Here is a 57,377-nt window from a genome sequence, read left to right as displayed (position 1 = left end):
CCGCGCTTCCGCTCGGCGTCGCGCTGTGCCCGCCCCATATGGTTGCGCGCTCTTACGAGGCGCCCTGCTGGGTGACTTTGAGAACCATCAGCGCGGAGGCGGCGGCCTGACATCATGTGGTATGTGCTCGTCATTCTCGTGACTGTGTTCGGTGTCCTCGGCGTCGCGGCTCTCTCCACGATGCTCGAACGCCGCCTTCTCGGTTTTTTCCAGGATCGTCCCGGTCCGAACCGGGTGGGACCGTTCGGGCTGCTGCAGGTGGTCGCCGATGCGATCAAGATGCTGTTCAAGCATGACTGGATCCCGCCTTTCGCCGACAAGACCATTTTCGTCCTCGCGCCCATCATCGGGTTTCTCTGTGTGCTTTTGTCCTTTGCGGTCATTCCGGTCACGGCGAACTGGAGTGTGGCCGGTGACCTGAATGTCGGTCTGCTTTTCGTGTTCGGCATGATGGGCATGGCGGTCTATTCCGTCGTGCTCGGCGGCTGGTCGTCGAACAACAAGTTCGCGTTGCTGGGCGGCATGCGTGCGGCAGCGCAGATGATCAGCTACGAAGTGTTCATGGGGCTGGCGCTGATGGGCGTGATCATGACCACGGGCTCTTTCGCGCTGAACGATATCGTGGCGGCGCAAAGTCACTGCTGGTTCATCATTCCGCAGTTTCTTGGGGCGATCATTTTCCTGATGGCGGGCATCGCGGAAACGCATCGTCTGCCCTTCGATCTTCCGGAAGGCGAGAACGAACTCGGCGCCGGTTTCCACACGGAATATTCCGGCATGAAGTTCGGCATGTTCTTCCTCGCGGAATATGCGGGGGTCGCGCTGATCTCCTGCCTCATCACCACGCTTTACCTCGGTGGATGGCAGGGACCGCTGTTGCCGCCGGTCGTATGGTTCGTGCTCAAGGCCGGGTTCCTGATCTGCTTCTTCATTCTGCTGCGCGCGGCCCTTCCCCGCCCACGCTATGACCAGCTCATGGCGTTCGGCTGGAAAGTCCTGCTGCCGCTATCCCTTCTGAACACTGTGGTCACCGGCGCGATCCTTTTGTTGCGCGCGTCGGCCTGAGGTGGAGATTTCCGCCATGTTTGGCATCATTCGCACCATATGGATGACCTTCCTGCACCTCTTTCACAAGAACGAGACGGTGCAGTATCCGGAACAGAAGCCCTATCTGTCGCCGCGTTATCGCGGACGCATCGTGCTGACGCGCGATCCGTCCGGCGAGGAGCGCTGCGTGGCATGCAATCTCTGCGCGGCGGCATGCCCGGTCGATTGCATCAGCCTTCAGAAGGGCGAGCGTGACGGGCGTTGGTATCCGGAATTTTTTCAGATCAATTTTTCCCGCTGCATTTTCTGCGGCTTCTGCGAGGAAGCCTGCCCGACCTACGCCATCCAGCTCACACCGGATTTCGAGATGGCGGAATATGTCCGGCAGAACCTCGTCTATGAGAAAGAGGACCTGCTGATCAGCGGACCGGGCAAGGTGCCGGATTACAGCTTCTACAATGTTTCCGGTCTGGCCATTCCCGGTAAGGGAAAAGGCGAGGCCGAGCATGAGCTGGCGCCTGTCGACACCCACTCGCTGATGCCCTGATCATGAGTATTCCCCTCGCCATTTACGGGCTGGTCGCCGTCTGCGCTGCAGCGATGGTCATCACCCGGACCATCGCGGTCCACGCGCTTGTCTACATGGTCGCGACACTTCTGGCTCTGGCCTGCGTGTTCGACACACTGGGCGCGCCGTTCGCGGCAGCGCTCGAGGTGATCGTCTATGCGGGCGCCATCATGGTGCTCTTCGTGTTCGTCGTGATGATGGTCAATCTCGGGCGTCCGGATCAGGAGCGTGAAAAAAGCTGGCTGACGGTCGGAACCTGGATCGTTCCAGCGCTTCTTGCGCTGATTCTGCTCTGCACGCTGCTTTTCGGCGCATCGCATGTCACCGCGGACCCGATGCCTATGGCCGCTGGTGGTCCGATCGGACCGCAGGCCGTCGGGTTAAGGCTTTATGGCCCGTATCTGCTGACGGTCGAGCTGTCCTCTTTCCTGCTGCTCGCGGGGCTGGTCAGCGCCTTTCATATCGGACGTCGCATCGGGGAGAGACAGGAATGAATCCGGGAGATCCCATAGCGGCGATTGCGATCGCGTCGATCCTCTTCGTGATCGGCCTGCTTGGCGTGATGGTCAGGCGCAATCTGCTTTTCATGCTGATTTCGGTTGAGATCATGCTCAACGCCGCCGCGCTGGCTTTCATCGCGGCGGGCGCGCGCTGGCACGCGGCGGACGGGCAGGTCATGTTTCTCATGATCATCGCCTATGCGGCGGCCGAAGCGGCCGTTGGCCTTGCCATCGTCCTGCGCATGCACGCGGCGGGCCGTGGAACACTCGATGCCGATACCGGCAACCGGCTCAAGGGGTAAGGCGTCGTGGCTGCTCTGCTTCCTCTGATTATTCTCTGTCCGCTGGCGGTCGCAGTCATTCTGCTTCTGTCCCGCGGCACCATGCCCGCGCGGGCGACGTGCGGCCTCGTCGGCGTCGGGATGGGGCTCTGTGCTCTGTTCGGCGTGATCGAAGCCGTCACCTTCCTCAACGGGCCGGACTCGACCGGCGCACTTCATGTCGTGCTCTGGCACTGGATCCATGTCGGCGGCTTTGATACCAGCTTCGCCCTGACGCTTGACCGGCTCTCGCTCGTCATGATGCTGGTGGTGAGTTGCATCGGCTTCCTGATCCTCGTCTACGCATGCTCCTATATGCGCGACGATCCGGATATCGCGCGGTTCTTCGTCTATATGAACCTGTTCGTGGCCTCGATGCTGCTGCTCGTGCTGTCATCGGACATGATCGCGGTCTATTTCGGCTGGGAAGGCGTGGGCGTGTGTTCCTACCTCCTGATCGGGTTCTGGTATCACGAGACACCGAACGCCAACGCGGCGCGCAAGGCTTTCGTGGTGACGCGTATCGGCGACGCGCTGTTTCTTGTCGCGCTCCTGCTCCTCGCGACGGGCGTCGGCAGCCTCGATTTCAATGCCGTCATTCAGGCCGCGCCGCATGCGCCCCATGCGGCCATCACACTGGCGACGCTTCTGCTGCTGGGCGGCGCGGTCGCGAAATCGGCGCAGCTTCCGCTCCAGACCTGGTTGCCGGACGCCATGGCGGGTCCGACGCCGGTTTCGGCGCTCATTCATGCCGCAACGATGGTCACGGCGGGCGTCTATCTCATTGCGCGTCTGCATGCGGTCTTTCTGCTTACGCCGGGGGTCATGCTCCTCTGTGCGGTCATTGGCTTCGTGACCATCCTCTTCGCCGCGGGCAGCGCGCTCGTGCAGACCGATATCAAGCGCGTGCTCGCCTATTCGACCATGAGCCAGCTTGGCTACATGTATATGGCGCTCGGCTGCGGTGCATGGCAGGGCGCCATGTTCCATCTCGTGACGCATGCTTTCTTCAAGGCGCTCCTGTTCATGGCGGCGGGCTCCATCATCCTGCGCGTCCATCACGAGCAGGATATCTTCAAGATGGGCGGACTGCGTCAGGAAATGCCGGGCGTGTTCTGGGCGTTCATCGCGGGTTCCGCGGCGCTGGCGGGTCTGCCGCTCATCACCGCAGGGTATTTCTCCAAGGAAATGATCCTGACGAGCGCCTATAACGTCGCACCCCTGTTCTGGCTCGGCGGCATCCTCGGCGCGTTCCTGACCTCGATCTATATTTTCCGCTGCGTGTTCATCACGTTCTGGGGCGAGGCACGGACGCATGCGCATGGTCGGACGGGCATCGTTCAGGCCGTGCCGCTGGCCATTCTCGGTGTGCTGGCGATCATCGGCGGCTGGATGGAAGTGCCGGACTCGCTGGGCTCGGTGCATATTTTCTCCAATCTGCTTTCGCCGGTTCTGGGTGAACTTCCAGAAGAGCACGGCGGCGCGGTTCTGCTGCTGATCGGTTCCATCGTGCCGTTGATCGGCGTATCGCTGGCGTGGATGCTCTGGAAGCCGACGGGTCGCGCGCCGGAAGCTCTGGACCAGCCGCTGGTTCGCGTCCTGCGTGCGGACTGGGGATTCGATGCGCTCTATGATGTCGTTTTCGTTCGTCCCTATCTGGCGCTCGGTCGCCTCAACCGGAACGATTTCATTGATCGTCTTTATGATCTTCTGGCCAGCGTGACGCAGTTCTTCGGTCGCGCGTTCGGTCTCATGCAAACCGGCCAGGTCCGGCGTTACGCGGCGTGGATCGCTGTGGGCACCGTGCTTGCTCTCTGTCTGGCGGTGTAATGATGTTTGCTCTTCCCGCTCTCGTCGCTCTTCCCTTTTTCGGCGGTCTCGCTGCCTGGCTTTCGGATCTGCGTGGTCCGGCCAGGACACCCTGGCTCGTATCGCTGGTGACGCTGGCTCTTCAGGCTCTTCTGCTGGTCGATCTGAGCGCCACGACCTTCGGGCCGGGCTGGCGCGCGCATTTCGCGGCGCCCTGGGTGTCGATGCTCGGTATCGATATCCGCTTCGATATGGACGGTGTCAGCCTCGTGCTGCTCTGGCTGAACCTGTTGATCGCCATTCCCACGGTGCTGCTCTGCACGCGCCATGTCAGGGACCGGCCGGGGCTGTACCAGTTTCTGCTGCTCGCGACGATCGCGGGTGTGAACGGCGTGTTCCTCTCGACCGACATGTTCCTGTTCTTCTGCTTCTGGGAACTGATGCTTCTGCCGCTGTTCGGTGTCCTTCTGATCTGGGGACATGCGGATCGTGCGCGCGTGACGCTGAAGTTCTTCCTGTTCACGCAGGGCAGTGGTCTGCTGATGCTGCTGTCGATCCTGGCTCTGGCCGTGATCAACGCGCATGATACGGGCGTCCTGACCTTCAATTATTTCGTTCTGGCGCAGGTGGCGGGACATTCCTTTCTCGCGCCGACGATCATGCTCGGTTTCCTGATCGCTTTCGCGGTCAAGATGCCGATGCTGCCGTTTCATGTCTGGCAGCCTGATACGTACGCAGAGTCCCCGACGGCGGCGAGCGTCCTCTTGGCCGGTATCCTTTCCAAGACCGGCGCTTACGGCATGATCCGTTTCGTCGCGCAGATGTTCCCCTCGGCCACGGCGCAGATCGCGCCCCTGATGATCGCCCTTGGCGTGATCGGCATTCTCTACTGCGCGTGGCTCGCCGTCGCGCAGGACGACGTGAAGCGCGTGATCGCCTATTCGTCGATCAGCCATCTTGGCTACATCGTGCTCGGCGTCTTTTCCGGCACGCGCGTCGGAACCGAAGGCGCGGTCATCCAGATGGTGGCGCATGGCCTGAGCACCGGCGCCCTGTTCATCATCGCGGGCTTCGTCGAAGAGCGCACCGGGACGCGTGACATGCGCAGGCTCGGTGGCCTCTGGCCCGCCATGCCGCAATTCTCGGCTTTTGCCATGTTCTTCACCGCCGCCTCGCTGGGACTGCCCGGCATCGGCAATTTCGTCGGCGAGTTCATGACGTTGCTCGGCGCCTGGCAGATCAGTCACGTCGCGACGTTCCTCGCGGCCTTTGGCGCCGTCCTGTCTTCGGTCTACGCGCTGACCATGATGAAGCGGATCTTCTACGGCCCCGCCGTCATCGAGGGGAGCCAGCCGCTCGGCGCGCCATCGACACCCCATCTCGCCGTTCTCGGTGTCGCGACCGTCCTGTTGCTGGTTCTGGGGTTCTATCCCCAGCCGGTTCTCGATCTGTCCACGCCCGGCAGTCTGCATCCGCAGAGTCTGAGTCTTGCCGAGGAGCCGGCACGCTGATGATGTCCTTTTCCTTCCTCCCCAATGCCGTCCTCGTCCTGTGTGTCGGGGCGCTCGTCCAGATGCTGGGCGTGGCCATCGGCAGGAACGTCGCCCGTGACGCCGTGATCGGGCTGCTCGTGCTGGTCGCGTCGCTCGTCGCGGTGTCGATGCCGACCGTCCTCTACATGGCGGGCTCGGTCGCGCTGTTCGCGCCTGATGTGTGGGCGTCCTACAGCGCGGTCCTCATCATCCTTTCGGCGATCGCCATCCATATCATGTCCTGGCGCAATGCCGTCGTCTCCGACGCGACGGTGGGCAGCGAATATTACCTGCTGCTGACACTGGCCACGCTGGGTGGCGTCTCGATGACCGGCGCGGTCCATGACGTCTCGTTCTTCCTCGGGCTGGAGACGCTGAGCCTTCCCCTGCTGGGCCTGATCGCGTTCCGCAACGGGCGCATCGACGCCGGCGAAGCGGCGATGAAATATATCGTCCTGTCGGGCGTCGCCTCGGCGATGCTGCTGTTCGGTTTTGCGCTGACCTATCTGGAGACCGGCTCTCTGCGCTTCATCGCGCCCAATACGGGCGATATGCCGGAGCCTCTGCTGGCCACCATGGGAACGGTGCTCGTGCTGAGCGGCATGTTCTTCAAGCTCTCCGCCGTGCCGTTTCATCTCTGGCTGGCCGATGTGCTCGAAGGCACGTCCATTCCGGTCGCCGCTCTGGTGGCGGTGCTGTCCAAAATCGCTCTCTTCGCGGCGATGGTCCGATATTTCGCTTCGGTCAATCTCTACATGTCGGGTCCGGCGACCAACGAGGTGATCGCGGTTGCGATCCTGAGCATGGTGGGCGGCAATCTCCTGGCGTTGGTGCAGACGGATCTGCGGCGCATGCTCGCGGGGTCGTCGATTGCGCATATCGGCTATCTGCTGGTGGCGTTTCTCTCGCCGGGACCGCTTTCCTTTGCGAGTTCGGCGTTCTATCTCGCGGCTTATTCGGTTTCGACGCTTGGCATCTTCGCGCTCATGGCGGGGATCATGCCGCAGGGCACCGATATCCGGGACTGGCACGGGATGTTCCGGCGTCGTCCCATGGCGGCGGCGGCCATGTCCATCATGCTTCTGTCGCTGGCCGGTATTCCACCCGCCGTCGGATTTTTCGCGAAGTTCTACATCGCGGCGGCGGGCATGGCTGGTGGACGTCTCGGCCTGCTTCTCATCCTCGTCATGAGCAGCGTGATCGGGCTCTACTATTATCTTCGTGTCATCCGCATCATGCTGATGCCGGCGCCTGTCGAGCGTCCGGAGCGGGAAGTGACATCTCCGTGGTTCGGGAATGGCGCTCTGATCGCGGTTCTTGCCTGCGTGACCCTGCTGTTCGGTGTCTTCCCCGGAACGCTCGTGGATCTCGGGCGCAATCTGATCGTCATGCCGTCCCCGCCGCCGGGTTCGTCCGGACAGCCCTGATCGCCCGGGGAATTCGTTTGGATCGTTGAGCCGGAGCGCGCAAACGCTCCGGTTTTTTCATGGCAGCCGTTCGTGCGGTTCTCAGAAAATCGGAGTGTCAAACCAGTCCGGACGCGATAGTGTCGCGGCCTCTGCCAATATCGAGGACTGCGACACCGGTCATGGACGCCCGCACGACACAGAATTTGCCGACATTCACCATCGAGCCGACGACGACGCCGATTGACGCGGCCCGCCGGGCGGAACTTCTCGAAAACCCGACTTTCGGGCGCGTCTTTACCGAACATATGGCGATCATCCGCTATACGGAAGGCCAGGGCTGGCACGATGCGAAGATCACGGCGCGTCGTCCGCTCTCCATCGATCCGGCCGCAAGCGTCCTGCATTACGGGCAGGAGATTTTCGAGGGCATGAAAGCCTATCGGACCGAGGATGGCGGTGTCGTGACGTTTCGACCCGATGCGAACGCGCGTCGGTTCCGAGCGTCGGCGGAACGCATGGCGATGGCTGATCTGCCGGAAGAACTCTTCATCGAGGCTGTGGACCAACTGGTCAAGATCGATGCGGCCTGGGTGCCGTCTGGTGAGGGGCAGAGCCTCTATCTGCGGCCCTTCATGATTTCGGATGAAGTGGCGCTGGGCGTGAAGCCCGCATCGGAATATCTGTTCATCGTGATCGCGTGTCCGGTCGGCACCTATTTCAGCAAGGGATGTGTCAGCGTCTGGGTGTCGGAAGATTACACCCGCGCGGCGCCGGGCGGCACAGGCTTTGCGAAATGCGGCGGCAATTATGCGGGCAGTCTCGTCGCACAGGCTGAAGCCTATCGCATGGGCTGCGATCAGGTCCTGTTTCTCGATAGCCGCGAGCGTCGGTTCATCGAGGAAATGGGCGGCATGAACGTCATGTTCCTGCGCGACGACAACACGCTAGTCACACCCGCGCTGACCGGCACGATCCTTCCCGGCATCACGCGGGACTCCCTGTTGAAGATCGCAGCGGACAAGGGGCTCAAGGTCGAGGAAATACCGCTGGACATCAACGAGGTTTTCGAAGGCGCGGCGTCGGGACGTTACAGGGAAGCCTTCGCGTGTGGCACAGCCGCCGTGTTGAGTCCGATTGGCCGCTTCAAAAGTCCCACCGGAGAGGCCGTGTTCGGCGACGGCGAGACGCCGGGACCGGTGTCACTGTCGCTGAAGGCGGAACTGACCGATTTGCAGCGCGGACGGCATAATGATTCCCGTGATTGGGTGCATCGCATCTGCTGAAAAGCGGGTTGAACGACCGGTGAAAAGGCGGCGGCTGCGCTGCCTTTTCTCATGGCTTGTTCTCGTGGCATGCTAGGCTGCCCCTGGCGATTTTCGGGCAAAATTGACTATAAGCGCGTGATTTAACTTTTAATAAAAGAGTTCTCTTTTATAGAGAGTTTATGGGTCGCTTTCTGACCTTATGCAGGACAGCGTGAAATGGGTTTCAGAAGAGTTTTCTGTGCGATTCTGATATTGGGCATATCGCAATGGAGCCAGTCGGCGATGGCGGCTCCCGTTGCGGTTGACGGGCGTGTCGCTATCTCGACCTACGGGGACGGACCGGACGTGCTGCTCATCCCGGGACTTGCCTCTTCGGAGCATGTCTGGGACCGGACCGTCTCTCATCTCAAGGGACGCTATCGGGTACATGTCGTGCAGGTGTTCGGCTTCGCAGGAGCGCCACCACAGGCGAATCGCGAAGGTGCGTTGATCGTGCCGGTCACGGATGCGATCCATCGCTACCTCGTCGGTCGTCATCTCGCACCCGTTTCTGTCATCGGGCACTCTCTGGGCGGCCTCATGGGCATGGAATTGGCGTTGCACCATCCGTCTGACGTCCGGCGCCTCATGATCGTCGACGCGTTACCATTTTTTGGTGCGATTTTCGGGGCGCGCGATGTGCAGTCCGTCGTTGGGCGAGCGACGTCCCTGCGCGACAGTATGCTGCACGAGACGCGGGCGGCCTATGTCGCGGGGGCGGAAAGGATGGTGCCGTCGCTGGTGAAAACCACAGGCCCGGAGGCCGATGTGGTGAAGGCCGCGTCAATCGCCTCCGATCAACGCGTCGTTGCGCGCGCCATGTATGAGGATATGACGACGGATCTCGCGGACGACGTCTCGAAAATCCGACAGCCCACGGTGCTACTCTACCCGTGGGACAAGGACAGTGGCATGGACACGACCATGGTGGATAGGTTCTACCATGCGCAATACGCGACATATCCGAACGTGACATTCGCCCGAATTGATGGAAGCCGTCATTTCATCATGATCGATCAACCTGAAGTATTCGAAGCTCAAGTGGACGCGTTTTTGAGAAAATAACTTCGACATCCATCATGATTTGATAATGATGGATGTCGCGCAGGCGCTGCCCCGACCTTGCTCTCGATATGAGGGACATATGCGACTGCGCGACTACATCTTCGGTCCCACATGCAGTCAGACAGTCGTAAACTCACCGAAACGGTCTATTTTGTGGATACGGCCTTCACTGCTCGTCGAGCGTTTCGGGAGGCACGTGTGTGACGCCCGGTTCGATGGTGCGCGTCAATCCTGCGACGTCCCTGTCCCTGTCGCTGGCGGGTGTCGGCGGGCGTCGAACATGTTCAGGGGGCGCTGACGCGAGAACGGTTGCAAGCGCGTCCGGGTCGGTGCGTTCCGCCTCATCGAAGAGTTGGTCCGCCTTCGTGAAATCTCCATGTTCCTCGGCGCGGAGCGCGGCTTCCGCGAGGGAGCGGGCGGTCTCGTGCTTGTTGCTCTCGCCCTGGAACGGCGCATCAAGGGGAGAGCCGTGTTCGGTGCGTGCCATGGTTGGTCTCCTTGTCTGTTTCATGAAACGGAGTTCGCAGGGGCTTGGTTCCCTCCGGCGAAGAGGTGGTTTTTCTGGATTTTGAGACAGACGCACGATAAGAAGCAGCCCCGCATAAGCGGGTTGTCTCGCGCACGGTGCCAAGCGTGCGTATGAACCAGAGCGGAAAGCCGACCCGTTTCATGAACCCCGTCGTTGAGTGCATGAGAGATCCTGTGTCGCCTTCCGGGCCGCAATGGGAAGGTCTGCGCGACGCCCTGCGCGATCGGCTGCGCGACGCCCATGACGCCCGCCTTTGTCTTGTCATGGGGATTCTCAATGTCACCCCGGATTCCTTTTCGGATGGTGGCCGTTTCGCGACGCAGGAGGTCATGATCGACCAGGCGGGCCGGATGCTTGCCGAAGGGGTCGATATTTTCGATGTCGGCGGCGAGTCCACGCGCCCGGGTTCGGCTCCGGTCGATGAGACGGAGGAACGACGTCGCGTCGAACCGGCTGTGGCGGCCCTGTATGCGCGGTTCCCGGTGCCGGTCTCGATCGATACCTACAAGGCGGCAACCGCGCGCGCGGCGATCGGGCAGGGCGCGGTGATGGTCAACGACGTATGGGGTTTCGCGCGCGATCTGCTGATGGCGGAGACGATCGGTGAAACCGGTGCGCTGGCCGTCATCATGCATAATCGCGAGACCGTGGATGCCTCTCTCGATATTTTCGACGACATGCGCCGCTGCTTCGATCTGGCGCTCGGCCGGGCGGACAGGGCAGGCGTGCCGCGCGCTCATCTCGTCCTCGATCCCGGCGTGGGCTTCGGCAAGACCGATGCCCAGAATCTCGCATGTATCAGGGCGATCGACCGGCTCCGTGACGTTTATGACCTGCCGGTGCTGCTCGGGCTTTCGCGCAAATCCTTTCTCGGCCGCCTCCTGAACCGCGAGGTCGCGGATCGACTGGGCGGAACGTTGGGGGCCGGGCTGTTTGGCGCCGCGCGCGGTGCCGCCGTGCTGCGCGTGCATGATGTCGGGGCGCATGTGGACGCGCTTCGGATACGCGCGATCCTGAAGGAGATCGCGTGATGACGACGATTGCCATCAAAGGGTTGACGGTTTTTGGCCGTCACGGCGTCCATCCGGAAGAGACCAGGCTGGGCCAGCGTTTCGTGATCGATCTTGTGGTGGAAGCCGATGTCGCCGAAGCGGTGGCGCAGGACGATTACACGCAGGCGGTCTGCTATGCCAGCCTCAGCGACATCGCTGTTTCGATGACGGCGGGCGAGCCCTTTCAACTGATCGAAACGCTGGCTGACCGGATTGCCGGGGCGATCCTCGCTCATCATCGAGAGGTTCGAAATGCCTGCGTGACGGTTCACAAACCGTCGGCTCCGATCACCCATGCACCGGATGACGTGGCGGTCAGCGTGACGAAGGCGCGCGAGCGCGGCGTCGGGTTTTCGCTGGGAACCAATCAGGGCGACCGCGAGGCGGTGCTCGCCTTGGCGCTCAATCGGCTGGGAACATCCGAAGGCGTGACGATCGAGCGGGTTTCCCGTCTCTATCGCACCGCACCCTGGGGCGTGACGGACCAGCCGGATTTCCTGAACGGCTGCGCCGTAGGGCGCACCACGCTGACGCCTCATGCTTTGCTGCGCGTGTGCAAGGATATCGAGATCGAACTGGGGCGCGGCGTCGGGAAGCGCTGGGGCGAGCGACTGATCGACGTCGATCTTCTTTATGTCGGCGATGAAAAGGTCAACGATGCCGTCTTGACGTTGCCGCACAAGCACATGCATGAGCGCGCCTTTGTGCTGGTTCCGCTTGCGGAAATCGCGCCGGATCGGCTTATAGGCGACCGAACCGTGCATGACCTGCTGAACGAATTGCCCCGCGAGCGCGGGGATGTGATCGATATGGTAGCAGAGGAAGAGTGATGACGAAGCCAAGCGCCGATCTGGTTCCATTGGAAACCGCGCGTCATCGTTGCTGCGACGGCCGCCAGTCCCTCGCGCCCCTGAACCGTCCCGCGGATGCCCAGCAGCGGATCGAAGGCGCGGTCCGCGAGATCCTGCTGGCGCTTGGAGAAGATCCGCAGCGCGAGGGCCTGCTGGAGACTCCGCAGCGTGTGGCGCGGATGTATCTCGACGTGCTGGGCGGCCTGCATGAAGATCCGCGCGAGCACCTGCACAAGCAGTTCGCGGCGGATCATCACGAAGGCGCCGTGATCGTTCGTGATATCGCGTTCTTCTCGATGTGCGAGCATCATCTGCTGCCATTTTTCGGCAAGGCGCATGTGGCCTATCTGCCCGATGGCGGTCGCCTGACGGGGCTGAGCAAGATTGCGCGGACGGTCGATGCCGTTGCACGACGCCCCCAGCTTCAGGAACGCCTGACGGACCAGATCGCGGCCGCGGTCACCGACGTGCTCGATCCCAAGGCCGTCATGGTGCTGGTCGAGGCGGAGCACATGTGCATGGCCATGCGCGGGATACGCAACGTGGGCAGCCGGACGGTGACGACGGTGGCGCGTGGCCTGTGGCAGCGCGATGTCGCGGCCCGGGCGGAGATCCTGTCCCTGTTGCGCGGCTGATTGCCGGGAAGGGCGGGCTCTGCGCGAACCCGGAAGGGGTCTTTGACCCCTTCACCCCGATCGTTATGGGTCAGTTCTGGCGCAACGCGACCACGGGCGGCTGGCGCGCGGCGCGGGTGGCCTGGCTGATGATGGTCGATAAGGCGATGAAGAGCGCGCCGATGGCGACGATCGCGAACGGCAGGGGCGTCAGCGTCACGCGCTGGTCGAATCCCGACAGCCAGCCTCTCATCAGGACCCAGGCGACAGGCCATGCGATCACGTTCGCGATCAGGACGGGCCGGAGGAAACGGCCGGTGAGCAGAGCGAGAATGTCTCGCGTACCCGCGCCCAGAACCTTGCGGATGCCGATTTCCTGCATCCGCTGGGAGATGTTGAACGTCGAAAGCCCATAGAGGCCGAGACACGCGATCATGATTGCAATTCCCGCTCCGATTCCGAACAGCGCGCCGCGATCGGCGTCGGCGCGGTAGTCATCGGCGAAAATGTCGTTCGCGCTGGTGGCGGAAAAGGGAACGTCGGGCGCGATCTGCTCCCATGCGCTGCGCAGCCTTGCCATTTCCTGCTGTGTCGAGACGCCGGAATAACGCACGAGCGCGCCGACGTAATTCAAAGGCGCCTGCTTCCCCATATAGAGGAGCGGCTGGAGCGGCTCATGCGCGCCGCCGAAGCGGATGTCGTCGATCACGCCAATCACGCGATAGACCTGCGCGCTTCTGCTCTCCATCACGGACTGACCGATCGCATCCCGCGGCGTGGCGAAGCCGAAACGTTCGGCGGCGAGACGCGAGATGACGACGCTCGTGCCGTTTCCGCCCTGACGCGCGTTGTCATGATAGTCCGCGCCGTGGGCGGTGTCGAAGAGACGACCTGCGAGCAGTTTCGCGCTGAGCGCCTCGAAATAGACCGGCGTGGCATATCCCCATGCCACGTTCACATCCGCGCGCGTTTCGGCGCGGTGCCAGTCGTCGCGGTCGAACGTATGATGGGAGAACATGTCCGAGCGTGTCGCGATCGTGACGCCCGGCGTTTCACCGAGGCGTCTTACGATTTCCGCCTGACGGTTCATGAGGCTGTCATCGGAAAGCGAATCGATGACGATGAGGCCGTCCTGATGCAGCCCGCGATCCAGCGTGCGGATGAAGGCGGCCTGATGGCTCATGACCAGCGTACAGATGGCCAGCGTGATGGCGAACGCGAATTGCCCCACGACCAGAGCCGTCCGCACGAGGCTTGCCATCCGTCCGCCTGACGGAGAGCGGCTGGCGGCGAGGATCGCGGCGGGACGGAACGCGGAGAGCACCAGCGCCGGATAGAGTCCGGCGGCCATGCCGACGCCGATCGTGATGACGATGGCCATCGGCAGGACGAAGGCCCAGTCGAAACGCACGTCCCAGCCGCCGAGCGTGTTGACCCAGCGTAGGCCGAGTTCCGTCAGCGCCAGCCCGACGAGCGTGGCCATGGAGACGAGGGCGCAGGCCTCGCCCATGAACTGCACGATCAGCGCGCGGCGCGACGCGCCCATCACCTTGCGGATGGCCACTTCACGGGCGCGAAGTCCCACGCGCGACGTGGCGAGGTTGATGTAGTTCACGACGGCCGTGGCCAGCGCCGCGACGCCGACAAGGCCGAGAATGTCGATCAGTTGTGGGCTGGTGCCTCCGTCGCCGATCTCGGCATTGTGGAAATGGACGTCGGGGAGCGCGACCGGCATGAGGCCGCCGGAGCCGAACATCGCGTTGATCTGCGCCGGTGTCATCATCGTGCCGGGGTGGCGGGCGGGATAGCCGGTCAGCAGCCCGTGCCGCATCGCCGGGAGCGTCGACAGATCTCCGACGCGAATCCACATCGTTCCCCACGTACTGCCCCAGTTCTGGAAGGGCAGGCCACCGAGCATCGCGCTTGGAAAAGGCGTCAGGATATTGAAGCTCATCGTGGAATTGGGCGGAGGATCGGCGAACACGGCGGAAACCGTCGCGGGATCGTGGGCGTTGTTGATATGCATCGTACGGCCGACGGCATGGTCGGTGCCGAAATATTTCCGCGCCATGCTGGCGGAGAGCACGACTTTCGCCGGTCCGTCGAGCGCGTTCTCCGCACGGCCGTCGATGATCGTCAACGGGAACACCGCGAAGAAATCGGGATCGGTCATCTGGACGTCCTCGCGCCCGAGCTGGCTGCCGACACGCACCGGGGTCGGGAGTGAAAGAACGCGGACCGCGTGTGTGATGGCCGGGAAGTCCTGTTTCAGGAACGGGTAGGGCACGAAGCTGACGGCGTCGCTGACCATCGGTTCATGTCCGGCCGGGCGGTAGTCGCCATCGAGCTGAAACACATGCGCGGCGTCGGGCACATAGGCGTCGTAGCTGAATTCGTAGCGTACGATCAGCGCCATGGTCAGGAAGACGGCGATGCCGAAACCCAGCCCCACGAGGTTGAGCGCCGTGTAGAGCTTGTGATGCGTGAACTGTCTCTGAATGCTTCGTAGGACCGCGCCGCCCATGTTGGCCTCCTTTTTGGGACGACCTAGTGTGACATGAGAGGCAATTTCTTGCAGGGCGTTGAAAAGACAGGAAATTCGTAACGGAAGCCAAAGGAAGGTGTCCGGAAACGGACGCCTCCTGCCGGTCGAGTCTCAGGCAGGGTCCGTTTCCATGTGCTCGCCGGGCAGATGGGCGGGCTCGGCGATGGCGAGCGCTCCGACGATGACGCTCGAACCGAGCACGAAGCCTTCAGCCGAGATCGGCAGAGCGTTTCGGGGACCGAAAACCGGGATCAGCCATCCGGCAAGACCCTGCCCGATGGAGCCGATCGCATAGCTTAGCCCCATGCCGAAACTGCGGGTTTCGGACGGGAAACGTTTGGCGAGATAGTAGGGAACCAGCGCGAAAATGCCTGAGGCCGCCATGCCCATCAGCAAGGCAGCAACAAGCAGGATGCTGTAATGCGTGCTGCTCAGGAACGGGTAGATCAGCACCATGACGGTGACGATGGTGCCCAGCATCACCTTGAGATCACCGTACCGGCCCGCGAGCCAGCCGCAGAGCAGCTTGCCGAGCAAGGAACCGATACAGAAGAGCCCGATCGGCCAGAAGATTTGGGCGGGCGTGAAGTGATGCACGGTGCGCAGGATCGTCGGATAGAGACTGTAAACAGCGGCCTTCTGGAATTCCAGCACCGACATGAGCGCAATGGCCTGAAGCGCGGCGTGATCCAGGCGGAAGGGTGGCCGCTTCGGCCTGGGATGATCCTTGCCGAGCGTGGTGCGGCGGCTCTGGGTCGCCATCCAGACCGGGCTTTCGGCCACGCCCCAGCGGATGAACAGCGCCAGCAGCGCAGGCGCGATGCCGATGAAAAACAGAACGCGCCAGGAATAATGGGGCAGGATCAGCGCCTGGGCGGCAGCCGCGGCCAGGAAACCCATTTCATAGCCTGACATCATCAGGGCCGAGGCCATGGCGCGGCTGCGGGCCGGGACGCTTTCCATCAGCAGGGCGGCGGACGCCGTCCACTCGCCGCCGAACCCGATCCCGAACATGAACTGTACGATCATCATGACCGTGACGTTCCACGCCATGCCGGACAGCCCCGAAAAAAGGGCGAACCACAGCACACCGGCCATGAACGCCAGACGGCGGCCATAACGGTCCGACAGCCAGCCCCAGCTCGTATTCCCGATGGCCCGACCGAAACTCTGGACGAGAATGATAGTGCCCATGGTGCTCAGGGAGCAGGCCAGGGAACGGGCGATATCCGGCAGCGTCAGGAGAAGGGATGTCTGGTCGAACGCGTCCAGAAACCACCCCAGAAAAGCGGCGAACGTCACGCGCCAATAGGGGCGCAGGGCAAGAAGGGCATTGTCCTGTGAGGACGCGGCAGGGGATGGCGAGGCCATCTGGCGGTGATCATCCGTCATGGTCTCGACCTCGCAGTATCGTGTTGGAAGTCCATGCCGCGTGGAGCGGCTTCGTCTTTTGCCCGAAATCCGGTGCATCCGTCGAGAGGAGATGACGTGGATATGTTCTGTTTTTATCGAACCTACGTTCGGGAGACCCCGGCGTTAGGGGGCTGTTAGTGAATCTCCTGCCATTATGTGTCGATTGTGCGACAGGAAGGCGGGTTTGTGGACAATAGCACCGGACAGGTTTTTGCGTATGCGACGTCCGAATACGGCGGATCCGAAGATGCGACGCGACGGGCCGATGACGCTGAACTTCTCCGGGAATCGTTTGCCGGAACCCTCCGGCGCAAGCGGGCGCGTCAACGCGCGAATGTGCCCGCGGTCCGTTGGCAGGCGCGCTGGGCCCCTGCGGCCAGGTTGAACGGAGACCCGGTACTCCTGGGGGCCGCGGTCGAGGAAATTCATCTTCACACCGGGCCGTTTCCCGTCTCGCGTGGCTCGACCCGGCGGCGACGGGGTTCGGGTGCTTCATCGCCTCATACAGCCGAATTTGAACTGCTCGAATATGTCTGCCGGGAAGCGGCTCGGTGGGACCGGCCCTTGCGTCTGATGGTCTCGCTTGCCGAGCGTTCGATGCCTGACGAGGAGTTCGTGGTCGGGCTGGCCTCGGTTCTGGAAAACACCTCTTTCCCGCCTTCGCGACTGGATCTGACGCTTCATGAGGCGGCTCTGAACGAGGGGAATGACCCGGTCACGTACAGTCTTGCCGTTCTGCGCGATCACGGCGTCGGTCTCTGGCTGACCCGTTTTGGACATGATGTTTCGAGTATGACCCTCCTCAGGGATCATGCCGGGAGCGGCCTACTGTCGGGGGTGTGTCTGGATGCCGGCTTGCTGACGGCGGGGTTTGTGGCGCCCGCGCCGGGTGAGGCCGCCGGTGCGGAACGCGTTTGTCTCGATCCGGTCGCGTGCAATTTCTACGCGAACACGATCTCCGCCGTGCGCGCGCTGGGCCTTGCCGTTCATCTTAGCGAAGTGGGCGATGAACAGATCTATGCCTTCGTCCGTGAGACGGGATGTGACGAATTTTCGGGGACTTACTGCGATTTTCCAGAGGCCCGGAACATTATTCCACCCGTGGCTGGTTCGCGCGAGGTCGCTCGGCGCATGGGTTTTGCGCGCTCCGGCGAAAGCTCCGAATGATTGTTCTGCCGGCCGTTCCCACGGGTCTGCGGCCGGTCGATCGCCATAACGTGAGCTTAACTTGCGGTGTCGGAACTGCTGCCGCATCCTGTCGGACAAAGAGTTGGAGGATGCATTGATGGCGGGGTCTGCCGTGACTTATGACGAGTTTTTCCAGCGTGCGCTTGACGGTCTGAAGTCCGATGGCAGCTATCGGCACTTCGCGGAGCTTGAGCGGCAGGCCGGTCGTTTTCCTCGTGCTTTCCACCATGCTCTCGGTCGTGAGGTGATGGTGTGGTGCTCCAACGACTATCTGGGCATGGGGCAGCATCCATCCGTGCTCGAAGCCATGCACAAGAGCCTCGACCACAGTGGCGCGGGCGCGGGAGGCACCCGCAACATATCCGGAACCAATCATGAGCATGTCGCGCTGGAGCGGGAACTCGCGGACCTTCATGGCAAGGAAGCCGCACTTCTCTTCAACTCCGGATATCTGTCGAACTGGGCGACTCTCGGTACGATCGCGGCGCGCATGAAGGACTGCGTGGTCCTGTCGGATGAGGCCAACCATGCTTCCATGATCGAAGGCATCCGGCACTCGCGCGCGGAGAAGCAGATTTTTCGTCATAACGACGTTGCGGATCTCGAGGCGCGTCTCAAGGCTCTTCCGCGTGACACGCCCAAAATCGTGGCCTTTGAATCCGTCTATTCGATGGATGGCGATATCGCGCCTATCGAGGCGATCTGTGATCTTGCGGATCGTTACAATGCGATGACCTATCTCGACGAGGTCCACGCCGTTGGCCTCTATGGCCATCAGGGTGGCGGCGTCGCGGAGCAGCGCGGGCTGGCGGATCGCCTGACCGTGATCGAGGGCACGCTCGGCAAGGGTTTTGGTGTTGTCGGCGGCTATATTTCCGGCTCCGTCGCGCTATGCGATTTCGTGCGATCCTTTGCTTCAGGCTTCATCTTTTCCACGGCGCTTCCGCCGATGGTGGCGGCCGGAGCCCTGGCCAGCATCCGTCACCTCCGGCAGAGCCAGGAAGAGCGCCGCCGTCATCAGGCGCGCGTCGCCTATCTCCGCGCCTCACTGGATCGCGCAGGGATTCCGCACATCCGAAACGAGTCGCACATCGTGCCTGTCATGGTGGGGGAGGCCAAGCTTTGTCGGATGTTGTCCGATCTGCTGCTCAGCCGTTATGGACATTATATCCAGCCGATCAATTATCCTACAGTTGCCCGAGGCACCGAACGTCTGCGCATCACGCCGGGACCCTTGCATGAGGAAGCGGATATCGACGATCTCGTATCGGCCCTGTCTGAGTTGTGGACCGAGCAAGGGCTCTCCAAGGCAGCCTGACTCTTTCAATCACGTTTTTTGTCCAGGACGAACGCTCTGTTTCCTTGTCGGGGAACAGGGCGTTTTTCGTTATTTGCAACGTCGTTCCGGTTCGTGCGTAAAGCCTGCTCATCTCATTGCGGAAGCACGCTGGCTGCGTGCGTTTCAGCCAAGAAAAACGGAGACGCGGCAGAATGCGGTTTGGGCCTTTGCGTGAATTGTACGGCCAGTTGAAGCCGCGTCTAAAAATCTTCGGGCCAGCAATCCTGCTCTGTCTGGCTCTTTCGGGCTTTCAGAACGCATGGGGCGCCCAGACGGCCCAAAGTCATCCCGACTCTGCCGTAAACGCGACTCCGCGCCTGAGTGCTTCACAGGCACAGCAGCTTATTCATGTTCTGAACGATGATACGCAGCGGCGTCAGTTCGTGACGACGCTGGAGAACCTTACGAAAGCGCAGGGCGTGGCCGTGGAAGCGGCTCCTTCCAAAGCGACGACTCCCGCCGCAGTGGCATCGACTCCCGCCGCGCCCCAGGCCGTCGCGGAGTCGCTCGAACCCGACAGTCTCGGTGCTCAGGTTCTGGGGAGCGTGTCCATATTCGGCGATCAGCTTCAGTCACGCGCGCAGGCGGTGGCGACGACGGTTCTTGATTTTGGCACGATCGGTCCATGGGCCAGACATATTGCGAACAGTCCGGCGGACCGAGCCAAAGTCTACGCGATTCTCATCCGTGTCGGGATCTTCGTAGCCCTTGTCGGCACGTTTGTCTTTCTTGCGCGCCTTGCCATCCGACGCCCGCGGCATGTCCTGGAGGAAGCCGCACGCAGCCATGGTCTGAAAGATATCGCGGTTGCCAGAACCGAGCAGCGCGCGGCGGAAAGCGCGGTGAAGCGCGATGTCGAGGCTGAAGAAAGGGTCGCGGCGCATGACCACTCCACGGCGGTCGCCAGCGACATCACGCCGATATCGGGGGCGCCCGACGGCGATCCTCAACCCACGAAAGAAATGCAGATCGACGTCGTGGCGGAGGGGGAGGTCCGTCTGCGTCATCAGGGTGCTCTGGCACGTCTGATGCTGGCGGTTCGACGCATTCCCTACACGTTGGGTTGCTTCGTGCTCGACATGATTCCCGTCGCCGCGGTTCCCGTGGCGGCCCTCCTTGTGAAGGCTCTGGACCCGGCCTCGACGCGCGCGACCACGGCGGCCATGCGTGATCTCGTGCTGTGCGGAATCATTGGCGGAAGCATCGTCTGCATCGCACGCGCCCTGTTCTCGCCATCAAAGCCATGGCTTCGTCTGATGACCATCGGGAATGCCGCTTCGGCATTTCTTTTCAGCTGGCTTCAATTGCTGGCGCTGATCGGAACCTGCGGCGCGGCGGCTTTGAGCCTGATGAGTGACTGCTCCTTGCCACTCGCCACCGTTCTCGCGCTGGCGAAGCTTCTGGCTCTCGTTCTTCATCTCCTGGTTGCGGTGATGATCGTTCGCGCGCGGCCGTATGTGACGGCACTGTGTAAGGATGCGAAACAGGACGGCGTCGGCGGATATGCGGTCTCGGTGCTCAACCGGGTCTGGTGGGTGGCGGCGCTGTTTTTCGACATTGGATTGTGGCTCGTATGGGCGGCGGAACTGCCGAACGGTTACACGTCGATCTGGCGTCTGTTCCTGCGAACCGTTGTGGCGCTGGTCGTGCTGCGTCTGTTCAGCATCGCGATCTACGGGCTGCTTGAACGGTTCTTCCGTAATCTGCCTGAGTGGATCGATCTCAACGACGAGACCAAGGCGCGTGTCGGGTCTTATTATCCCATCGTGCGCTGGGTCGCGGGCGGGGTGATCGGTATCCTGACGGTCGTGGCTATCGCTCTGGCATGGGGCGTTCCGCTGAGATCGATGTTTGGCGACGGTCAGATCGGGAGTCGTGTTCTTGGCTCGACATTTACCATCCTCGTCGCCCTTGCGATTGCGTCCATCGTCTGGGAATACGCGAATCTCGCGATTGAGCGGCACGTCACCCGCGTGAGCGCCATGCAGGACGGTTCGCTGAGGGCCGCGCGTATCCGTACCCTGCAGCCGATGATCCGGATCGCTCTGCTCGTCGTGCTGGGTGTTGTGGTTGCATTGACCATCCTGAGTGAAATCGGGGTCAATACGGGGCCCCTTCTCGCGGGGGCGTCGATATTCGGCGTGGCGCTCGGTTTCGGCTCTCAGAAGCTCGTTCAGGACTTTATCAATGGCATCTTCCTTTTGCTCGAAAATGCCCTGACGGTCGGGGACTCGGTAAGTCTCAACGGCGTCGGCGGCACCGTCGAGCATCTGTCGCTCCGTACGGTCCATGTGCGGGGTAGCGACGGGTCGATGAATATTTTCCCGTTCAGCTCTCTCGGGCAGATTACGAATTTCAACCGTGACTATGCGCGGGCCGCCATCGCGGCAAGCGTGGGTTATGACGTCGACACCGACGATGTCGTGAAGGCCCTCAAGGATATCGCATCGGATATGCGCTCAGACCCGGATTTCTCAATTCTAATCACCGACGATATCCAGATATGGGGCGTGGACTCGCTCGGGGATTCATCCGTTACCGTGCGCGGCGTGCTGCCGACCACGACGGGCGGGCGCTGGCCTGTTCAGCGCGAATTCAATCGTCGCATGAAAAAATGCTTCGATGAACGCGGGATCACCATACCGTTTCCGACGCGGACGCTGGAGATCGACGGTCTGGATCGGCTTTTCGAAGGCAGCCGAGGGAGAGCGGGCGTCGAGGCCGCAGCTGAGCCTGGTGCGACCGGCACATCGACGAGCCAGGTCGTGGACGCCGAAAAAAAGCCGTGAGCGCAAGGCTCACGGCTTATCGTGTCGGGAGGAGAGCCGGTCAGCTTTCCAGTTGACGGGCTTCGTCGGGAAGCATGATCGGAATGCCGTCACGGATGGGATAGGCGAGGTGGGCCTTGGGGCTACGAAGTTCCTGCCGCTCCCGATCGTATTCCAGCGGTCCCTTCGTCAGGGGACATACGAGCATCGAGAGAAGGCGGGGGTCCAGATCGGCGGTCATGTCAGTCCTCGGGGTCGTCAGCTTCGGAAAGATCGTCCAGCAGTGAAATCAGCACGGCTGCGCGGTCTCCAATGGTCTCTGCTTCCAGCAGGGACTGTTTCTCGTCAACCGTAAAAGGCACGAGCATGGGCAGAACGACCATGAGCGCGTCATCCTCCATCTCCTCGATGGCGTTCCAGCTCGTATGCAGATTGTGGAGGTCCAGATAGCGGCGCAGGGAGTCGATCAGTCGATCGCGGTCGAGCGCCACGTCGCCCGTTTCGACGAGATCGGCGGCAAAGCCCGAAGCGTCGATATGAGCGATGCGATAGCCGCGCTCTTCCGTGCCCTCGCGCAGGATGCGGAAGCGCACCAGACCGCTCAGGGTCATGGCGAAAGTGCCGTCGGCGCGCTCGTTGAAGCTCGTAATGCGTCCGAGGCAGCCGACGTGATGCAAGGCGGGTTGGGCGGAATCGTCTTCCTCGTCGCGAGGCTGAATCATGCCGATCAGACGGTTGGACGCGAGGGCATCCTCCAGGAGCGCCACATAGCGAGGCTCGAAGACATTGAGCGGCAGCTTCCCACCCGGCAAAAGCAGCGCGCCGGGAAGCGGGAACAGACCGACCCGTGCGGGCACGTCTGCCAGAGTGATGTCCTGCAGGCGGGGGATGCGGCGGGGGACATCGTCCTCGCCCCCGTGGACGAAGCCTTCCTGCGGCAGCGTCATGAAAACAGGATCGACGAGAGCTTGCGGCGCGCGGCCGATGTCGCGGGATCGGCGTGTCCCCAGGCTTCGAAGAATCGCAGCAGTTCGGCCTTGGCCGCGCCGTCGTTCCAGGCGCGATCAGTCTTGACGATGTGCAGCAGCTCGTCGGCGGCTTCGGCGCGCAGACCGGCGCCGTTCAGGGCGCCTGCGAGCTTCAGGCGCGTGGCGAAGTCCTCGGGATGGGCCGCGACCTCGGCCCGCAGCCCGTCGAGCGCGCTTGCCGCGGCGCGACCTTCTTCATGCAGAGCCAGGGCGGCTCTGGCACCTGTGATTTCGGCATGCGACGCAAGCGCCGGGGGAACCTGGGACAGGGCTTCGTGCGCGGCGGCGGTATCGTCCAGCGCGATCAGGGAGCGGATCATTCCGCCCCATCCTTCGGGATTTTCGGGTTCGATATCGAGCAGGCCCGCGAAGAGCGAGGCGGCTTCCTCGGGGCGGTTTTCCTTGAGCGCTTCGCGCGCGGCCGCGAGGATATCGGCGCTGGGCATCGCGCCTCCGGCCATTTTCAGCAGGGCTTCGATGAAGCGTTTGACCTCGCTCTCGGGTTGCGCGCCCTGAATCATGTCGATGATCTGGCCCTTGTAGAAAGCGGCGACCATCGGAATGGACTGTAGGGGCAGTCCGATCTGCACGAGCTGGGCGGCGAGCGCCTGGTTGGCTTCGATGTCGACCTTGACCAGTTTCACCCGCCCACCGGCGGCACGGACGACTTTTTCAAGTGCGGGCGTGAACTGACGGCATGGACCGCACCACGGCGCCCAGAAATCGACCAGAACGGGCAGCTCGCGGCTGGCGTCCATGACTTCCTTCATGAAGCTTTTCTGGTCGGCGTCAACGATCTGGATGTTGCGTGTCCCGGATGAGGGCGCGCCTCCCGCCGTGAACGACGCGGTTTGGGACGATGATCCCGACGGCTTCTGCCCGATGATGTAATCCATGAAGCGGCATGTTCCTTGTGGTGGCCGGAGAGGAGCCATGGCGGTGGTGGGGGAGAGGGCCGCCGTATCTGGCCTTAAGATCGTGTTACGGATACGACGGCGCAAGACGACGATGACGCCTTTGTCGCGGGCACGAAAAAAATCTTCCTTTTTCCCGGAAGGGCTACTTGCGAAGCACGGTGATCTCCCGTATTCAGCCGCTCAACGGAATGCGGGCGTAGCTCAGGGGTAGAGCACAACCTTGCCAAGGTTGGGGTCGTGGGTTCGAATCCCATCGCCCGCTCCAGATTTTCCAAGGAAAATCAGACGGATACGAGGAAGCCGCCGCAAGGCGGCTTTCGTCGTTTTGGGGTGTGGTGTCCACATGGTGTCCACCGCGAGGCTGAATCTGTGATGGCCTTAGCGGAGACACACACTTGTTTTGCGGTCCTGATCGCGCCGTCAATTCGTATCAATCGTTATTGTCGGTGTGCGCGGCTCACATCGGTACTCTGCGCTTATTGCCGTCGAGCAAGGCGCAGACCATCCCTGAAATTCAGGACCAGAAGAGTAAGATTGATAGAGCCGGCCAGAAGTTCGAGCGCCTGTATACTGTAGAATGGCCAACCGAATCGTGATGCCGCCGCGCGGGCGGCCAGAAACAGCGCACACGGTACGAGAACGCAAATCCCGTTGAGGCCGATGATCCGCATACGGCGGAGTTTCACGAGTGCCAGACCACGCGGAGCCCCACTTGTCGCGCGATAGCCCGAAAGCCCCGTTGTGGCGAGACATGGGACCAGGACCAATAATCCCCAGAGGATCGCACGCTTGACTGTGCTGATAATCGAGGCGTCGCCATAGAGTTCTGCGACGACCGAGGCAGTCATGAAACTGCCAATACAAAGGATCGACAGGCTTTCCTGTCACACGATGGAGACGGCGGAGAAGCGTTGGCATGATATGATCCTTGCTTCCTGAAGAGAAGGTCTTTTACATAGCAAGCCATGAAAGAAGATAGCAAGCCATATAAATGGCCGTCCCGAACCGACTCCCTTGGCTATATGGTCAACTGGGCCGCCCGGCTTTTTGCTCGTGAGATGGATGAAGCACTGCGGCCCTTTGGCCTCATGTCCGGTCAGCTACCGGTGATCTTCGCGTTGGCGGACGGCAAGACACGGAGCCAGCGTGAACTGGTGAACCTCGCGGCCGTCGAGCAATCCACGATGGCGAAGACCCTTTCACGAATGGAACGGGACGGGCTGATCGAACGCAAGCCGGATCCGAACGATCGCAGAAGCACGACGATATCGCTATCGCCATTAATGTCTGTCAGGTTGCCGGAGGTTGCGGCAGCCGTGGCGGTCATCAACGCCCGGAGCCATACGCATCTCTCGGAGGAGGAAGGTGAACGACTGCTTGATCTGCTTCACTGGGCGATCAAGGGTCTAGCAGAGAGGCCATGACGCAGATTTCCGATAACCGATGCACGCCTCTTACAATCATGGAAATGCGGCACAACACTCTGGACATCGCACATCAATGGAAATTCCGCGATCGAACTATGATGACGTCATCCGGGTGATGTCTGTCGCTTGGGGTGCCACCATTTGAGCGGTTTCCAACATCGGCGAGTAGTCCCGACTGGTCGATGATCTCCAGAGCGATCAGATGAATCACCTCGCCCTCCTTCTGAAGCCTCCCCTTCACAGCCACCATGCTGGCGGACAGGACCACCGGCCGGAATTTCTCGAAGGTGTCTGCCCAAATGATGACATTCAGCGTCGCCGTCTCGTCCTCCAGCGTCATAAAAACCACGCCTTTTGAAGAACCCGGACGCTGACGCACCAGGACGATTCCGGCTGCCGTCAGCCGCTTGCCATCCCTGGCATTGATTGCGTCCCGGCACGACAGGATGTCATCGCGCCTCAGATCATCCCGCAGAAAGGCAACCGGATGGTCCCGCAGGGTCAGGCCGATACGGTTATAGTCCCGTGCCACCTCGGCGCCGGCCCGCATGGGCTGGAGCAGGACATCCGGTTCCTTTGCTTCCCGGACGATCTCCGCAGCCGCGAACAAGGGCAACGGTTCATCCCGTAGCGCCTTGATCGCCCACAGAGCCTCACGCCGTGCCAGCCCGAACCCCGCACGAAACGCATCCGCCTCGGCCAGGTGGGTCAGGGCAGCGGCCTTCACGCCGGATCGTCGCCACAGATCGTCTATCGACACGAAGGGCCGATTCCCACGGGCCGCCACGATCCGCGCGGCATCCTCATTGGCCAGTCCCTTCACCAGGTTCATCCCGAGCCGCACCGCAAACAGGCCGTTCGCCCGTTCCGGCCCTTCAAGGATGGCCTCCCAGCGTGACCGGTTCACACAGATAGGCCGGACTTCCACCCCATGCGCCTGGGCGTCGCGGACGAGTTGGGCCGGCGCGTAGAAGCCCATCGGCTGGCTGTTCAGCAATGAGGCCAGGAACACGTCCGGATGGCGGCATTTCATCCACGATGACGAATAGGCCAGGATGGCGAATGACGCGGCATGGCTCTCCGGGAAGCCATAGGAGCCGAAGCCCTCAAGCTGCTGGTAGATACGCTCGGCGAATTCCTCCGGATATCCGTTCTCCCTCATGCCTTCGAGCAGGCGGGTCTGGAATTTCGAGACCGTCCCGGTGTTCTTGAAGGTCGCCATCGCACGCCTGAGTTGATCGGCCTCGGCCGCCGTGAACCCGGCACATACCATGGCCACCTGCATGACCTGTTCCTGAAAAAGCGGCACGCCGAGGGTCCGCTTCAGGACTTCCTCCAGTTCCGGGGTCGGGTAATCGGGCTGCTCCAGGCCCTCCCGCCGGCGCAGATACGGATGAACCATATCGCCCTGGATCGGTCCGGGACGGACGATGGCGACCTCGATCACCAGGTCATAATAGGTCCGGGGCTTCAGGCGCGGCAGCATCGACATTTGCGCCCGGCTCTCGATCTGGAACACGCCGATCGTGTCTGCCTTGCGGATCATGGCGTAGGTCCGCGGGTCTTCGGCCGGAATGGTCTGGAGCGTGAAGCGCTGCCCCTTGTGTTCGGCGAGCAGGTCCAGTCCCTTCTTCATGCAGGTCAGCATGCCAAGCGCCAGCACATCAACCTTCATGAATTTCAGCGCGTCGATGTCGTCCTTGTCCCACTCGATGGTCTGGCGATTCTCCATCGCCGCCGGTTCGATCGGCACCAGTTCGTCCAGCCGGTCATGGGTCAGCACGAAGCCGCCCGGATGCTGGGACAGATGACGCGGCACGCCAATCAGGGCACGCGCCAGATCGAGCGTCAGACGGATACGCCGGTCAGTCAGGTCGATTCCGGTCTCGGCGAATTTCTCCGCATCGACCTCGCGCGACCAGCCCCATATCTGTTTCGACAGCAGGGTGATCAGGTCTTCCGGCAGCCCCATCACCTTGCCCACATCACGGAGAGCCCCCTTGGCCCGATACCGGGTGACCACGGCGGTCAGTGCCGCGCGGGTGCGACCGTAATGGTCATAGATCCACTGGATGATTTCCTCGCGACGGGCATGCTCGAAATCCACGTCGATGTCCGGCGGCTCGCCCCGCTCTTCCGAGATGAACCGCTCGAACAGCAATGTCGTCCGCGACGGGTCGATCGCCGTGATGCCCAGCACGAAACAGACAGCGCTATTGGCCGCCGATCCGCGACCCTGGCACAGAATGCCCCGCCGCCTCGACTCGCGAACGATGCTGTTCACCGTCAGGAAGTAGGGCGCGTAGGACATGCGCCCGATCAGCGCCAGTTCATGGCGGAGAATTTCAGCCACGTCCTCGGGGATGCCATCCGTATAGAAGGCTCTCGCACCTTCCCACGTCAGGGCTTCCAGTGCTTCCTGGGGTGTCTGGCCCGGCGTCGTGATTTCATCGGGATATTGATACGCTAGATCGTCGAGGCTGAACCGGCAGCGTTCGACGATCTCCATGCTCCGGTCGATCGCTTCGGGATATCGCGAGAACAGGCGCGCGATTTCCTGGGGCGGCTTGAGATAGCGATCGGCATGACGCTCACGGACGAAGCCAGCCCGGTCTATGGTCGTATTATGCCGAACACAGGTGACGACATCCTGGAGAATGCGGCGGTCATGGATATCGAACAGCACGTCATTGGTGACGACGGTCTTCACCCGGCGCGCATGGGCCATATTCGCCAATTCATAGAGCCGCATCTGATCATTCGGCCGGCGGCGCAGGGTCAGTGCCATATAGGCCCGGTCCCCGAAGGCATCCCGCAGCTTCCGCAGATGCAGGGCGCAGTCCTCGCCGGCGACATCCGGCACCAGCACGGCCTGAAGTCCGTCGCCCCACTCGGCCAGATCGGCCCAGTTCAGCAGGCATTTCCCCTTGCCGGCGCGCGCCTTGCCGATCGACAGCAGCCGACATAAGCGGCCATAGGCGGCGCGGTCCATCGGATAGACCAGGACCGGCGGAAAGTCGGCGAGGTCGAGCCGGCATCCGACCACCAGCCGCATGCCGGTATCTTTCGCGGCGATGTGGGCCTGGACGATGCCGGCCAGTGTGTTGCGGTCGGTGATCCCGATGGCGGAAAGTCCGAGACGTTTGGCCTGGGCAAACAGTTCGGCAGGCGCAGACACGCCCCGCAGGAACGAGAAATAGCTGGTGACCTGAAGCTCGGCATAGCGGGTCATGCGAACAGCCCGTGCATGAACCATCTCTGCGAGCCGGTTTCTCCATGTTCGCCATCACCCTCGCGGAAGACCCAGAATCGGTCGCCGGCCGTGTCCTCGATCCGGAAATAATCCCGCGCGATCGTCAGTTCCGTATCACCCTTCCACCATTCGCCGAAGACGCGCTCAGGCCCGTCGGCGCAGCGCACGCGATGCCGGATACCGCGCCAGATAAAGAAGATCGGCGGCTGGTCCGGCAATTCGGCCATGGCCTGGACAGGTTCCGGCCGGGAAAGCAGCCGGGTCGGTCGTGGCCATCCGACCGGCCAGGTGGCGCCGTCATCCGGAGCCAGTGCCGGCACCCGGCAGACCGACCGCTCGGGAATGTCGCTCTCCACAGGGGCAAACCGGTAGAGCGATTCCCCACCGACGCGATTGGCCAGCGTGTCGATCAGGCCGGAGATGTCGGCTTCTTCCTCTTCGATCAGCGAGGAAACCCGCTGCCTGACCTCCATCGGCTCGGCCAGGACGGCGACCAGTTCCATGCGCTCAATGCCATAGCCCGGATCGATCGTCTCGATCTTCTCGCACAGCAGGCGCGTCAGATGCTTCGCGTCCCTTGCCGGCCGGGCCGTGGCGATCCGGATCGTCTGGGTTTGGCTGTCCAACCGGTGCAACAGGAGGTCGAGCAGCCGTATGCCGTCGCCCCTGGCATCCAGCCCTTCACACAGGACGGGAACCAGCTTGCCGATATAGCGGGCAATGGTCTCGGCCGCGCCGATGGGTTCGGCGAAGTTGCGCGCCACAGAAACCGGATCGACCGGGCGCACGGCCAGGATCGGTTCGGCGATGCGCCCATAAGCCTGGTCCAGACGGCGTTCCAGTTCCGGCCCGAACCGCAAGGTCAGCGGCGCGCGCGGCATGGCGGCCAGCTTGCCGATCCGGGAGATACCCAGCGTCCGCAATCCTTCGATGACGGCAGCCGGAAGCCGCAATGCCTCGATCGGCAGGTTGGAGAGCGTGTCGGGGATGCCTCCGTCGGGCACGATGATGATCCGGCCACGTCCATATCTGGCCAGGGCATGAGCGGCACCCCAGGTTCCGGCGATCGTGACCTTGGCGGTAAAGCCTGAGTCAGCCAGGCGACGGACCACGGCGTCCAGCATCGCCGGCTCGCCACCATGGAGATGATCCGTGCCGGTCGTGTCCATTACGATGCCATCAGGCAGTCCGCCGGATGCGTCCACGGCCACGATCGGCGCGATCCGCCGCTGGAACCAGAGAGCCAGAGCCTCCAGCCCGGCTCGGTCGCCGTCGGGGTCGGCATCCATGATGGTCAGATCGGGATAGAGCGCCTGGGCCTTGGCAACCGGAATGCCGGGCGTCACCCCGATCTTGCGGGCGGCAAGGTCGGCGGACATGACGACGCGACGGCTGCCTTCCCGGCCGGCCAGGGCCAGCGGTGTCTCAGGCGCGGCGTTGCCCAGCTTCTTCCTGATGCGCTCCGTCGGCCACAGAGGCAGGTAGAGCGACACCACACGATTCGATCCTCCCGTTGGCATCGCACCCCTCCACCTCGAAATCCGCGCATTCCCCCGATCGCGCGCGCAGCAATTCCAGCATCCACCGGGGCCGCTCCACGCCGGGCACGGGAAGCGGCGCGGATGGCAGGACAGAGACCCGCCAGCGTGTGGTGCTGGCTGTCGGCTGTCCGAAATCGGCGGCTTCCGTCTGGCGGCGCCATCTCCGGACAGCCAGGCCGATGGTCCCGGTTCCCTCGGCCGCGATCTGCAAGCGCCGCGAGGCCGTCATCGTCAGTCGCCCGACCTCGGCGACCACGGACCCCAGCCCGCCATGTCGCAGACCTTCCTCGAAGCAGGCCAGGGCGTCGTTGTCCGAGGATGCTTCAACGTGGATGACCCGGCGAGCGGCCAGTCCGGCCTGATCGAGAGCCGGCGCGAAGATGTCCTGCCGGGTGACGATCCACAGCACCTTGCCTCTGGTCCGGCCGGCAATCCCTGCGGCGAACAGGGCCGCAGCCGTGGCGTTGAGGGCGTCAGTCCCGCCACCGGCCACCTCATGAAGCGCGCCCAGGACCAGGCCGCCACCCGGTAACCTCGCGTCGATCTCCTTCACGCCGAATGGCAGGACGGCGCGTTTATGGCTTTTGTGTCCTTCGAGCCGGGCAATGGTCGCCTGAAGCGCTTCCAGGGCGGGCTTCTTCCGGGCTGGGCTCCCTTTCGTGGTCATCTCGAATCCGTCCGATGCTGGCGGCGTCAGTAGCTATATGTTCATGGTTTGTTCCTAACGCGCGATAAGAGTCAAGGCACGATTACCGGAGGTGTGACACAGTGCAGGGAATAGCTGAGGCCCAGCTATGTCTCTGATATCTGTAAAGCTTTGAGTCTCAGGGATTTTTTCTGGCCGACGACGGAAGGACGGCACCGATGTGCAACCTCTACTCCGTAATGACGAACCAGGAGGCGATCAGGATGATCGCCAGGGTCATGATCGATCATATCGGCAACCTGCAACCGTTGCCCGAGGTGTGGCCGAATACAATGGCCCCAATCATCCGCAATGCCGAGGGCGGCAGGGAACTGGTCATGGCCCGCTGGGGAATGCCGACGCCACCCGGCATGCTCAAGGGCAGGAAGGTGGATCGGGGCATAACCAATATCCGGCATATGGAATCGTCCTGGTGGCGGCGATGGGAAGGCGTGGAACATCGCTGCCTGGTGCCGCTGACGGCGTTTGCCGAGCCCGAACATCTGCCCGAAGGTGGAAGTCGTCAGGTCTGGTTCGCCAGAGCGGATGGCGAGCCGCTGGCCTTCTTCGCCGGTCTGTGGTGCCGGTGGACGTCGGTCAGGAAACTGGCTGACGGCGAGACGACAAATAACCTGTATGGATTCCTGACCACTGAAGCCAACCGGGAGGTCGGTGCTATTCATCCTTGGGCCATGCCAGTTATCCTGACGCAGCAGGAAGATATGGATCTGTGGATGACAGCGCCGGCACCTGAGGCCTTGCAGGTGCAGCAGGCATTGCCGGACGGAGCGCTAATAGCGATTGCTCCACCCACGGGGGTTGCTTGATGGCGCCTCTACGAGGCGCGCTATGCGCCGCCGATCCACCGCCCCGTAATGGTCGGACGTGTGGAACGCACTGACCAGAAATTCCTGAATGTCAGCACCAGCGTGGGTGATTTCCTAAGCCGCGCGGTCATCGGCGCCACCGGCACATGGTCTGCGCCCTTCATCCCCGATTATCCGGGCCGCGAATTGTTTGCCAGAACGCAAATCCACTCCTCCCATTCCGACCCGCGCTCTCCGCATTTGCGCCGCTCGACGTGATCGAGCCGGACGGGCTGATCCGCGTTAACGGGCAGCAGGTTGAACTGCCCCGGAGCTTTTGGGGCCGTTTACACCCTGCCCGGGCCGAGCCGGGGCTGGTACAGCCAGCGCCCGGTTATTTGTCGTGGGGCGTTATGGTGCCTATGACCAGTCCGGGCGTCAGTATCTGTGGCAACACCACTGCCGCGCCATGTGCGGGCACAAACAGGTAGAATGGCACGCCATCGCGCCCATGTTTGCGCAAAAACGCGGTTATGGCGGGGTTGCGCTGTGTCCAGTCCCCCCGGAGCGTTATTACGCCATAGCGTGCCATGGCTGCCTGTGTCGCCTGTGTGTTGAGCGCCATGCGCTCATTGACAAGGCAGGTGATGCACCATGCCGCCGTCATGTCCACAAACACGGGTTTGCCCGCATTGTGCAGGGCGCGCAGTCGCTCCTCGGAAAAAGCCTCCGTGCCGGAGGGGAGGGCTGAAAGGCCCGGACCCGAGGCGGAGGGCGGGTTGGCGCCAGCCTGCGGCGCCTGCTCTAGCAGGGCGGGCAGCAGCGCCATGGCCGCCAAAAGCCCCAGCAGGGCCACGCCATACAGGGCCGTGCAGTCCCGGTCATGGCCCGCATGGAGCTGGCGCCTTTGGGTAATGCCGTAAACCCATGCCGCAAAGGCCAGGAACACCATGCCCGATGATACAAGCAAAACCGTTGTGGCCCCACCCTCCACCGCTGCGACCCACAGCAGCCACACGCAGGTGCCCAGTAACGGAAAAGCCAGAAACTGGCGCAGGTAGTCCATCCATGCGCCGGGGCGGGGCAGGCTTTTGGCCAGCGCGGGGCAAAAGGCCAGCAGCACGTAAGGGGCGGCAAGCCCGATGCCAAGTGCTGCGAAAATGACCAGTCCGGTTGCCGGGGGACCGGCCAGCGCCCCGGCAATGGCCACCCCCATGAACGGCGCGGTGCAGGGCGAGGCCACGGCCACGGCCAGCAGCCCGGTCAGCAGGTCATGCACCAGCCCGTGCCGGGGGGAGGAGGATAGGGCGAAGGCGGGCGGCAGGAAGACAAACACCCCCAGCAGGTTAAGCGCCATGGCGAAGATCAGCCATGTGATCATGCCCACGAACATCGTGGACTGGAACTGGAACCCCCAGCCAGTGGCGGCCCCGCCCAGGCGCAGCGCCATGACCAGCGCGCCAAGGGCGGTAAAGCCCAGAATAACCCCTGCGGCATAGCTGATGGCGCTTTGCTTTTGGTGCAGGCGCTCACTCTGGCCCATGCGGGCGACGGCCAGCGCCTTCATGGCCAGAATGGGAAAAACACAGGGCATCAGGTTCAGCACCAGCCCACCCAGGAACCCCAGTACAACAAGGCGGAACAGGCCAGACGCACTTTCCCCCCCGCCATGGGGCGGCCCCGGCACGCCATTGCCGAGCGCTGCCAGATGGCCCGCCATCGGCTGCTCCCCTGCCGGATAGTCCCCTGCCGGGTCTGGGCTGGTCGCCCCCATGGCGGTTCCCGTTGCGGTCCCCGCTGTGGTCCCTCCTGTGGCGGTTCCAGCGGCGGCTTCGGCAGCGGTCCCGGAGGTGGTTCCTGTGTTGGGCTCGGTGGCAGGCCGGGCCGATGGCGCAATGGAGGGCTCACTGGCCATTGGGGGGGGCAGCGGGGTGGCCCGCACGCTCAGCGCGCGCTCCGTCCCATCGGGGGCCTTGAGCACCAGAATACCCGACAACGGCTTTGCAGGCGTAAAGTCAGCCGTGGGGTCAAGGCGCAGGGCAAGGCCCTCGGGGCCAAAGAGCAGGGCTTGCGGTGCGGCTTCCCCAATCCGCCCGCGCTCTTGCGGCATGAACCAGGCTTGCGCGACGGACTGGCGGTTCAACTCCCTGCCCTGAGCGCCAAGTACCCCTGTGGGGCTGATGCTCACCGGGTAGGGCGAGGGCACGGGCGTATGCTGCTCCGCCTGTGTAAACAGCCCCACCTGCGCGGACGGGCGAGGCGCGCCCACGGGCAGGGTAAGCGTGAATGTTCCTTCCTCGGGAATACAGCTCTGTGCGCACACCAGCCAGTTGGCGTGGGCGCTAAGGGTTGTCAGCCCTTGCGCGCCCAGGCCGTCGGGCGTTTGCCCCGGCTGGGCCGCCGGTGGACGTCCCGCTGAAGGTTCCACAGGGCGCACCATTGGGAGCACCACTGGCAGCACCACATCGCCCGTATAGGCATAGGACATCAGGGAGGCGTCCCTGATCCGCTGCGGCGTGGGCCAGACAATGGTTTGCGCCTCGCCCCTTAACGCGCCCGTTGCGGTTATGCGCAGGGTCGCGGGGTCTCCCGCATCACCGGGGTTGAGCCAGTATGTGTGCCAGCCGGGCTTGAGCCGCAGGCGCAGGGCCACATGGAGGGACGAGCCGGGGCTGGCGGTATCGGACGCGCTTATCAGGCTGGCCGTGCTGTGCGCGCTGATGGCGGGCGCGCTTTCCGCCCCCCAGGCGGCAGCAAGGGGAGGGAGCCCCGCGCACGCCAGCAGCCCTGCCAGCCCCTTGCCCAGCGCGCCCTGCCATCTCCTGCCCGCGCGGGCGCGGGTGGGGTGAGCTTTCTGGCTAGGTTGGCGCGAGGGAAAAGGGAGAGGGCCGCTCATGAGCGTCAGGCTTTCAACACGGTAGGGGCGGACACACCCAGCATACGCGCAGCCGACGGATGGGGGAACAGGGCAGGCGGTTTCCTAGATGTTTAGTCCCGGGTTTTGATGGTGCATTATTTTCACGAGAGTGGAAGGATGCGCTATGGGCCAGGTTCACCACGGATGCGCCACGACGACAACGGCAGTCCGTCGAGCGATACAGCATAGTCAAGAGAGCCTGAGAGCTCTGGCGGAACGCCACGGGGTCAACCCGAAGACAGTCGCCAAATCGAAGGGACGGCCCGATACAGCGGATCGACGCACTGGCCCGAAGGCTCCTCTTTCGACGGTCCTGTCGATCGAGGAGGAGGGCATCGTCGTGGCGTTCCGCCGCCATACATTATTGCCCCTGGACGACTGCCTTTACGCGCTACAGGCGACGATCCCGCATCTGACGCGCTCTTCATTGCATCGTTGTCTTCAGCGCCATGGAATCAGCCGTCTGCCCGACACCAAGGGCGACAAGCCCAGGCGCTCGAAGTTCAAGACTTATCCGGTCGGCTATTTTCATATCGACATCGCCGAAGTCCGCACCGCAATGGGGCGTCTCATCATCCTGAAAACAGCCGACTTGTATGGCCAGGCTTCCGAGCACCGCGCCGAAACAGAATTTTAAGCTCCCGGGAGCCTACATCACGCGTCTCGACATTGATTAGATGCTATAATGTGAATACTCTCATTAGGTGAACTAATTAATTGACGCGCGAATTAGACTGTTCGAGAGCTTATCCGCCCAAATAATGAGATTCAGCGTCGCGGTCTGTCGACGGTTACCCTGATTAGGACCGGGAGGTGAAATTCAATAAATGTCATATTGGTCGCGATATGTGCTCGCACGTCGTGGGCTTCGATCATTCACGATGCACTCTGTGCGATCGTCTATCCATCCTGTGACGGCTTCCTGCACGACATCGTATTCATGGCTGTTGCAGATTGCATCGGCTTTGAGTTTACAAGAATAGAAAGCAGACCAGTCATTGAATGGTGATTAGACAGTCTCTCCCGATGTCTTTCTTTACGGGTGGCTCTCCTTGTCGGACGACGCCTTGTCATCCCCAATGAGATTGCACGCGGCCACCGGCCGGCGATGATTCGCGTCCCCGTTAATGCAAAGCTCAAACGTATCGTGGCGCACCTGCTGCCCTGCTTTCGTCTTGAGGAAAAACGGAGCGAGTTGTTCAGCGCAATGGCCGCCGTCGCGAACATCCATATAATGCCCTGACCGGATCAAAGGTGAAGCTGGGGCGATGGGAGGAATATCTTGCCATGCGGCAGGGCATCCTGAAACTGAATGCGACCTATCGTTCGCGGCTTTCCAATGATCTGGGTGGCTGCCTGTCGGTGTTGCCTGGGTTCACGACGGAAACGCAGGGAGCGGAATCCGTGCGTCTGATCGATGTTCTGTGGCTTGATCGGGAAAGCCACAGGGTTGTCGCAGCCTTCGAGGTTGAGCATTCAACGACCATCTATTCCGGCATCGTGCGGATGCTGGATCTTGCTCGCGGGTCAGAGGCGCAGGCTTTGGAGGGACTGCTCCTTGTCGCGCCGGATAAGCGGGAAGCCGATGTACGGGAACAACTGTGGCGGCCGGCTTTCAGTAGGATTGCTGACCTGAAAGTCCGGTATCTGCCTTACGGGCGCTTGAGAAGGATCGTAAGGCCATTGAGCGCTTTGGGCAGGGTATAAAACCAATTCAAGCTATATCCCATCTGGCGACTCCTGCATGAAAATCTATGCTCCTGTAATGAACGGGTCTTCGCTTCGTGTGGGTTCCTGTCGCGGATAGGCATACCTTCCGAACGAAATAGGCAATCTGCTTTCACCGAAGTCTCAGGGCATTGAGCCGCAGTGCGTTTGTCACGACGGCCAGGGAGGACAGGGCCATCGCGCCTCCCGCGAACATGGGCGACAGCGTAAGGCCAAAGACAGGATACAGTACGCCTGCGGCAAGTGGGATGCCGATCCCATTGAACAGGAAAGAAAATGCCAGATTCTGCCGGATGTTGCGCATCGTCGCCTGTGCCAGGCGGCGGGCGCGTACCAATCCGGCGAGGCTGCCTTGTGCCAGTGTCATCCCGGCGCTTTCGATTGCGACATCGGTGCCTGTGCCCATGGCGATTCCGATATCGGCGGTGGCCAGGGCCGGCGCGTCGTTGACTCCGTCGCCCGCCATGGCGACACGGGCTCCCTTCTGTTGCATGTCACGAATGATCGCGGCCTTGTCCTCAGGCTTGAGGTCGGCATGTACCTCGTCGATTCCCGCCTGCCGGGCGACGACTTCCGCAGTCCGGGCATTGTCGCCCGTCAGCATCACGATCCGCATGCCGGCTGCGTGCAGTGCCGCGATGGTCTCCTTCGCGTCGGTCTTCAGCGGATCGGCCACGACCAGCAGCCCAGCGGCCTGTCCGTCGACGCCGACGAACATGACGCCCGCGCCCTCCGCCCGGTGGGAATCCGCGACAGGGATCAATGCCGACGCATCGATGCCCTGCTGCCGCATCTGGGCTTGGTTTCCGACGACGACGGCATGGCCGTCGACGGTGCCGGTCACGCCCAGGCCGGTCTGAGACGCGAAATCCCCGACCGGCGCGGCCTGAAGGCCCTGCGCCGTCATCGCGGCGACCAGTGCCTGGGCCAGCGGATGCTCAGATTGTGTTTCCAGTGATGCCGCCAGCCGCAGGACGACGTTGGAATCCCATGCACCTGATGTTTCGGTCGCGATCAGCCGGGGCTTGCCTTCGGTTACGGTGCCGGTCTTGTCGATCACCAGCGTATCGACCGTATCCAGCGCCTGCAGGGCTTCGGCGTTGCGAACCAGCACGCCGGCCCGCGCCCCGCGCCCCATGCCCACCATGATCGACATCGGAGTGGCCAGGCCCAGCGCGCACGGGCAGGCGATCACCAGGACCGCAATGGCGTTCAGCAGTGCGTGTCCGAAGCGCGGTTGCGGACCGACCAGAAGCCAGACGACGAAGGTCAGAAGGGACACAAGCACGACCAGCGGCACGAACCAGCCGGAGACCCGGTCCGCCACCGCCTGGATCGGTGCGCGCGTACGCTGGGCAGCCGCCACCATGCTGACGATCCGGGCCAGCATCGTGTCCGAGCCAACGGCCTCGGCTGTCATCAGCAGGCTGCCGGTGCCGTTGATGGTTCCACCCGTCACCTTGTCACCCGGTCCCTTGGCGACAGGTGCTGGCTCTCCTGTCAGCATGGCTTCGTCCACGCTGGAGCGCCCGTCCATGACGGTGCCGTCCACCGGGATGCTTTCCCCCGGCCGGATGCGGAGCCGATTGCCGGGCACGATCTGGGCCAGCGGTACGTCGTCCTCCCGATCCAGCGCGCCGACCCGGTGTGCGATTTTCGGTGCGAGATCCAGCAGCGCGCGAATGGCGCGACTGGTACGGGCGCGGGCGCGCAGTTCCAGGACTTGCCCGGCCAACACCAGGGCCACGATAACACCGGCGGCTTCGTAATAGACCGGGACCGACCCGTCATGCATGCGGAAGGCAGCAGGGAACAGGCCAGGGGCCACTGTCGCGGCGATGCTATAGAGAAAGCCTGCGCCGACGCCCAGCATAATCAACGTAAACATGTTCAGATGCCGGGTGCGGAGCGACATCCAGCCGCGTTCGAGGAACGGCCAGCCGGCCCACAGCACGATTGGCGCCGTGAGCGCCAACTGAATCCAGTTCGTCAGGCCGCCATCGAGAAATGCCAGCCCTCCCATATCCGCCGCCATGGCGATGATAACGAGCGGGACCGCCAATATGCTCGCCCCCCACAGGCGCTTGCTGAAATCCACGAGTTCCGGGTTAGGCGTGTCGGCGTCGGATGGCTCCTCCGGTTCCAGCGTCATGCCGCAGATGGGGCAGGAGCCGGGGTGATCCTGTCGGATCTGAGGGTGCATCGGGCAGGTCCAGATCACCCCGACCCGTTTGGGCTGAGACTTGATGGGCGTCGTGTCCGCCTTGTGCAGGTAATGACAGGGGTCGGCTTCGAACTTTGTCTGACAGTGCGCGCTGCAGAAATACCAGGTCTGGCCATCATGGTCGGCATGATGCGTCGCCGTCGCGGGGTCGACTGTCATGCCACACACGGGATCCTTGACCGGGCGCGTCTTAACTCCGGTCGCTGCCGGGGTGGGACCCTCTCCATGGAGATGGGACGCGCAAGCTGCTGTATTGTCGTTCGTCATGAGGTCCCCTTGTTTGTGGCCGCCACGCGGCGCCAGACATGCCATAATCGCTTGCGCTCCATGGTATGCCCCTGTAGGGTATAGTGCAATGAGGCAGTCACGGGTAAAGATTTCGCAGGGCCTGAAACGGGTCGAAGGTCAGGTGCGTGGCATCCAGAAAATGGTGGACGAAGACCGCTATTGCGTGGATGTTCTGCTTCAGCTTCGGGCCGCCAAGGCGGCGTTGCATCGGCTCGAGGGGCTTGTTCTGCGCGAACATATCGCGGGCTGCGTCGTGGAGGCGATCGAATCCGGCGATCCGGTGGAACGTCAGGAAAAGATCGGGGAACTGATCGAAACGGTCAGCAAGATGACGGGGTAGATGTGCAAGAAATCGGCGCGACACGGTTGGGACGGTTGCTGGCCTGCCTGCTTCTGCAGGTGGGACTGATGCTGGCGTCCGTCATGCCGGGTCATGCCGCCACGTTGCCCTCTACAGTTGCTTTGGTTACCCAACCGATGGTTGACATGCCAGGGATGCAGATGCCATCCCATACGGATGCGACGACCGCACATTGCAATCATGAACCGTGCCACGACCATCATCCATGTCATCATTGCGGCGATTGCTGCGCCCAGGGTGCCTGCGTCGCCAATTGGCTGATGCCGCCCTCCGTGACCAGGGCGTTTGATTACTCAGGTGTTACGGCACCTTTCGGCCTGTCTCGTTCGGATCGCATCGTCGGTCATGGGTTCGCGCCGGCCCTGCCACCGCCCAGAGAGATGGCCTGATTCTGTTCTGACAGTCTCAGGGCTGGTCATGGACCTATGACCGGCTCCGCCTTCTCTCTTTTGCGGACTATTATTCATGTCAATACGATCCCTTGCGGGACGGAGCGCGATCACGCGCCGCCGTTTCGTCGTCGGGACGGGCCTGTGGGGAGCGGCGCTGGCCCTCCCGCAGGGCAGCGCGAGCGCCTACGCTTCGGTCTATACACCGGCGTCGGGGCGGCCCGACCCGCTGCCTGGTACCCGTTTCGACCTTACGATCGGTTCTGTACCGATCAATATCACCGGTGCGCGCATGCACGCGGTGGGTGTGAACGGCTCCACGCCCGCGCCGATCCTGCGCTGGCGTCAGGATGACACGGTCGAACTGAACGTCACCAACCGGTTGGATGAGCCCAGTTCGATCCACTGGCACGGCCTCCGGGTGCCGGCCCACATGGATGGCGTGCCCGGTCTGAGCTTTGGCGGGATCGCGCCGGGTGACACGTTCACCTATCGCTTCCCGCTGCATCAGAGCGGCACTTACTGGTATCACAGCCATTCCGGCTTCCAGGAGCAGACGGGCCTGTATGGGGCTCTGATCATCGACCCGAGAGACGGTTACGCGCAGCATTTCGACCGCGATTATGTGATGGTATTGTCCGACTGGACCGACGTCGATCCCGAGGACATCGTCTCAAATCTCAAATTCCAGAGCGATTACTACAATTTCCGCCAGCGTACGGTGGGCACGTTCTTCCGTGACGCGCATCGGCAAGGGCTGGGTGCGACGATCCGGGATCGCCTGCAATGGGGTGCCATGAACATGGCACCGACCGACATTCTGGATGTGTCGGGCATCATCTACACCTACCTGATCAACGGCCAGTCTCCCGGGGCAAACTGGACTGGCCTGTTCCGACCGGGCGAGCGCATACGCCTGCGCTTCATCAATGCGTCGGCGATGACGCTGTTCGACGTGCGGGTTCCCGGCCTGACGATGACCGTCGTTCAGGCCGACGGCAATGACGTGGAGCCCATCCCTGTCGATGAATTCCGCATCGGACCTGCAGAAACCTACGATGTGATTGTCGAGCCCACCGCCGATGGACCGTACACGGTCTTTGCGCAGGCCGAGGATCGCACCGGATACGCGCGCGGCACACTCGCCACCCGTCCGGGCCTTGCCGGGCCGGTTCCCCCCATGGACCCGCGCCCGCTGCGCACCATGACCGACATGGGCATGGGGAATATGGACATGAAGGGCGGCATGGCAGGCATGGAGATGGGGAGTCCGCCGGGGAAGCCCGGTGATGCCCCTGCCAGCGGCGGCATGGACATGGATCACATGGATATGAAGCAGGCCAACAGGCCCGGAGCCGCCGCGATGGATATGCCGGGCACGGCGGCTGCGCCGCGGCATAAAACAGAGCTGAAGCCCGGCGTCGCGGTGCAGAGTGTCGCCATGATGCCGATCAACCGGCTGGCGGAGCCGGGCGACGGGCTGGAGAATAATGGTCGCCGCGTTCTGACCTATGCCGATCTGCGGGCCACGATCCCGGGCGCGGACCCACGCCCGCCGTCGCGCGAGATCACCCTGCACCTGACCGGCAGCATGGAACGCTTCATCTGGGGATTTGACGGCAAGAAGTTCTCGGAAGCGGAACCGATTCGTCTGACTTTGGGCGAGCGGGTGCGCTTCGTCCTGATCAACGACACGATGATGGAGCACCCAATCCATCTGCATGGATTGTGGAGCGAACTGGAAAATGGGCAGGGTGACTGCCGACCCTACAAGCACACGATTACCGTCAAGCCGGGTGAGCGGCTGAGTTACCTGGTCACGGCGGACGAACCCGGGCTGTGGGCGTATCACTGCCACCTGCTCTACCACATGGAGGTGGGCATGTTCCGCACGGTGGTGGTGTCGTGATCCGGGGTCTGATAGGTGGCACGGTCCTTGCCGCTGGACTGGCTACCGCGGTACCTGGCACGGGACGCGCCCAGTCAGTCCCGGCACGCCAGAGCGAAGGAACCCAGGAAGCGCAGACCGCCTCGGCTCCCGCGCCCGTGGTCTATGTCAACGGCATCCAGCCGGTCATGGACCATAACATCTATGTGCATGCGCTGCTCGACCAGTTCGAGGCGCGCTTTGGTGCCGATGGCGGGCAGTTCCGTTACGATGGGCAGGCTTGGTTCGGCACCGACTACGACAAGCTCTGGCTGAAATCCGAAGGCACGGTCGGCACAAACGGCAAGTTCGGTGATGGAGATCATGAGGCCCTCTATGATCGTGCCATCTCCCGGTATTTCGATGTCCAGACTGGCGTGCGTCTCGATATTGACAACGGCCCCACACGGGCCTGGGGCGCGATCGGGGTCGAGGGACTGGCGCTATATTTCTTCAATGTGGAGGCCACGGCCTATTTCAGTGACCGAGGCGCTGCGGGGCGTCTGCAAGGTTCCTACGACATTCTGCTGACCAATCGCCTGATCCTCCAACCCCAGGTAGAGATGAACTTCTATTCCGCGTCCGATCGTGCGCGCGGGGTCGGAACCGGGCTGTCCGATATCGATACGGGATTGCGGCTTCGCTACGAATGGCATCGGAAATTCGCGCCTTATATCGGCGTGAGTTACTCCGGCACGTTCGGTCAGGCCGCCGACATGGCGCGTTCAAGGAATGAGCGTGTCCATGACCTGAATTTCACCTTCGGGATCAGGACGTGGTTCTGACTATTCCTGCCCGATGTGAAATCGTCGCGGGGCGCATTGTGCGCCTTCGCATCCGATAACCAATGATGAGGAAAAGACCAATGCTGACCATTAATTTCAGATCATCGGCCCTTCTGGTAGCACTCCTGGCCACGGTCTCAGTTGCGCATGCCCAGACACCGGTTCCGGCACCAGCCCAGCCGCAGGGCCAGGATATGTCCGGAATGCAGGGTATGTCAGGCATGTCAGGAATGGACCACGACAAGATGAAAATGGACGGCATGCCCGGATCCGGCATGAAGGGGGCAGAGAAAGGCATGAAAATGAAAGGAAAGATGGGGGGATGTATGAAGATGAAGGGCATGGCCATGCCGAACGGTCAGGCAATGGCACCATCGGATAAAAAGATGAAAATGGGCTGCGGCGACATGGGCGACGGCATGAAAATGCCGATGGGCCCGCAGAGCATGCCCGACGCGGTTCATCAGCGCTGATCGGTTCCTGATGGAGCGGGGCGGCGTCATAAGCGTCGCCCCTGGACATGCCCAGGGAGGCACGCATGAAAAGATTAGCCTGGAGTCTCGCCGGCATTCTGCTGGTCGGGATCGGCGCGGGAACGGCCGTCGTTTTCGGTGGTCTGTATGATGTAGGCGCCACCTCGCCGCATTGGCGGCTGACCTATCGTGTTCTGGAAACGGCACGCTTCCATTCAATCCGGCATCACGCCGAGGGCATTACCACACCTGTCGATCTTGAGACGCAGGCACGGCTCGTCGGCGGTGCATCGCATTTTTCGACGCATTGCGCCTCCTGTCATTCCGCGCCGGGCGTCGAGGCCGAGGATATGGCGGAGGGGATGTATCCGAAGCCGCCGGTTTTGAATGATGTGGCGCAACGCTATACGCAAGGCGAACTGTTCTGGATCCTCAAGCATGGCATCAAGATGTCGGGCATGCCGTCCTGGGCGGATCATGGTGATGATGATCTCTGGAACATTGTCGCGTTTCTCAAAAAGCTTCCGGGAATGAACAGTTCCGACTACCAGGCGCTGGTCGCCCAGGCAGGAGCAGCTGGCGGACATCATATGCATCACGACATGGATATGCCGATGCCCCGACAATAGATGCCGCTGGGATAATTGATCGAGATCAAGGAAAATATGCCATACCCCTGTAGGGTAATAACCCGTGCCCTGACGACATCCGGAAAGCGGGCCGGTATGGGCTTTGCCGAGGATGATGGCGTGTTGGAGAAACCATGAGGCGTGTCTTTTTGAGCGTGAGTGTCGTGATCATGACGCTGCTCGTCAGCATGTCCGAGGGATTCGCTCAGGCACCGGGTGAGTCTCCCGCCGTTCCGGCCATGTCCAGCGGCACTATGACGGGGCCTACGACAGGCAGCCCGCCACCTTCGCTGGCGCTGCGGCGGGATCAGCCGGAAGACGATGGGCCGATGGCAGCGCCCCGGGATGCCGGTCATGGCGCCGAGTCGTCCGGCGGAATGGAGACGACCACCGCTCGACCCGACTCAAGTATGTCCGACATGGACGGCATGATGTCGATGGGTGGTGACGAGCATGCAAGCCATCACCCTGGCATGGGCGCGGCGGGGAACCCCGGTGCGCCACCATCCGGGCCGGCGGTGCAGGGCGATATGATGAGCCGCATGCTGCCTCAGGCTGGGCAGGCATTGAGTGCGGTTCCCGGAGCAGACAAGGCCGACGCGGGTTGTTGCGGAGCGCGCGGTCGCACGCCGCTTTATACTTTCATGATGACGCATCCGAAGCTGACCGACGCCGAACGTCAGATGCTGGCCGATATTGCGGCACAGAGGCTTCAGGACGGTCTTCGCGAAGTCGGCGCCGCATCGGTCGATGCCGCTCAGTCCCTGTCGTGGGAGACGATGCGTCGATCCAGCCAGCATCTCCATGAAGGCGTTGCGTTGCTCGATAGCGGAATGGCCGCGCGCGCGGCCGCGACCGGCCTCGTGAATCCTCAAATGGTGGCATTCAACTGGTTCACGGCACAGATGGGTCTGCCGACAGTCGCGGCGAGCCAGCAGAACGGCCTGTTTTTCGGATTGACGCCGGCCCACCTGGTGTTCATGACGATCCTGATCCTGGTATCGATCGCTCTGCTGATCTTGCAGGTCCTGCGGTTGCATCGCGTGCAAGAGATTCTCAGGACCACCACGGCATTCGCACCGAAACCAACGGTCCCGCCCACGCCACCATCGTCGACCGGCGGCGGTCCAACACCTCCTGTTCCGCCGCCTCCCCCTGTACCGGGACCAGGCGGTGGAACGGCCACTCCGATCGTCGGCGCACCTCGACACGGCCTCTGGCGTGGCGGTCTGAAAGTGGCCCGGATCATTCGGGAGACACCGGCGATCGTGACGTTCTATCTAGTTCCGGCCGATGGGGGGCGGATTCCCTTTGACTTCAAACCCGGCCAGTTCGTGCAACTCACCATCGAGCCGACGTCTGGCAAGCCCGCGAGCCGGTCCTATACGATCGCATCGTCGCCGGGGCAGGTCGAACATCTCGAACTAACGATCAAACGCGAGGAACATGGGTTGGTCTCGCGCTACCTGCACGACACGGTCAAAGAGGGTGATCTTTTAAAGATCGCGGGTCCATCGGGTATGTTCACCTTTACGGGTGACGAGGCAGACTCGATCGTCCTGCTGTCCGGCGGCGTAGGCATCACACCGATGATGGCGGTCCTGAGATACCTGACCGATATCGTCTGGCCTGGCGAGATCTACTTCGTCTATTCCGCTCATGCCAGCATCGACTATGTGTTTCGCCAGGAAATCGAGTGGCTGGAACGTCGCAATGACAAACTGCACGTTATTGCCACCATGCGGCGGTCGCCGGGGACAGAGTGGTCGGGGCCGGAAGGGCGCATCACGAAGGAACTGCTTCAGCAATCGGTGCCAGATCTCACAAACCGGCGTATCCATGTCTGCGGCCCACCCGGGATGATGGCAAGCATGAGAGCGTTATTGACGGATCTCGCTGTGCCGGAAGCCAATGTTCATAGCGAGGCATTCGGACCAGCCGCGATGAAGGCCGAACCTGCGGTCGGGCCTGTGGCGGCCCCCTCATCCCCGGCCGTTACGCCTGCCGCAACGACCATTACGTTTTCCACTTCAGGGAAATCGGCTCCGTTGCAACTGGATGAAACGGTTCTCGACGCGGCTGATGCGGCAGGTGTCAATATTCCATCCTCCTGTCGATCCGGTATCTGCGGCATGTGTACGACTCACCTGCAGCAAGGTGAGGTGACGATGGCGGTCGAGGATGGGCTCGATCCGGCTGACAAGGCCAAGGGTTTCATCCTGGCCTGTCAGGCGAAGACCACGGGTGGTCCGCTGGTCGTGGAGGCGTGATGCAGGAGCGCAGCGAAATCATTGTCGGCGCCCTGGTCGTCCTGCTGGTGCTGTTCCCGCTGGGCTTTCTGGTGCATGTCGCGCCACGCTTTCCTGGGAGTCTGGCTGGCAGCCTGATTGGCATTTGCGCCGCCATCCTGATGCTGGTGCCGCTGATTTACGTAGCGGGCAAACGCATTCCCGTCGTGCATCGTTATTTCGCGCCGCGTGTCGAGAGCCGAACCCTTCTGTCGGTGCATATCTATGCTGGCGTCCTTGCACCCATTTTGGGCCTGATCCACGCCGCCCATAAATTCGATAGCCCGATGGGGATCTCGCTAACCGGCATCATGCTCGTCCTCGCTATTAGTGGCTATGTCGGGCGCTACATGTTGATCCAGATCGGGCGCGGATTGCGCGGTCGCACCCAGGAACTGGCCCAACTGCGCACGTCTCTGGCAGATGCCGGGGTGGCGCATCTGATGCCCGAGACGCCGGATGTGCCCCATAATATCGTCCAGCGCCTTTTTCTGACCTCGGCCTATCCCGGTACGCGGGGTACATCGGATCGCGAGGCCACGATTGCCTCGGCGCTGGCCGATGTTGAGTATGCGGTCAGGTCGGAGAGGGTGGCGAACGCACTGTTCGGGCGTTGGCGCAAGATTCACGTCATCCTTGTGGTCATCCTCTATTTTCTGCTGATTCTGCATATCTGGTCAGGCCTGTATTACGGGCTGAGGTGGCTATGAAGCCCGCTGTCATACTCTATACGGTCTTTGCGCTTGCGGCTCTGATCGTCGGACTGGTTGTGCCCCTTGCCGTGCATCGTTCCGGCAGTAACGCAGTTCCTGGTTGGGAAGGGTTGGTGAATCCCGGACCGATCTCGAAAGCGCACCAGTTTATCGCGGGCCAGTGCGAGACATGTCACAGGCCTTTCACAGGTGTGGTGACCAATAACTGCGTGACCTGTCATTCTCTGGCGTCGTTCGCCGACAAGCAATCCACCCGGTTTCATGTCGCGGCGACGCAATGTACGTCCTGTCATGTGGAGCACGGTGAGCGGCCACATATGACCGTGATGGATCATAGTGCATTGACGAGGGCGGATTTCTGGTCAGACACCGTTGCGCAACTTCGCTCGGCCGGGCTGGTTGGAGCGTCGCCGATTCCGGGAAGCGCTGCGGCTATTCCGACTGATCATCGACTTGACCGTGATGCCGTTCTCCATCTGAATTGCGCAAGCTGTCACTCCAACGTGGATCCTCATCGCGCCCGCTTTGGTCCTGATTGCGCGAGTTGTCACTCCACCAAGACATGGCTGATCGCCGCGTTCGAACATCCCGCCGATCAGATATCGACGGATTGCAACGCCTGTCACAAGGCGCCGCCCAGCCATTACATGATGCATTTCAAAATGATTTCGCAGCACGTCGCGCATCAGGATGCCCCGGTGGAGCATTGCTATGCCTGCCATACCACCGATGCATGGAACAATATTCGAGGGTATGGATGGTATAAGCACCATTAAATCTTACGAAATTTGCGTCAGAATATCGCCATTTAACGCGCGTGTGTGATGATGAAATCACTAGAAGCGGCGACATTGCCCAAAAAAGATATTGTAAATCAGAAAATATATCGAACGTTACGTATGATTATTTCGCACGTCGTAAACCTTTGAAGAAAGCAGTTGGCTTACTCTGGCCCGAATAGGGTTATTTCCAGGTTACGGCTAGATAGAAAAATTGACATTTCTTCAAAAAAATCTATAATTATTAGGACACTCCTAGAAGGGTTCAGGCTTTACTATATGCTTACCATTGATGATGGCGGAGGAACGTTATGATCGCATACTTGAGGAATTCGTTTAAAATAACGACGTGTATCTCTTTGATCGCTTTGCTTTCTGCATGTGGCACGACGACAGATCGTCGACTCACTGAGGACGAACAAAGTTGCCGGAGCATGGGGCATACTCCGGGAACGGCTGAGTTCAAGAACTGTCTGGCGGATTTAAATGCCAGAAGGTGTGCCACTTCCCGGCAAAAGGGGTGGGGCGAACATCACGATGCATCGCTGGACTGCACAAGATTGCCCTGAATACGCCGTTTATTATGTTGTGAAACATCGTTTGTGTATATCATTATATAATTAATAGGTGTCATGATGTCGCGATCCGGCTTGAGTCAGAAGCGCCGAATGGTGAGGCGTCGTTTTTGTTTGAGACATTCGGTAGCTTTTTCTGTGGATTACGGGTGGTCTAACATATTCTGTCGACGGTGCGGTTCATGTTGGTGTTCTGACTCGGATACAGATCGGACATCGCATCTTTTGTGATGTATACTGCGAGTCCACATGTCCAGTTTCGGGGAGCAGATAACACAGGCTGGACGACCGACAAGAGGACGGTTAGCGACTTAATCGGCCTCGGGTTTTTCATGAAAAGTCAGAGGGTGGGAGTGATTTCATGACGGATTCAGGGGTGGGAGAGAGGCTTCCGCCCGTCCGTCACGGAGTGTTCCGCCATGGCGAGCGCCATCCAGAAAATCGCTCTCAATGCGTCCCGTGATATCCCTTTCAACAAACTGGTGCTGTCGCAGTCCAATGTGCGGCGTGTGAAGGCCGGCCTGTCGATCGAGGAACTGGCCCGCGACATCGAACGTCGCGGGCTGCTCCAGAGCCTCAACGTACGCCCTGTTCTGAACGATGATGGGACGGAGACAGGTTCCTACGAGGTGCCGGCTGGCGGCCGTCGCTTCCGCGCGCTCGAACTGCTGGTCAAGCAGAAGAAACTGGCCAAGACTGCCCCGGTGCCCTGTGTCGTGCGCGAGGCCGGATCGGCCATTCTCGCCGAGGATGATTCCCTGGCCGAGAACGTGCAGCGCGTGGCGCTGCATCCGCTGGACCAGTTTCGTGCCTTTCGGGACATGCTGGAGAAGGGCATGTCCGAGGACGAGATCGCCGCCGCGTTCTTCGTCGTGCCCACCGTGGTCAAACAGCGCCTGCGCCTGATGACCGTGTCCGACAAACTGCTCGAGATTTACGAGCAGGACGGCATGAAGCTCGATCAGCTCATGGCGTTTTCCATCAGTGATGACCATGCCCGTCAGGAGCAGGTCTGGGAGATTATCGCCCAGAGCCATAACCGCGAGCCCTATCTGATCCGCCGCATGCTGACGGAAAAAACCGTGCGCGCATCGGATCGCCGCGTGCGCTTCGTCGGGCTGGATGCCTATCTCGCTGCCGGTGGCCATGTCATGCGTGACCTGTTCGAGGCCGATGACGGCGGCTGGCTGCAGGATCCGACCCTCCTCGACCGGCTGGTGATGGACAAATTGGCTGGGGCGGCCGATGACATCCGCGCCGAAGGCTGGAAGTGGGTCGAGACGGCGCTGTCCTTCCCGTGGGGACACACGCGGGGCTTCGCGAGGATTGAAGGCTCGCCGGTTGTGCTCTCGGAAGAAGAAGCCGCCCGTCTAACCGCTCTGCACAGCGAGCAGGAAGCCATCGAGGCGGAATACGCACAGGCCGATGAGTTCCCCGACGACGTCGATACCCGGCTGGGGGAGATCGAACAGGCTATTGAGGCGCTGGAAGAACGCCCTGTGTCCTTCGATCCGGCGGAGGTGGTCCGGGCAGGGGCCTTTATCAGCCTGGATACTGATGCCACGCTGCTGGTCGAACGGGGCTTCGTCCGCCCTGAAGATGTGCCGGCGGAGCCCGAGGACGGCCCGGATACACCCGAGGGTGATGATGACGCGGTCGTCCATCACGGCGCGGGTGATGACGTCGAAGGAACTGGGACGGAAGGCGCCCCCGGCACCGAGCCCGAAGAGGAAGATGGGCTGAAGCCGCTGCCCGACCGCCTGCTGACAGAGTTGACGGCCTGGCGCACGCTGGCCCTGCGTGACGCGTTCGCCGGCAATCCGCACATCGCGTTGACCGAACTGCTCCACACGCTGGTGCGCGATCTCTACTGGCAGGTGTCGGGCGCGGATTGCCTGGAAGCCTATGTCCGGGAAATCCCGCTGCGGGTGCATTCGCCAGACATGCCGGGCAGTGTTCCCGCTCATGAACTTCGCCAGCGCAACGAGGGCTGGAAGCATGATCTTCCCGATGACGAGGATGCACTCTGGCAGTGGCTCGACGGGTTGGATGATACCAGTCGCCTGGCCCTACTGGCGCATTGCCTGTCTTTTGGCGTCAACGCGCTGCATGAATCGTCCCATGGTCCGTCTCTGGCACGTAGCGTCAGGGAGCGCCTGGCGCGAGCCGGCCGGCTGGCGACAGTGCTCCAACTCAATCCGGCCGAAGCGGGATGGCAGCCGACGGTGGAGAACTATCTCGGCCGTGTCACCAAGGCGCGTATCCTCGAAGCCGTACGCGAAGCACGCGGCGATGAGGCAGCGGCCCGCATTGCGCATCTCAAGAAAATGGACATGGCCAGTGAGGCCGAGCAGTTGCTGGACGGCTCCGGCTGGCTGCCCGAAGCATTGCGAACTGCTGGTTTGACCGACGGTCATCAGAAACAGGTCGCTGTTATCCCCATCGAAACCGCCACGAATATCGCGGCCGAATGACGGGCGCCTCGTAATTCATGACTCCGAACCTAATCGGCCCTGGCTTCGGTCAGGGCCGTCCTGCTGATCCAGGAGAAACAGGACATGACCAATCCAGGAAATACGCCTGAACGGGCCGATACCTTCACCGCCTTTTCCGAGCATTATGAGGCCTATCGGAAACGGCAACAGGAATTTGGAGCAGTCAATCGCAAAGCACTGTTTGATTGCCTTGATGCTGCTGGGATCGAAACAGCGGTGGTCACCTTCGATGGTTGCGGAGATAGCGGCCAGATCGAAGATATGGCGGTCACTCCGGAAACCGATAATACGGTTCTGGAAAACTGCATGCCTTACATCTCTGTCGACTGGCAATGTGCCACGTCGAAAACTGATGATTGCAGCGTCAAGGATGTCATTGAGAACGTCTGCTACGACCTGCTTTCCGAAGCGCACGGTGGTTGGGAAAACAATGATGGTGCGTATGGCGAGTTTACCTTTGACGTCGCGGGACGGTCCATCGCCCTGGAGTATAACGAGCGTTACACCGCCGTCGAAAACTACGGCCATGAATGGACGGAGGAAGGGCACCATGGCGCATAGTTATCATCATGCCCTCTCCTCTGTGCGGAAATGGGGCGGTACGGTAGAGGATTACCTGCCGTTGCATACATGGTTCGATGAATCGAAACTGATCACGGCGGACTTCCGGCACCGGGCGCTGCGACACCATGCGGAAGGCATCTTCCTTGCCGAAAAACTGTTCGGTGTCACACTCACGCTTTCGACCGGGCGGGCAGTGCCGACCCGGCTGATCGGCGAACAGCACGTCCGGGAAGATTTCGGGTTTATCCCGAGCTTTGCGGACTGGGTGAAGGAAATCCGACCCTGTCCATGGATGGGACGCGCCAGGCCTCTCGATGTAGAGCATGAAACACCGCACAGTATGAGCTGATGCGGGATTTCGAGAAAGCGGCTTCCGTTATCCGGAAGCCGCTTTTTTCGTGCCGGTCCGGCCGGGAAGGAGTGAGAGGGCGGCTTCGCCTCTGATGCCGAATATCCGGCAAGAGAGGAGAGTCCCCATGTCCGCTTCCATTCTGTCTTCCGCCCGCACGGGCTTCCGGATTGATCCCTCCCGTGGCGAACGCAGCGCCCGCGTATCGTCCGAATGGTTCTCGCGCCCCGATGACGAACGCTATCTGTCGCTGTCCGACCTGCATGCTGCCACGCTGGCGCGGGCAGACCGGGCCACGGCCCGCACGGTGGAAAGCCGCGCCATCCGCGTCGAGGCCTCGCGCGACAATGTCGAGCGTCTGACCCTGACCGTGCCAGGACAGCATGAGCCGATCGCGCCGACGCATTGGTCCTTCGGCCAGATGTGCAGCCTGGTCAGCGCGCCGTCCTCCTATCTGCGCGACCTGCCGGCACCGCTGGCGGCGATCAATCTCCAGCACGGGCTGCTGTCGCACCGCGCCGAACTGGTGAAAACGCTGGAGACCGAAGACGGACGGGTAGAACTGCGCGCCGTGACCGGTCCGGATTATGGCCGCATCTGGGATCACGAATTGGTCGGGGCGGTGCGCAAGATCGCGGGTGACGGCACAGGCGATACCAACTGGAAGGTGCCGGGCGTCATCGACTGGGCCACCATGACCCATAATCCCTACGTCGATATCACCAAGGAAACTACGACGCTGTATGCGTCAGACAGGGACGTGTTCCTGTTCCTCGTGGATGATACGCATCCCATCGAGGCCGGACGCCTGCCCAATGGCGATCCCGATCTCTATTTCCGGGGTTTCTACGCCTGGAATTCGGAAGTCGGCAGCAAGAGCCTAGGCATTGCGTCATTCTATCTGCGCGGGGTGTGTCAAAACAGGATGTTGTGGGGCGTGGAAAATTTCGAACAGATCACCATCCGGCATAGTAAGTTCGCGGCCTCGCGCTTCGTGCATCAGGCGACACCAGCACTACGGAATTTCGCCACTGCCAGCCCGGCCTCGTTCGTCTCCGGCATTCAGGCCTCGCGTCGGGCGCTGGTCGCGAAAACAGATGAAGACCGCGAAAGTTTCCTGCGTCGTCGCGGGTTCTCGAAACCGGAAACCGCAAAGATCATCGAAACCGTGCTGCACGAGGAAGGCCGCAAGCCCGAGAGTGTGTTCGATTTCGTGCAGGGGATTACGGCGCTGGCGCGGACAAAGGCCAACCAGGACACGCGGCTGGATCTGGAAGAGAAGGCCCGCAGGCTGATGGAGCGTGCTTCCTGAAAGCCGCTTTTCTGTCTTTCCGTAAAGACGTTTTTACGAGCCCGGCCACTGCGCCGGGCTTTTTCGTTTCGGGAGTCATTCCGATGGCTGATTTCTTCACGCATTTCTCGTGCGTTCTCGATGTGGGTACGGTGGAAAACGCTGCCAAGGCGCTCGATCTCTACAATGAATTCATGGACGAACTGGCGGCGGAAGACCCGCCATCTGATGGGTTCCGGCTTTCTGTAGAACCGGAATATGGTGGCACCAAGCTTTGGATGCGCGATGAGGTGACTGGCGATCCGCATCAGGTCGTGGAATTCGTGCTACGCTGTGCGCGGGCCTTCCGGCTTCGGGGCCGATGGGGATTCCAGTGGGCCAATAGCTGTTCACGTCCCCGGATCGGCGCCTTCAGCGGCGGTGCGCATCTGCTTGACCTTGGCAGGCGCAAAACGATTTCATGGATGACCACCGATCGCTGGCTGGCGATCGCCCTGGACGGAGGCAATCCCGACACAGGAGGGCAGGGCGATGACCTTGCATGATGCAGGCGATCTCGCCCGTCGTCTGGCGGAGAACGCGGAGGCGGTGTGCCGGCAGTATCTGTCCGCCGGTCGCCGTCACGGCAATTACTGGCTGGTCGGTGACGTGCGCAATACGCCCGGCCGGTCGCTGTTCGTCCGGCTCCACGACACCGCCAACGGCAGGGCGGGAAAATGGACGGACGCTCAGTCGGGTGAGCATGGCGACCTGCTCGACGTGATCCGCGAAAGCCTCGGCCTGGTGGATTTCCGCGACGTGGCCGACGAGGCACGCGCCTTCCTCAGCCTGCCGCATCCTGACCCAGTGCCGCCGTCACAGGACCGACCTGCCCGTGAGCGTGCTTCCGCCAGTTCTTCCGAAGCGGCACGACGGCTCTGGGCCATGTCCGGGCCGATCATAGGCACATCCGTAGACGCGTATCTCCGTAGACGCGACATTACGCTTTTGCACGGAACCGAAGCCCTGCGCTTCCATCCGCGTTGCTTTTACCGCCCGGACGAGGACGGTCTGACCGAGACCTGGCCCGCCATGATCGCCGCTGTCACCGACCTCGACGGCACTCTGACCGGTGTGCATCGCACCTGGCTGGCGGCGGACGGCCGTGGCAAGGCACCGGTCGACCATCCGCGCCGTGCCTTGGGCGGGCTGCTCGGTCATGCCGTGCGCTTCGGGGTGGCATCCGACGTGCTCGCCGCCGGGGAAGGCATCGAGACGGTGCTTTCGCTGCGGCAGGTTCTGCCCGATCTGCCATTGGCCGCCTGCCTGTCTTCGGCACATCTCGCTGCCCTGATCTTTCCGCCGCTGCTACGCCGTCTCTACGTCCTGCGCGACGACGATCCGGCCGGGGATCAGGCGCTGGCGACGCTGCACGCCCGCGCGGGTGACGCCGGGATCGAACTGATCGGCCTGTCGCCACGGCTGGGCGATTTCAATGATGATCTCCGTGCGCTGGGACGCGGCGCGCTGCGGGCGATCCTGCATCCGCAACTCGCGCCAGCGGACGTGGCACGCTTTCTGGAGGCCGCCGATACCTGAGCGGGCCGGAAAGAGGAGTGGGGGGGCCGTCTTCTGTCGGCGGGCCTGTCCTGCCTCCCGTCCGGCAGGTCCGCGCCCCGGCCTTTCAAGTGGGGAGCGGGCGTCAGCCGGGCCGGGCCTTCAATGGCGGGGACGGCTATTTTCCGTCGCGCCCCTTTGGGGGCGCTTTACATCGCGAGGCAAAATAGCCGTCCCCCTGCCATCCTTCGCTGCGCTGCGGCCGCGCGCCAGCGCGCGGTTCCGGCCCGTCCCTGGTCTGCCGCTGTCCGCCCCCGGAAAGGCCGCGAAGGGCGCAGCCGGAGACCTGGGAGGACAGCCTCATGACCCGCATGACCGACGATTTCGAACCGCCGCACGCCGCTTCATCCACCGCGCATGTGCTGACCGAACTCCAGATGTATGGCTACCGTCCCTTCGCGGACGAGCCGGACCCCAGGCCGCTACCCGAAGCGCAGCGCATCGGGGGTGCTGTGGCCGACATCTTCGACGCCATCGCTGCGACGCTGACCGACACACGGCTGGAAGCCGATCTCGAAGCATTGCTCTGGTCCACCGTGAACATCTTCCACCGCATGGTCGGCCAGGTTGAGCGTGAGCTTGACCGCAACGAGCAGGCGCAGAAACGGAGCCAGCAGGAACAGGATGGCAGCGAGATCCGCTCGGTGGAACTGGAGCGGCTGATCGCCGAAGGGCTGACCCTGATCGAGCGCCGCAACGCCTACGAGATCTTCCGCGACGAGGCGCAGGAGCAGTTCGAGCGCCTGACCCTGAGCGCGTGGCGTCCGAAGGCCGGCTCGCTGGTGTCACGTCGCACCATGACGGCCTCCATGATCGACAGCCGCGATTTCCTCAACGCCCGACGCCGCGCCGAGGGCGAGTTGCTGGTCCCGCCCGGCCCCAAGGTGGTCGTGACCGGGGGCCTGGACTTCGACGACCATATCCTGATCTGGGACCGGCTGGATAAGGTGCGGGCCAAGCATCCCGACATGGTGCTGCTCCACGGTGGCTCGCCCAAAGGTGCTGAGTTCATTGCCTCACGTTGGGCCGATCACCGCGATATCGTGCAGATCGCCTTCAAGCCGGACTGGACCAGGCATGCCAAGGCGGCGCCCTTCCGTCGTAACGATGCGCTGCTCGACACTATGCCGATCGGCGTCATCGTCTTCCCCGGTTCAGGCATCCAGGAAAATCTGGCCGACAAGGCAAAGCGGCTCGGTATCCCGGTCCTGCGGTTCGGAGGCGGCGCGTGAGCGCTCTCTCCTTCCCCGCAAGCCAGCGTCTCAGGCAAGAACCTCAAGACCGTGCTTCTGAATGACGCTCAACAGCTTGAGCGCCATCCCGCTCGGCCGTTTGGCGCCGCTCTCCCACTTCTCGACCGTGCTTTCGCTCGTGTTCAGATACCGCGCGAAGACCGGCTGGCTGACATTGTTCGCCTCGCGGAGACGCTTGATCTCGATCGGCTCGATCGCAGGGGGCACCACCAGATGGCGCGTGTCAAAATCACGCATCGTCGCCTTGTCGAGCGCGCCGACCTTGTGCAGCATTACCGCCCCGGAATGAATGGCCTCGGAAATGTCGCTCCGGAAGCTATTTTTTCTCTTCATCGCCATGGCATATCTCCGTCAGGTCTCGATCCTTCAAAAGCCGTTCGACCTGTTCCCCGGTCAGCACGGCATAGGCTTTGGCGAGGGTCCGGAAGTCTTCCAGTTCATCGCTATCGATATTGTCCCGGTCCTTCTTCGCGAACAGATAGGCGTAGATCCAGTATCGACCGCCTTTCGCAAGAATAATGCTGCGATGCAGGTTCTTGTTCAGGCGCTTCTTGAAGACACCACCACCCAGATCGACGGCCTGACCCTTCATGACCTCCCGGATCGCTTTGCAGAGTTCATCGTCTTTGATGCGAGCTTTCCGGGCCGCCCTGGCGAACCAGGCGGTCTTGAATGCCCGCTGGGATGGCTCGGCATTGGTCATGACCTCCTATGTAGCACCAGGTGCTATGGATCGCAAGGTTCTTCGCAACGCCACCGGATCACGGGGGAAGGCAATAACGCTCGACCTGATTGACCGCAACGTCCGCATACCAGCGATAGATTTCGATGATATCGTCACCGGCGGGACGTAAGCCGCGCGGATTTTCGTTCCGGTCACCGTATCATCTGCGCTATAATGCGGGTTGCGCCGTGGTGGTGGTGGCAGGCGCGACCGTCCGACATTGTCGGTTGCACGGAGACCGCCGCCATGTTCATCCTTGCTCCCTTCCTGCTCGTCGCCGGCATTGGCTTCCTGTGCTGGTTGTTCTTTACCGTGGCAGTCTTCGCCCTGCCCTGCGCCATGGGTCTGATGGCCGGGTTCTGGGCGTATGGTGCGGGTGCTGGTGTTGTCGGCGGGATCATCGTCGGTTTCGTCGCGGGCGCTGCAACCTTCGTTATTGGCCAAATCGCCTTCGCCTTGGTGCCGTGGATGTGGCTCAAGCTGCTGATCGTCCTGCTCTATACGGTGCCCGCCATTATCATGGGCTACAGCACGACACATGGGATCGCCCAGATGCTGATGCCGTCTCCGGCGTGGCAGCTCTTTTTCTCCATCATCGGCGCGATCGCGGTGGGCGTCACCGCTTTCATCCGCTTTACAACCGTGGCCCCACCCGGACCGTCCGGCGGCAATATCGCGCGGGTCTGACACCGCTCTGGCAACCGGCGAGGCAGGACAGGATCGGGGGCTTTCGCATCTGGCCGCCTCGCTGTCAGGAGGGTATGGCAGGAGCGATCGATGAGGCCCTGATTGCAGCATATTGGCTGAAGGTGCTCTTTCCCTGGAGCGTGGACGTCCAGCGCTTCCTGTCAGCATCGGCCGGTGGAATCCCGGAAGGCAGGGCGTGTCCGTGCGAAACGCAGTCCCGGAACGGGGCGTGTGCAGGGTCGGAAGCAGGGCATGACGATGCCTTCCCCTTCCTGGCCGACACTTGCGTGGGGCGCGGGTGGCCATAGTCTCCGTGATGTGTGCTCTGTCGGGCCGCGCACGCATGCCGCCTCTCAAGATGGCTGATCTAGCCGAAGGTCGGCTGCGCCTCGATCGGCCATGGCGCAACAGCGGTCCATAATTTTCTTCCCCTGACGGCTGCGCCGTCATTCCTCGCGAAACAAGAAAATTCCGTCCCGCCGTCCTCCGCTGCGCTTCGGTCCCTACGGGATGCGCCGCCGCTCGCCTCCGTCTGTCCGATCGCCATCGAGGCCGCAATGGTGCGGGCTCGGTAACAGAGATCACGGAGCAGTATCATGGCTACCATCGGCACCTTCAAGAAAGTCGGCAACGGATATAACGGCGAGATCGTCACCCTCTCGCTCCAGACCCCCAACGTCCGCATCGCCCCCGAGACCACGCGCCTGAACGAAAATGCCCCCAGCCACCGCGTCTTCGTCGGCCGGGTCGAGATCGGAGCGGCCTGGTCCCGGCGCTCCAACGAGGGGCGCGACTATCTGAGCCTCAAGCTCGACGATCCGAGCTTCAACGC

51 protein-coding genes, 1 tRNA gene and 3 pseudogenes (2 of these 55 only partly in view) are annotated in these 57,377 nt (G+C 62.0%); 40 read left to right on the top strand and 15 right to left on the bottom strand.

Going from position 1 to position 57,377, the window contains the following annotated elements:
* The 10 genes from nuoG to PWM43_RS07225 all read left to right on the top strand — a co-directional run.
* Positions 1-110, top strand: the 3' end of a protein-coding gene (gene nuoG / locus PWM43_RS07270; protein WP_289841836.1) for an NADH-quinone oxidoreductase subunit NuoG. The gene continues 2,584 nt to the left of window position 1, outside the view; the window shows 110 of its 2,694 coding nt (coding positions 2,585-2,694); the start codon falls outside the window, past its left edge; it ends in the stop codon at positions 108-110.
* Between the two features lie 4 nt (positions 111-114).
* Positions 115-1,065, top strand: coding sequence for an NADH-quinone oxidoreductase subunit NuoH (nuoH, locus tag PWM43_RS07265; RefSeq protein ID WP_289841835.1), 951 nt, complete (start codon positions 115-117; stop codon positions 1,063-1,065).
* 16 nt (positions 1,066-1,081) lie between these two features.
* A complete protein-coding gene (gene nuoI, locus PWM43_RS07260) occupies positions 1,082-1,594 on the top strand; it encodes an NADH-quinone oxidoreductase subunit NuoI (protein WP_289841834.1) in 513 nt (170 codons plus the stop codon).
* A gap of 2 nt (positions 1,595-1,596) precedes the next feature.
* Positions 1,597-2,109 carry an NADH-quinone oxidoreductase subunit J gene (gene nuoJ, locus PWM43_RS07255; RefSeq protein WP_289841833.1) on the top strand — a complete coding sequence of 171 codons (513 nt, stop codon included), beginning with the start codon at positions 1,597-1,599 and terminating at the stop codon, positions 2,107-2,109.
* Positions 2,106-2,417, top strand: a complete 312-nt coding sequence (nuoK, locus tag PWM43_RS07250) for an NADH-quinone oxidoreductase subunit NuoK (protein WP_289841832.1) — start codon at positions 2,106-2,108, stop codon at positions 2,415-2,417. The genes nuoJ and nuoK overlap by 4 nt, the downstream gene beginning before the upstream one ends.
* Before the next feature lie 6 nt (positions 2,418-2,423).
* Positions 2,424-4,265: an NADH-quinone oxidoreductase subunit L gene (gene nuoL / locus PWM43_RS07245; RefSeq protein ID WP_289841831.1), complete on the top strand. Its 1,842-nt coding sequence runs from the start codon at positions 2,424-2,426 to the stop codon at positions 4,263-4,265.
* The gene (locus PWM43_RS07240) at positions 4,265-5,755 is read left to right on the top strand and encodes a complex I subunit 4 family protein (RefSeq protein WP_289841830.1); all 1,491 of its coding nucleotides are present in this window, start codon (positions 4,265-4,267) and stop codon (positions 5,753-5,755) included. Before nuoL ends, PWM43_RS07240 begins: the two co-directional genes overlap by 1 nt.
* Positions 5,755-7,203 (top strand): NADH-quinone oxidoreductase subunit N, encoded by a 1,449-nt coding sequence (locus PWM43_RS07235; protein ID WP_289841829.1) that lies wholly within the window; start codon positions 5,755-5,757, stop codon positions 7,201-7,203. Before PWM43_RS07240 ends, PWM43_RS07235 begins: the two co-directional genes overlap by 1 nt.
* 161 nt (positions 7,204-7,364) lie before the next feature.
* Entirely contained in the window at positions 7,365-8,468 is a 1,104-nt protein-coding gene (locus tag PWM43_RS07230) for a branched-chain amino acid aminotransferase (RefSeq protein WP_289841828.1), read from the top strand.
* 264 nt (positions 8,469-8,732) lie between these two features.
* Positions 8,733-9,554 carry an alpha/beta fold hydrolase gene (locus tag PWM43_RS07225; protein WP_289841827.1) on the top strand — a complete coding sequence of 274 codons (822 nt, stop codon included), beginning with the start codon at positions 8,733-8,735 and terminating at the stop codon, positions 9,552-9,554.
* 166 nt (positions 9,555-9,720) lie between these two features.
* Here PWM43_RS07225 and PWM43_RS07220 read toward each other — a convergent pair whose 3' ends face one another.
* The gene (locus PWM43_RS07220) at positions 9,721-10,041 is read right to left on the bottom strand and encodes a PTS lactose/cellobiose transporter subunit IIA (RefSeq protein WP_289841826.1); all 321 of its coding nucleotides are present in this window, start codon (positions 10,039-10,041) and stop codon (positions 9,721-9,723) included.
* A 215-nt stretch (positions 10,042-10,256) separates the two neighbouring features.
* Here PWM43_RS07220 and folP point away from each other — a divergent pair, with 215 nt between their 5' ends.
* Genes folP through folE form a run of 3 tightly spaced genes read left to right on the top strand, consistent with a single transcriptional unit; the run spans position 10,257 to position 12,621 of the window.
* Positions 10,257-11,114, top strand: a complete 858-nt coding sequence (gene folP / locus PWM43_RS07215; RefSeq protein WP_289841825.1) for a dihydropteroate synthase — start codon at positions 10,257-10,259, stop codon at positions 11,112-11,114.
* The gene (gene folK, locus PWM43_RS07210) at positions 11,114-11,965 is read left to right on the top strand and encodes a 2-amino-4-hydroxy-6-hydroxymethyldihydropteridine diphosphokinase (protein WP_289841824.1); all 852 of its coding nucleotides are present in this window, start codon (positions 11,114-11,116) and stop codon (positions 11,963-11,965) included. The genes folP and folK overlap by 1 nt, the downstream gene beginning before the upstream one ends.
* Positions 11,965-12,621: a GTP cyclohydrolase I FolE gene (gene folE, locus PWM43_RS07205; protein ID WP_289841823.1), complete on the top strand. Its 657-nt coding sequence runs from the start codon at positions 11,965-11,967 to the stop codon at positions 12,619-12,621. Before folK ends, folE begins: the two co-directional genes overlap by 1 nt.
* A 70-nt stretch (positions 12,622-12,691) precedes the next feature.
* Here folE and PWM43_RS07200 read toward each other — a convergent pair whose 3' ends face one another.
* Both PWM43_RS07200 and PWM43_RS07195 read right to left on the bottom strand, forming a co-directional pair.
* Entirely contained in the window at positions 12,692-15,124 is a 2,433-nt protein-coding gene (locus PWM43_RS07200) for an ABC transporter permease (RefSeq protein WP_289841822.1), read from the bottom strand.
* Positions 15,125-15,256: 132 nt separating this feature from the next.
* Entirely contained in the window at positions 15,257-16,537 is a 1,281-nt protein-coding gene (locus tag PWM43_RS07195; RefSeq protein WP_289841821.1) for an MFS transporter, read from the bottom strand.
* A 207-nt stretch (positions 16,538-16,744) separates the two neighbouring features.
* Between PWM43_RS07195 and PWM43_RS07190 the strand changes: the two genes are divergently transcribed.
* The 3 genes from PWM43_RS07190 (at position 16,745) to PWM43_RS07180 (ending at position 21,874) form a co-directional block, all read left to right on the top strand.
* Positions 16,745-17,725: an EAL domain-containing protein gene (locus tag PWM43_RS07190; RefSeq protein WP_289841820.1), complete on the top strand. Its 981-nt coding sequence runs from the start codon at positions 16,745-16,747 to the stop codon at positions 17,723-17,725.
* Positions 17,726-17,858: 133 nt separating this feature from the next.
* Entirely contained in the window at positions 17,859-19,064 is a 1,206-nt protein-coding gene (hemA, locus tag PWM43_RS07185; RefSeq protein WP_289842031.1) for a 5-aminolevulinate synthase, read from the top strand.
* Between the two features lie 173 nt (positions 19,065-19,237).
* Positions 19,238-21,874, top strand: a complete 2,637-nt coding sequence (locus PWM43_RS07180; protein WP_289841819.1) for a mechanosensitive ion channel family protein — start codon at positions 19,238-19,240, stop codon at positions 21,872-21,874.
* A gap of 40 nt (positions 21,875-21,914) precedes the next feature.
* On the opposite strand, the gene PWM43_RS07175 is transcribed toward PWM43_RS07180, so the two are convergent.
* From PWM43_RS07175 to PWM43_RS07165, 3 genes are read right to left on the bottom strand one after another with little or no spacing between them, the layout of a single operon-like run.
* Positions 21,915-22,094 (bottom strand): Trm112 family protein, encoded by a 180-nt coding sequence (locus PWM43_RS07175; RefSeq protein WP_289841818.1) that lies wholly within the window; start codon positions 22,092-22,094, stop codon positions 21,915-21,917.
* Position 22,095: 1 nt separating this feature from the next.
* Positions 22,096-22,800 (bottom strand): LON peptidase substrate-binding domain-containing protein, encoded by a 705-nt coding sequence (locus PWM43_RS07170; protein ID WP_289841817.1) that lies wholly within the window; start codon positions 22,798-22,800, stop codon positions 22,096-22,098.
* Positions 22,797-23,777 carry a tetratricopeptide repeat protein gene (locus PWM43_RS07165; protein ID WP_289841816.1) on the bottom strand — a complete coding sequence of 327 codons (981 nt, stop codon included), beginning with the start codon at positions 23,775-23,777 and terminating at the stop codon, positions 22,797-22,799. Before PWM43_RS07165 ends, PWM43_RS07170 begins: the two co-directional genes overlap by 4 nt.
* Before the next feature lie 211 nt (positions 23,778-23,988).
* On the opposite strand from PWM43_RS07165, the gene PWM43_RS07160 reads away from it, so the two are divergent.
* Positions 23,989-24,063 (top strand) — tRNA-Gly (locus PWM43_RS07160).
* A 211-nt stretch (positions 24,064-24,274) separates the two neighbouring features.
* Here PWM43_RS07160 and PWM43_RS07155 read toward each other — a convergent pair.
* Positions 24,275-24,646 (bottom strand): hypothetical protein, encoded by a 372-nt coding sequence (locus PWM43_RS07155; protein ID WP_010668705.1) that lies wholly within the window; start codon positions 24,644-24,646, stop codon positions 24,275-24,277.
* Positions 24,647-24,856: 210 nt separating this feature from the next.
* On the opposite strand from PWM43_RS07155, the gene PWM43_RS07150 reads away from it, so the two are divergent.
* A complete protein-coding gene (locus PWM43_RS07150) occupies positions 24,857-25,222 on the top strand; it encodes a MarR family winged helix-turn-helix transcriptional regulator (RefSeq protein WP_235075531.1) in 366 nt (121 codons plus the stop codon).
* A gap of 73 nt (positions 25,223-25,295) precedes the next feature.
* On the opposite strand, the gene PWM43_RS07145 is transcribed toward PWM43_RS07150, so the two are convergent.
* The 3 genes from PWM43_RS07145 to PWM43_RS07135 are packed head-to-tail and all read right to left on the bottom strand — an operon-like array spanning position 25,296 to position 30,686.
* Entirely contained in the window at positions 25,296-28,457 is a 3,162-nt protein-coding gene (locus PWM43_RS07145; RefSeq protein WP_026200119.1) for an error-prone DNA polymerase, read from the bottom strand.
* Positions 28,454-29,974, bottom strand: a complete 1,521-nt coding sequence (locus tag PWM43_RS07140) for a DUF6504 family protein (protein ID WP_010668702.1) — start codon at positions 29,972-29,974, stop codon at positions 28,454-28,456. The genes PWM43_RS07145 and PWM43_RS07140 overlap by 4 nt, the downstream gene beginning before the upstream one ends.
* Entirely contained in the window at positions 29,904-30,686 is a 783-nt protein-coding gene (locus PWM43_RS07135) for an ImuA family protein (protein WP_018308150.1), read from the bottom strand. The genes PWM43_RS07140 and PWM43_RS07135 overlap by 71 nt, the downstream gene beginning before the upstream one ends.
* Before the next feature lie 197 nt (positions 30,687-30,883).
* Here PWM43_RS07135 and PWM43_RS07130 point away from each other — a divergent pair, with 197 nt between their 5' ends.
* Both PWM43_RS07130 and PWM43_RS15360 read left to right on the top strand, forming a co-directional pair.
* Complete coding sequence (locus PWM43_RS07130) at positions 30,884-31,531, top strand: SOS response-associated peptidase (RefSeq protein ID WP_010669086.1); 648 nt, start codon at positions 30,884-30,886, stop codon at positions 31,529-31,531.
* A 9-nt stretch (positions 31,532-31,540) separates the two neighbouring features.
* Positions 31,541-31,750, top strand: a pseudogene (locus PWM43_RS15360) (pyridine nucleotide-disulfide oxidoreductase); the annotation flags it as partial.
* Positions 31,751-31,904: 154 nt separating this feature from the next.
* On the opposite strand, the gene PWM43_RS07125 reads toward PWM43_RS15360, so the two are convergent.
* Positions 31,905-34,406: a protein-disulfide reductase DsbD family protein gene (locus tag PWM43_RS07125; protein WP_026200118.1), complete on the bottom strand. Its 2,502-nt coding sequence runs from the start codon at positions 34,404-34,406 to the stop codon at positions 31,905-31,907.
* 145 nt (positions 34,407-34,551) lie between these two features.
* Here PWM43_RS07125 and PWM43_RS07120 point away from each other — a divergent pair.
* Positions 34,552-35,019: pseudogene (locus PWM43_RS07120) on the top strand (IS481 family transposase); the annotation flags it as partial.
* 444 nt (positions 35,020-35,463) lie between these two features.
* Here PWM43_RS07120 and PWM43_RS07115 read toward each other — a convergent pair.
* Complete coding sequence (locus PWM43_RS07115) at positions 35,464-35,658, bottom strand: hypothetical protein (protein WP_018308145.1); 195 nt, start codon at positions 35,656-35,658, stop codon at positions 35,464-35,466.
* On the opposite strand from PWM43_RS07115, the pseudogene PWM43_RS07110 reads away from it, so the two are divergent.
* Positions 35,658-36,175: pseudogene (locus tag PWM43_RS07110) on the top strand (type II restriction endonuclease); the annotation flags it as partial. The gene PWM43_RS07115 and the pseudogene PWM43_RS07110 overlap by 1 nt on opposite strands.
* Positions 36,176-36,267: 92 nt before the next feature.
* Here the strand turns inward: PWM43_RS07110 and PWM43_RS07105 are convergent.
* Entirely contained in the window at positions 36,268-38,691 is a 2,424-nt protein-coding gene (locus PWM43_RS07105; protein ID WP_289841815.1) for a heavy metal translocating P-type ATPase, read from the bottom strand.
* Positions 38,692-38,734: 43 nt separating this feature from the next.
* Here PWM43_RS07105 and PWM43_RS07100 point away from each other — a divergent pair, with 43 nt between their 5' ends.
* The 16 genes from PWM43_RS07100 (at position 38,735) to PWM43_RS07025 (ending at position 55,113) form a co-directional block, all read left to right on the top strand.
* Positions 38,735-39,007 (top strand): metal-sensitive transcriptional regulator, encoded by a 273-nt coding sequence (locus PWM43_RS07100; protein ID WP_007284529.1) that lies wholly within the window; start codon positions 38,735-38,737, stop codon positions 39,005-39,007.
* A 35-nt stretch (positions 39,008-39,042) separates the two neighbouring features.
* Positions 39,043-39,417, top strand: a complete 375-nt coding sequence (locus tag PWM43_RS07095; protein ID WP_317134984.1) for a hypothetical protein — start codon at positions 39,043-39,045, stop codon at positions 39,415-39,417.
* A gap of 76 nt (positions 39,418-39,493) precedes the next feature.
* Complete coding sequence (locus PWM43_RS07090) at positions 39,494-41,326, top strand: copper resistance system multicopper oxidase (protein WP_042056440.1); 1,833 nt, start codon at positions 39,494-39,496, stop codon at positions 41,324-41,326.
* Entirely contained in the window at positions 41,323-42,129 is an 807-nt protein-coding gene (locus PWM43_RS07085; protein ID WP_023979778.1) for a copper resistance protein B, read from the top strand. The genes PWM43_RS07090 and PWM43_RS07085 overlap by 4 nt, the downstream gene beginning before the upstream one ends.
* 80 nt (positions 42,130-42,209) lie before the next feature.
* The gene (locus tag PWM43_RS07080) at positions 42,210-42,602 is read left to right on the top strand and encodes a hypothetical protein (RefSeq protein WP_018308139.1); all 393 of its coding nucleotides are present in this window, start codon (positions 42,210-42,212) and stop codon (positions 42,600-42,602) included.
* 65 nt (positions 42,603-42,667) lie between these two features.
* Complete coding sequence (locus tag PWM43_RS07075; RefSeq protein ID WP_023979779.1) at positions 42,668-43,231, top strand: c-type cytochrome; 564 nt, start codon at positions 42,668-42,670, stop codon at positions 43,229-43,231.
* Between the two features lie 134 nt (positions 43,232-43,365).
* A complete protein-coding gene (locus PWM43_RS07070) occupies positions 43,366-45,501 on the top strand; it encodes a 2Fe-2S iron-sulfur cluster-binding protein (protein WP_023979780.1) in 2,136 nt (711 codons plus the stop codon).
* Complete coding sequence (locus PWM43_RS07065) at positions 45,501-46,229, top strand: hypothetical protein (protein WP_010668179.1); 729 nt, start codon at positions 45,501-45,503, stop codon at positions 46,227-46,229. Before PWM43_RS07070 ends, PWM43_RS07065 begins: the two co-directional genes overlap by 1 nt.
* Positions 46,226-47,008, top strand: a complete 783-nt coding sequence (locus PWM43_RS07060; RefSeq protein ID WP_010668178.1) for a hypothetical protein — start codon at positions 46,226-46,228, stop codon at positions 47,006-47,008. Before PWM43_RS07065 ends, PWM43_RS07060 begins: the two co-directional genes overlap by 4 nt.
* Before the next feature lie 997 nt (positions 47,009-48,005).
* Complete coding sequence (locus PWM43_RS07055; RefSeq protein ID WP_018308134.1) at positions 48,006-50,060, top strand: ParB/RepB/Spo0J family partition protein; 2,055 nt, start codon at positions 48,006-48,008, stop codon at positions 50,058-50,060.
* A gap of 84 nt (positions 50,061-50,144) precedes the next feature.
* Entirely contained in the window at positions 50,145-50,642 is a 498-nt protein-coding gene (locus PWM43_RS07050) for a DUF6878 family protein (protein WP_010669160.1), read from the top strand.
* Positions 50,632-50,994 (top strand): DUF6915 family protein, encoded by a 363-nt coding sequence (locus PWM43_RS07045; protein ID WP_010669161.1) that lies wholly within the window; start codon positions 50,632-50,634, stop codon positions 50,992-50,994. The genes PWM43_RS07050 and PWM43_RS07045 overlap by 11 nt, the downstream gene beginning before the upstream one ends.
* A 127-nt stretch (positions 50,995-51,121) precedes the next feature.
* On the top strand, positions 51,122-52,306 hold the full coding sequence (locus tag PWM43_RS07040) for a hypothetical protein (RefSeq protein ID WP_018308133.1): 1,185 nt from the start codon (positions 51,122-51,124) through the stop codon (positions 52,304-52,306).
* Positions 52,307-52,389: 83 nt separating this feature from the next.
* A complete protein-coding gene (locus PWM43_RS07035; RefSeq protein WP_018308132.1) occupies positions 52,390-52,830 on the top strand; it encodes a hypothetical protein in 441 nt (146 codons plus the stop codon).
* Positions 52,817-53,863 carry a DUF7146 domain-containing protein gene (locus PWM43_RS07030; protein WP_010517764.1) on the top strand — a complete coding sequence of 349 codons (1,047 nt, stop codon included), beginning with the start codon at positions 52,817-52,819 and terminating at the stop codon, positions 53,861-53,863. Before PWM43_RS07035 ends, PWM43_RS07030 begins: the two co-directional genes overlap by 14 nt.
* A gap of 320 nt (positions 53,864-54,183) precedes the next feature.
* Entirely contained in the window at positions 54,184-55,113 is a 930-nt protein-coding gene (locus tag PWM43_RS07025; RefSeq protein WP_010517762.1) for a DUF2493 domain-containing protein, read from the top strand.
* 30 nt (positions 55,114-55,143) lie between these two features.
* Here the strand turns inward: PWM43_RS07025 and PWM43_RS07020 are convergent, their stop codons facing one another.
* Positions 55,144-55,467 (bottom strand): helix-turn-helix domain-containing protein, encoded by a 324-nt coding sequence (locus PWM43_RS07020; protein ID WP_010517760.1) that lies wholly within the window; start codon positions 55,465-55,467, stop codon positions 55,144-55,146.
* Positions 55,451-55,837, bottom strand: a complete 387-nt coding sequence (locus PWM43_RS07015; RefSeq protein ID WP_010517758.1) for a type II toxin-antitoxin system RelE/ParE family toxin — start codon at positions 55,835-55,837, stop codon at positions 55,451-55,453. The genes PWM43_RS07020 and PWM43_RS07015 overlap by 17 nt, the downstream gene beginning before the upstream one ends.
* A gap of 267 nt (positions 55,838-56,104) precedes the next feature.
* Between PWM43_RS07015 and PWM43_RS07010 the strand changes: the two genes are divergently transcribed.
* Entirely contained in the window at positions 56,105-56,545 is a 441-nt protein-coding gene (locus PWM43_RS07010) for a hypothetical protein (protein WP_023979781.1), read from the top strand.
* Positions 56,546-57,141: 596 nt separating this feature from the next.
* On the top strand, positions 57,142-57,377 hold the 5' portion of the coding sequence (locus PWM43_RS07005) for a DUF736 domain-containing protein (protein ID WP_018308129.1). 91 nt of this gene lie beyond the right edge of the window; 236 of the gene's 327 nt are visible here — the first part of the coding sequence; its start codon is at positions 57,142-57,144; the stop codon falls past the right edge of the window.

The organism is Brytella acorum, from assembly GCF_029309905.1.
GTDB lineage: Bacteria > Pseudomonadota > Alphaproteobacteria > Acetobacterales > Acetobacteraceae > Brytella > Brytella acorum.
The sequence above is the reverse complement of the archived record's forward strand: the minus strand, read 5'-3'. Positions and strand labels throughout refer to the sequence as shown.

What these genes read in the sequence shown, in the direction of transcription:
- PWM43_RS07015 (WP_010517758.1), bottom strand. Translation starts at nt 55,837, where the DNA reads ATGACCAATGCCGAGCCATCCCAGCGGGCATTCAAGACCGCCTGGTTC.
- PWM43_RS07195 (WP_289841821.1), bottom strand. Translation starts at nt 16,537, where the DNA reads ATGACGGATGATCACCGCCAGATGGCCTCGCCATCCCCTGCCGCGTCC.
- PWM43_RS07035 (WP_018308132.1), top strand. Translation starts at nt 52,390, where the DNA reads ATGGCTGATTTCTTCACGCATTTCTCGTGCGTTCTCGATGTGGGTACG.
- folE (WP_289841823.1), top strand. Translation starts at nt 11,965, where the DNA reads ATGACGAAGCCAAGCGCCGATCTGGTTCCATTGGAAACCGCGCGTCAT.
- nuoI (WP_289841834.1), top strand. Translation starts at nt 1,082, where the DNA reads ATGTTTGGCATCATTCGCACCATATGGATGACCTTCCTGCACCTCTTT.
- PWM43_RS07025 (WP_010517762.1), top strand. Translation starts at nt 54,184, where the DNA reads ATGACCCGCATGACCGACGATTTCGAACCGCCGCACGCCGCTTCATCC.
- PWM43_RS07070 (WP_023979780.1), top strand. Translation starts at nt 43,366, where the DNA reads ATGAGGCGTGTCTTTTTGAGCGTGAGTGTCGTGATCATGACGCTGCTC.
- PWM43_RS07105 (WP_289841815.1), bottom strand. Translation starts at nt 38,691, where the DNA reads ATGGCATGTCTGGCGCCGCGTGGCGGCCACAAACAAGGGGACCTCATG.
- PWM43_RS07090 (WP_042056440.1), top strand. Translation starts at nt 39,494, where the DNA reads ATGTCAATACGATCCCTTGCGGGACGGAGCGCGATCACGCGCCGCCGT.
- PWM43_RS07165 (WP_289841816.1), bottom strand. Translation starts at nt 23,777, where the DNA reads ATGGATTACATCATCGGGCAGAAGCCGTCGGGATCATCGTCCCAAACC.
- PWM43_RS07045 (WP_010669161.1), top strand. Translation starts at nt 50,632, where the DNA reads ATGGCGCATAGTTATCATCATGCCCTCTCCTCTGTGCGGAAATGGGGC.
- PWM43_RS07065 (WP_010668179.1), top strand. Translation starts at nt 45,501, where the DNA reads ATGCAGGAGCGCAGCGAAATCATTGTCGGCGCCCTGGTCGTCCTGCTG.
- PWM43_RS07080 (WP_018308139.1), top strand. Translation starts at nt 42,210, where the DNA reads ATGCTGACCATTAATTTCAGATCATCGGCCCTTCTGGTAGCACTCCTG.
- PWM43_RS07180 (WP_289841819.1), top strand. Translation starts at nt 19,238, where the DNA reads ATGCGGTTTGGGCCTTTGCGTGAATTGTACGGCCAGTTGAAGCCGCGT.
- PWM43_RS07220 (WP_289841826.1), bottom strand. Translation starts at nt 10,041, where the DNA reads ATGGCACGCACCGAACACGGCTCTCCCCTTGATGCGCCGTTCCAGGGC.
- PWM43_RS07240 (WP_289841830.1), top strand. Translation starts at nt 4,265, where the DNA reads ATGATGTTTGCTCTTCCCGCTCTCGTCGCTCTTCCCTTTTTCGGCGGT.
- PWM43_RS07060 (WP_010668178.1), top strand. Translation starts at nt 46,226, where the DNA reads ATGAAGCCCGCTGTCATACTCTATACGGTCTTTGCGCTTGCGGCTCTG.
- PWM43_RS07010 (WP_023979781.1), top strand. Translation starts at nt 56,105, where the DNA reads ATGTTCATCCTTGCTCCCTTCCTGCTCGTCGCCGGCATTGGCTTCCTG.
- PWM43_RS07020 (WP_010517760.1), bottom strand. Translation starts at nt 55,467, where the DNA reads ATGAAGAGAAAAAATAGCTTCCGGAGCGACATTTCCGAGGCCATTCAT.
- nuoK (WP_289841832.1), top strand. Translation starts at nt 2,106, where the DNA reads ATGAATCCGGGAGATCCCATAGCGGCGATTGCGATCGCGTCGATCCTC.
- PWM43_RS07040 (WP_018308133.1), top strand. Translation starts at nt 51,122, where the DNA reads ATGTCCGCTTCCATTCTGTCTTCCGCCCGCACGGGCTTCCGGATTGAT.
- PWM43_RS07100 (WP_007284529.1), top strand. Translation starts at nt 38,735, where the DNA reads ATGAGGCAGTCACGGGTAAAGATTTCGCAGGGCCTGAAACGGGTCGAA.
- PWM43_RS07125 (WP_026200118.1), bottom strand. Translation starts at nt 34,406, where the DNA reads ATGAGCGGCCCTCTCCCTTTTCCCTCGCGCCAACCTAGCCAGAAAGCT.
- PWM43_RS07225 (WP_289841827.1), top strand. Translation starts at nt 8,733, where the DNA reads ATGGCGGCTCCCGTTGCGGTTGACGGGCGTGTCGCTATCTCGACCTAC.
- PWM43_RS07170 (WP_289841817.1), bottom strand. Translation starts at nt 22,800, where the DNA reads ATGACGCTGCCGCAGGAAGGCTTCGTCCACGGGGGCGAGGACGATGTC.
- PWM43_RS07235 (WP_289841829.1), top strand. Translation starts at nt 5,755, where the DNA reads ATGATGTCCTTTTCCTTCCTCCCCAATGCCGTCCTCGTCCTGTGTGTC.
- folK (WP_289841824.1), top strand. Translation starts at nt 11,114, where the DNA reads ATGACGACGATTGCCATCAAAGGGTTGACGGTTTTTGGCCGTCACGGC.
- nuoH (WP_289841835.1), top strand. Translation starts at nt 115, where the DNA reads ATGTGGTATGTGCTCGTCATTCTCGTGACTGTGTTCGGTGTCCTCGGC.
- PWM43_RS07055 (WP_018308134.1), top strand. Translation starts at nt 48,006, where the DNA reads ATGGCGAGCGCCATCCAGAAAATCGCTCTCAATGCGTCCCGTGATATC.
- PWM43_RS07155 (WP_010668705.1), bottom strand. Translation starts at nt 24,646, where the DNA reads ATGACTGCCTCGGTCGTCGCAGAACTCTATGGCGACGCCTCGATTATC.
- PWM43_RS07175 (WP_289841818.1), bottom strand. Translation starts at nt 22,094, where the DNA reads ATGACCGCCGATCTGGACCCCCGCCTTCTCTCGATGCTCGTATGTCCC.
- PWM43_RS07230 (WP_289841828.1), top strand. Translation starts at nt 7,365, where the DNA reads ATGGACGCCCGCACGACACAGAATTTGCCGACATTCACCATCGAGCCG.
- PWM43_RS07075 (WP_023979779.1), top strand. Translation starts at nt 42,668, where the DNA reads ATGAAAAGATTAGCCTGGAGTCTCGCCGGCATTCTGCTGGTCGGGATC.
- PWM43_RS07150 (WP_235075531.1), top strand. Translation starts at nt 24,857, where the DNA reads ATGGATGAAGCACTGCGGCCCTTTGGCCTCATGTCCGGTCAGCTACCG.
- PWM43_RS07115 (WP_018308145.1), bottom strand. Translation starts at nt 35,658, where the DNA reads ATGGATGTTCGCGACGGCGGCCATTGCGCTGAACAACTCGCTCCGTTT.
- PWM43_RS07200 (WP_289841822.1), bottom strand. Translation starts at nt 15,124, where the DNA reads ATGGGCGGCGCGGTCCTACGAAGCATTCAGAGACAGTTCACGCATCAC.
- PWM43_RS07050 (WP_010669160.1), top strand. Translation starts at nt 50,145, where the DNA reads ATGACCAATCCAGGAAATACGCCTGAACGGGCCGATACCTTCACCGCC.
- nuoJ (WP_289841833.1), top strand. Translation starts at nt 1,597, where the DNA reads ATGAGTATTCCCCTCGCCATTTACGGGCTGGTCGCCGTCTGCGCTGCA.
- PWM43_RS07135 (WP_018308150.1), bottom strand. Translation starts at nt 30,686, where the DNA reads ATGACCACGAAAGGGAGCCCAGCCCGGAAGAAGCCCGCCCTGGAAGCG.
- PWM43_RS07145 (WP_026200119.1), bottom strand. Translation starts at nt 28,457, where the DNA reads ATGACCCGCTATGCCGAGCTTCAGGTCACCAGCTATTTCTCGTTCCTG.
- PWM43_RS07030 (WP_010517764.1), top strand. Translation starts at nt 52,817, where the DNA reads ATGACCTTGCATGATGCAGGCGATCTCGCCCGTCGTCTGGCGGAGAAC.
- PWM43_RS07130 (WP_010669086.1), top strand. Translation starts at nt 30,884, where the DNA reads ATGTGCAACCTCTACTCCGTAATGACGAACCAGGAGGCGATCAGGATG.